The organism is Weizmannia sp. FSL W8-0676 (genome assembly GCF_038593015.1).
Taxonomy (GTDB): domain Bacteria; phylum Bacillota; class Bacilli; order Bacillales; family Bacillaceae_C; genus Weizmannia; species Weizmannia coagulans.
Window position 1 is genome coordinate 2531266 of sequence record NZ_CP151954.1, and the last position, 57671, is coordinate 2588936.

Below are 57671 nucleotides of genomic sequence, written 5' to 3' on the forward strand. Positions count from 1 at the left end.
CAGGTCAACTGCGACAACCCCGGAGTTGTCTTGCGCCGTTTTGGCAATGGTGACAATCGTTTCCCCCGTGATCGCGTCCTGGTACGGGGCTGTCACAACCGCTTTTCCGGGCTGTTCCATCGCTTCCTTATACCACGGCCTTTGCCTTGGATCATAACCTGCAGGCAAGTTGCCATTCGGTTCGATCATCATTTTCCCGGAAGCTGTCCCAACGTAAACATTCAAGACATTGTTATGCAGATTTGCATATTGGCTGAACATCGTCTTGATTTCGGACGGCTTTTTTTCCGTTTCGGCCGAAATTTTTTTAGAAAAATAATCCACATCGTCCATGCGCGGCTGGATCGCATCATGGATGATATTCTGCAACAGATTGACATTTTCCGTGGCGGCATTCAGCATTTGCGATTGGACTTCACTTCCTGCTGATTTGATTGAAAAATATCCGATCAGTACAGATGGAACGAGCAGGATTGCGAGGATAGAAACAATCAATTTCGCTTTCATATTCCATCGTACATGTTTTTCTACCATCTTTCGCATAACAAGGCAACTCCTTTAATCATTTTCATAGCGGATATCACTAATTCTTTTGCGGATATCACCAATTCTTTTATCGTACCTTTTAGTCACTTTTTCATAGGTCTTTATACCCGGAAACATGCGTGCAAATAATTGATAAGGCTTACAGGCTGAAGGGATGGCGGTTTTTGCAAATGTGAACAGTTTATGGCAGGAATTACCAGAATAAGCAGGAAATTTTTTATGGTATATCGAATATATGATTTAATGGAATAAAGTCCTACGGTGTGATGTCAAGGGTTAAAAACAAGTGAATTGGAAATTTTGTTGGCTCTATGTCATAAAAATGGCAATACTGAACTAAGCCTCCAGATAATTGGAATAATCTGGAAGTTTTCAAGTTCAGGCTATCGATGATGGTTACCTGGTTACCTCATCGCGTCACCTTCTTTTTCGGCGCATAAATTTGATCGTTGCGGAGCAGCGCATCGATCAGGCGCACCAGTTTTCTTGCCGTTAAGACGAGGGCGCGTTTGTGTGAGTGCTTATGCACCTCACGATATTTCTTTTGGTAAAAGGCGCGGTACTCAGGTTCGTGTCGCCGGACCAGATTGGCAGCCTCAACCAGGTAATACCGGAGATAACGATTGCCTGTACGCGCAAGCATTTTGTCATCAGCCTCAAAATCACCCGATTGGTGGCGGGGCCAGAACAATCCGGCAAATTTTGCGATCGCGGCTTGGTCGTCAAAGCGCTCAATGTCGCCGATTTCAGCGAGAATCCCAGCACAGCTCACCGGGCCTATTCCCGGAATGGTCTGGAGGGTATTCGGGATTCCATCAAGAACGCGGGCAATCGCCTTATCCAAATCCTTGATTTGGCGTTTAAGATGCCGGATGATCTCAATAGAACTGCCCAGGACCAAGTCAATCGAATCCTCCACACATTTAGAAAGCCGGTAAGAGGACCGGGCAGCTTTTTGGATGGATGCGGCCAAATCCTCGGGATCGCTAAAGCGGCCATGGCCTTTGGTCTGGAGATACATCGCTAAGTCCTCCAGAGGCATTTGGGCAATTTCATCGAGGCTATAGGCCTCAAGCAAAAATTCCGTTATGGCATGGCCGAAGACCGATGTATCCACTTCAAGGTTAAAGGCACTGAATTTGAAAAACAGATGATTCAAAAATACCTGTTGTTCCCGGGTTAAACTTTGAATCAGGTGATAGCGCATCCGTGTTAACCGTTGAAGGGCAAGGTATTGTTCTGACTGAATCACGGATTTCGGCAATCTCCCGAAACGCAAGCGGTCCGCAATTACCCAGGCATCTTTGGGATCGGTCTTGTCCATCTCGGCATAAGCCTTTTTGAAATTTCTCACCAGCTTCGGATTCAGGGTAAACACCTTTGTACGACGCTGTTTCAGCTCGGGATCTTCATGGAAAAACATTGCCGGGTGCCAACTATACACAGATGTGGCCTCCATGGCGATCTGGATGGTGTCATCCGCCTCCGCATGTTGGAGGATGGTGTCTCTTAACTCAGAGGCACCGGGAAGATTGTTTGTCACCGTTTGGGTGGCTAACGTTTCCCCCATTCCATCCATCAGGCAGGCATCGAGGTTTTTGGAGCTCACGTCAATACCGACAAATAAGGGCATATGATTTCCTCCTCTCTGTATTGGGATCGATGGAATCGGACGCTTCGGGATATCCCCAGATGGCTTGCCGATCTGTCAGCCTCGCGTATGAGAACTCATCCGGGCCGTGGGCTGCCTGGAACTGCTCATTTCCAGCACGGAGATCCGGAGGAACGGCCTACGGGTTAGACGTTCAAGCAAGAACCTGGGGATGCAGACTTTTCGAGTAGTCAGGCTACAAGGAGGGGAAGCATTGACCCAAACGATCCTAAGACCATTATCCGGGAACATCGCGAAGCGTCCAAGTCCGAACTTGTATTCCGGGCTCGCCCGGAATACAAAATCTTATATTCACTTGTCAATGAGCAGCAGAATGAACTGGAAATTGACATCCACTTTGGATTTAAACTTATTATACGAGGAGGGAGTTTGATGGCGGAAAGAACCATGATTATTGCAGAAAATCTTGCCCCCGGCCTGCTTGGTGAAATCAGGAAACTGGTTCCGGAATGGCGCATACTGGCCGGAAAAGATCCGGCGCATTGGCAGAGTGAAGTGAAGAAAGCTGAAGTAATTGCGAGCTTTCGAAAGAAAATGGAAAAAGATGCATTATCGGAAGATTCCGCTCTCCGCTGGGTTCAAAGCTGGAGTGCGGGGGTGGACAGTTTCCCGCTCGAACAATTTGAGAAAAAGGGGCTCTTTCTGACTTCCGCAAGCGGCATCCACGCCTATCCGATTTCTGAAACCATTTTTGCAATGATGCTGGCATTGACAAGGAAAATCCATACATATGTCAGAAATCAAACGAAAAAGAAATGGAACCATGCCGGGTTAAAACTGGAAATGCACGAAAAGGTGATCGGCATTATCGGTGTCGGGGAAATCGGGCTTGAAACGGCAAAAATTGCCAAAGCCTTCGGGATGAAAGTGCTGGGCGTGCGGCGTTCCGGTGCGCCTGCCGGGTTTGTAGACGAAATGTATACCAACGGGCAGCTCCATGATATGCTTCCGCTTTGTGATTATGTCGCCGTCTGCCTGCCGCTTACGAAAGAAACGTACCATTTATTCGGGAAAGAAGCATTTGCCCGCATGAAGCCGTCTGCATTTTTTATCAATATCGGCAGAGGGGAAATCGCAAATGAAAAAGAACTGGCCGATGCCCTTGCCTCCGGCGAAATTGCCGGCGCCGGGCTGGATGTGTTTGAAAAGGAACCGCTCCCTGAAGACAGCCCGCTTTGGGAGCTGGAAAATGTGATCATCACCCCGCACACCGCCGGCTCAACCGAACATTACGACGAACGAGTTGTCCGGGATATCTTCATCCCGAATTTAAAACGGTACCTCGCTGGCGGCAAGCCGGACATTCATCTTGTCGACTACAAAAAAGGTTATTAACCTTTTTGCGCGAATCAAAAAATACGATGATTTTTAAATTATTTCATTTTTCCCTTTACAGAACTAAAACCAGCTGTTAGAATATTTAGCACAGAGCAAAATGATATTCGAAAAGTAATGATGAAGAAGGCGTATTTGCAAAAAGCCGCAGAGAGTCGGTGGTTGCTGCGAACCGATGCTTTTGCTGATACAATGCCCAGCGCTTCTGAACTGGCCGGCCGAAAGTGATGTAGGCCGCACCCGGCATATGCCGTTATTTTCCCAGAGGCTGCCGTACGCAGCAAAAGAGGGTGGCACCACGGTACATGACGTCCCTCCTCCACAAGGATTTCTTTGTGGCGGAGGGACGTTTTATTTTAATTTTATATTGGAGGATTGACGTACTCATGCTTTTTTGTAAGGAATCGCTATTCACACCAGGCCCAACACCCGTACCGGACCGTGTAAAACAGGCCATGAACCAGCCTATGGTCGCCCACCGCAGTGAAGTCTTTTCAAATAGCCTGAAGCAAGTGGCGACAAAACTGATGCCGGTCTTTGGCACAAAAGAACCGGTGGTTGTCATTGCCGGCAGCGGGACATCCGCACTGGAAAGCGCCGTCTGCAACGTTGTCCATGAAGGCGACCATGTCGTTGTCGTTGTCACCGGTGTGTTCGGGGAGCGTTTTGCTTCCATTTGCGAATCATACGGCGCCCATGTCCACCGCCTCAATATAGAATGGGGAACCGCCTGCCGCCCGGAACAGCTGGAAACGTTCCTTAAGGGGCTAAAAGATCCGGTCAAAGCGGTTTTTGCCACCTATTGCGAAACATCCACATCGGTGTTGAACCCGGTGAAAGACCTTGGCGCCGTTGTAAAACGGCTGACCGATGCCTTGTATATCGTTGACGGCGTCAGCTGCATTGGCGGCGTGCCCGCGGATATGGAAGATTACCAGATTGATATCCTTGTTTCTGGTTCGCAAAAAGCGCTCATGCTGCCGCCGGGCCTTGCCTTTGTCGCCGTCAATAAACGGGCCAAAGAGGCAATCAAGAACGGACCGGAAAAACGGTTTTATCTCGACTTGAACCGGTATATCGATTCATATGATGAAGCCGTGACAACACCGTTCACCCCGCCCGTTTCCCTCGTGTTTGGCGCGGAAGAAGTGTGCCGGATGATTGAGGAAGAAGGCTGGGGCAATGTCATCAAGCGCCATGAAATTTTGCGCGATATGACCCGCGCCGGCGTGAAAGCTTTGGGCCTTCCGCTCCTTGTCGAAAACGACGCGGATGCTTCGCCGACCGTCACAGCGGTGAAACCGGATGGCGAACAGGCCGGGGCAATCAAAAAATATTTGCAGGATCATTTTTCAATGGTCGTCGCAAGCGGGCAAAAACAGCTGAAGGGAAAAATTTTCCGGATTGGCCATATGGGGTACAGCACCCCTTTTGACGTGATCAACGTTTTAACCGCGCTGGAAATGGCGGTACACGAACTGAACGGAAAGGATACATTCGGCATTGCAGTGAAAAAAGCGGAGGAGGCATGGAAAGCGCATGTTTAAAATTTTAGTAACGGATAAAGTAAGCGAAGAAGGCTTGAAAAAACTGTATGCGCACAAAGATTTTTTAGTTGAGCACCAGCCGGGCATTGCGCCGGAAGATTTAAAAGCCACAATCGGCCAATATGACGGGCTGATTGTGCGGAACCAAACAAAAGTGACAAAAGACATCATTGAGGCATCCGGCAATTTGCGTGTCATAGCAAGGGCCGGGGTCGGCGTTGACAATATTGATGTCGATGCTGCGACGAGAAAAGGGATTATTGTCGTCAATTCACCGGGAGGAAACACGATTTCCGCAACGGAGCATACACTCGCCATGATGCTTTCCCTTTCCCGCAATATCCCGCAGGCACACAAGTCCGCAGCCGCGGGAAAATGGGAGCGCGAAAAGTTCAAAGGCGTCGAGCTTTTCAAGAAAACGCTCGGCGTCATCGGGACGGGCAAAATCGGGACAGAAGTGGCGAAACGGGCAAAAGCATTCGGAATGGCCGTGCTCGGGTATGACCCGTATTTAACCGAAGAACGCGCGGCAAAGCTCGGCATCAAAAAAGCAACGCTTGACGAAATTGCCGCCCAAGCCGATTTCATTACGCTCCATACGCCGCTGATGAAAGAAACGAGGCATTTGATCAATGAAGCATTTTTGGCAAAAACGAAAAAAGGTGTCCGCATCATCAATTGCGCACGCGGCGGGCTCGTTGACGAACAGGCGCTGCTTCAGGCGCTTCAGGAAGGCCGCGTTGCAGGGGCTGCTCTGGACGTTTTTGAAAACGAGCCGGAAATCACGCCGGGGCTTTTGGAACTACCGAATGTTATTGTAACCCCGCATCTCGGCGCGTCGACCCGCGAAGCACAGGTCCGGGTGGCGGCGGATGTCAGCGACGAAATCATCCATATTTTTGAATCTGAGGAGATCCGCAATGCCATCAATATGCCGCAAACTTCCGGGGAAAACCGCGAACGGATGGAACCGTTCCTCCTTCTTGGCGAACAGGTGGCACAGCTCGGCATCCAGCTTTTGGATGAAGCGCCCGAAAAAATTGAAATTACGTACGCCGGCGAGCTTTTGGATGAAGATACAAAACTGCTGACGAGAACGATTATCAAAGGGATTCTGGCGCGTCATCTCGGCAGCACCGTTAATCTTGTCAATGCCCTCCATCTCTTAAAGGAACAGGGGTTGACATACAATCTGCAGCGCAATGCGTCGTTTAAGGGCTTTTCCAATTATTTGGAATTGGCACTGTATAAAAAAGGCAAACAAGTGAATATCGGCGCTTCGATCATTAACGGGTTCGGTGGCCGCATCGTGAAGCTGAACGATTACCGTGTCGATCTCCGCCCGGAACAGCACCTTCTTTATATCCGGCATCTGGACATCCCGGGCATGATCGGTCAGGTCGGATCGATTCTCGGCAGCAATGATACCAATATCGGCACGATGCAGGTGGGCCGGAAAGAAATCGGCGGGGAAGCGATCATGGTGCTCACGCTCGATAAAACCGCAAGCCGGCAAGTGCTGGACCAATTAAAAGAGGTAATCGGCATTAAAGCCGTTCAGACTTTGGAACTCGCAACCGGCTATACCTTTCAGGAAGAACCTTTTGTAGAAGTATAAATAAAAAGCATTCACGGCAAAACGCTGTGAATGCTTTTTTTCGGATACGAGCAAAAACCGGGCTTGTACGGCCCGGCTTTACTTTCCGGTATTATTGGACTTCCATTCTGAGGTCGCCGGCTTTTGCCCAGCCAAACAATTTAAGGAAATGATAGATGCCGAGCGTCGTAAAAATGGGTAAAATCACACCCGCCGCAACATAAGCAAGCAACGCGCCGGTTCCCTGGTTTGCGAGAATATTAAGCGGCGCAATTAAAGAATTCAGGCCGAGCCCGCCGAGTTCATACGGCACTTTCAAGTGAAACATCATCGTTGCAACCGGCGCACAAATGAGCGACGAAACAAACGGCGGAATAACAAGGCGCGGATTTTTCACCAAATTCGGGAACTGGACTTTTGGCGTAATCAAGGACTGTGCAATATTGCCGCCCCAGTCATTTTGTTTCAGCGACATTGCCGTAAAACCGACAAACTGGACCGTACAGCCGATCAGTGCAGCTGCGCTGGATACCGGATCAAGCTGCAGCGCAATGGCAAGCGCGGCCGAAGAAGCAGGTGACATGAGGAGGATGCTCCAGACGAGCGATACAACCATTGAACCGAAAAGCGGCGAACCTTGTACAGAGGCCGTAATTTCACCGCTCAGCCATTGCAAAAACGGCGTGGTGACAGCAGCAAGGCCAACGCCGGCAACACCGCCGGCAAGAATGGCGGCAAACGGAATTGCCATCATATCGAGCTTCGTTTTGCCGGACACGCGTTTCCCGACCCACGTTGCAACAACTGCAGCCAGCACAGCACTGACAGGCTGTCCGGTGACAATCGTAATCAAGCCGTCCTGGGTGGTGCCGATCGCATTTCCGCCGACCGCCGCACAAGCCATCGAACTGAAAATGACCAATGTATTGCCGCCAAGCTGATATGCAATCCCTGCGCCGATGGCCGGCGCCAACAGCGATTTCGTCGCCGCCCCGATGGCCAAAAAGCCGTCCCAGCCGAGGAATTTCCCAAACGTTTCAAACAAAAGTCCCAGACCCAAAGTCACGAGCACAGCGTTTGCTACCCCGGCCGATGCTTTATATGCCCTGTCAATTACATAATCTTTAGTTGCTTGTTTCATCTTTCCCACTCCTTGAAATACTCCGAATTAAAAGATCACCGTTTCTGTTTTATTTTCAGGACTTCAACGATTTCCGCAAAATGAAGGTTCTTACGGGTTTCCACCTTGATTTCTGCTCCTTCTTTTGTGATGTTGAAATATTACATTAATTTTAAAATAAAGTCAACATTTAATTTTATTTAAAAATATTTTTCCAAACTTTTCATCCCGTTTTTATAGAGGAACTGGAAAAATTACACTATATTAATAAAGTGATCATGTAAGGTTTCCCTGCAAAAAATTTTTTCGGAAATTGCCGTTTTTTACGGCGCGGAATATCCTGCGAAAAAGAGGCATGCCTCAGCATACCCCAGCAGTCTACAAAAATATGTTTTTGAGGCCTACTACATTCTCAAAAATATAATCTGCCCCGTGTTCTTCAAATTCGGCTTTTGCTTCTTTTCCGGACAAGCCGGTTAAGATGCCGGCAAATTGGGCACCTATTTTTTTTGCAGCAAGCAGGTCCGCGAGCGAGTCCCCGACAATCAGGATTTCCTGCCCGTTTTCAAGCGGGAGGCTGCATTCCGCACAGTCGCGGGTGGGCGTGTTTTTCCCTTTTAAAGCAAGCAGGTAGGTAAAAGGATTCGGCTTTGCAAGCGGCGTATGGCCTCCAAGCTCCTCTTCCGCCTTTAAAACGTCGTCCGCCGTCACGATATGCGCCTCATGAAACAGCGGCAGCCAGCCAAGCGCCCGAAACGGCCCGTACGTTTCAAGCTGCGGCCTTCCCGTGCCGACGCCGAGTTTCAGCCCTTTCCCCGCCAAAAAGGAAAACAAGGCACCGATTTTTTCCGGTTCGGCAAGCGGAATCTCTTCATCGAGAAAGCCTTTTTTCCCCGTTTGCACGCTCGGCTTCCCGGTAGAGGCCATAATATTTTGGTCGCCGACATACCATTCCTGGGAAATCTGCTCGCACACCGACCAGAGCGCGCCTTTTTTGCCAAGCTGCGTATCTGTAAGCCCGAAGATTTCATAAGCAAGCTGGTCCAGCACTTTCAACAAATCCTGTTTTGTTTCGGGCCTCTTTGCAAACCAGTTTAAAAATATGCCGTAGTCGGTTTCAACCGGATAGTGTGCAAGCACCCCGCGGATTTCATGAAGCGTTTCATAATCGATTTCACGCGCCAGCCAGCCGCGGATCCGGCCTGCTTCCTCTTCCTTTATTTGCGAAAGCAAGTGTAACAGCTGGCAGGTGAACGTCAAATAAATCATATCCCAGTTGGCGTTCATGCCGCGCGATTTTAAAAACCGCAACACTTCATCATGCTGAAAAACATCAGCCCGGATCCGCCTGATTTCCTCATCTGTTAAGGCTGTTTTAAATTGTTCCGGTGCGAGCCCTAAATAATGGCCGCTATGTATCAATTCCCAGACGGTCAAGCCGGATGCGTCAAAATAACGTTCCTCGCTCAGCAATACCCCGTCCACATCAAATAATACCGTTTGAATCATCTCTTCACCTCTTTCCTACATCAGTGTAACAAAGGATGCTGTTTTTTTGTATCGTTTTCTCACTTTTCGGCCTGCATTAAAGAAAAGGCGCCCCGGGGCAAGCCTGGTGAACACGCCTGGCATGCCCCGGCCTGCTGGTGCCCGGTTCTAAAGCGAAACAACCTTATGTTTTTTTTTGCCGGCCGCAGCCAGCCGTTTGAAGTGGGAGATTTTATCCAGATCAGCATTTCCGCCGCTTACAACAATGCCAATATGCTTTCCCGAAACGCCAACTTTGCCGCTTAATACAGCCGCGAAAGCCGCCGCTCCTGCCCCTTCGACAAACATTTTTTCACGTTCGAGCATATAAATGATGGCAATGGCAATGTCTTCATCGCTCACCGTCACGACATCATCCACATACTTGCTGATTAACGGAAAAGTCAGCTGGCCGGTCTCTTTTACAAGAATGCCGTCCGCGATGCCCGAAACATGTTCGAGCCGACTGTTTCCCATCCCTTTAAAGCGGTTATAAACAGCAGGCGCCCCCTCGGACTGCACGCCGATGACGCGGATTTTCGGATCATAATTTTTCAGGAGGCAGGCCATGCCAGCAATTAAACCGCCGCCCCCGACCGGAATCACAACCGTATCAAGATCCGCGCATTGCTGGATCATTTCGAGAGCAATCGTGCCCTGGCCGGCCATCACTTCATAATCGTCAAACGGGTGAATAAACGTTGCGCCTGTGATTTGCTGGTCCAAAACAGCTGCTTCATATGCTTCCTGGAAAGATTCGCCGGTCAGCACAACTTCCGCGCCATACGCCTTTGTTGCCAGCACTTTGGCAAGCGGCGTTTTTTCCGGCATATATATTTTAGCCTTCAACCCCTGTTTCGTTGCCGAAAAAGCGACACCCTGCGCATGGTTGCCCGCCGATGCCGCAATCACGCCGTTTTTTCTCGCATCCCCTGCCAGGTTCGTAATTTTATTCAGTGCGCCCCTGATTTTAAAAGACCCGGTGCGCTGCAGGTTTTCCATTTTAAAGTAAAGCCTTGTTCCTGCCATTTCATTGAATGTCGCCGATTCGTTCAACGGCGTCCGGTGCACGACCGGCAATAAATTTTCAAATGCTGCTACAATGTCTTTCGTTTGTAAGAAATCCCCATTGTTCCCGTCACACTCCTGCGTTTTCAGACGCTTCAAATTTTGAAATTTCATCTTCAAGCAATAATGTCAGCCCGATTTCATCCAGTCCCTTTAACAGCATATTCTTCGGATACGGATCAATGTCAAAGTGGATGGACTTTTCTCCCGTTAATACCACTTGTTTTTCAAGATCAACCGTTAAAACGAGCCGTTCTGCCTGTGCCTTGCCAATCAACTCGCGCACTTCTTCTTCCGGCAACTCTACGGTTAAAATCCCGTTTTTTAGACAGTTATTATGAAAAATATCAGCAAAACTTGTTGCGATGACCACTTTAAAGCCGTAATCCTGCAAGGCCCACGGCGCGTGCTCCCGTGAAGAGCCGCATCCGAAGTTGTCGCCTGCCACTAAAATCTGTGCTCCCTCGTATTTCGGATCATTTAAAGGAAAATCTTCCCTTTTATTTCCGTTTTCATCGAAGCGCCAGTTGTAAAACAGGCATTCCCCAAATCCCTTGCGCTCAATCCGTTTCAAAAACTGTTTTGGAATGATCTGGTCGGTATCGACATTTTTTCGGTCCAATGGGAATACGAGCCCTGAAAAAGTTTGAAATGGCTCCATTTGCTTTTGCCCCCTCTCTCCGTATAGATGAATGAATTTTCTTCTGCTGCCTGCTGCAAAAGAAGCAGCGCGCCATGCCACCATTTAGCGGGCCGGCACAGTCTGGCCGAGCTTCCGGACATCGACAAATTTGCCGTAAATGGCGGCGGCTGCGGCCATCTCCGGGCTGACAAGATGCGTTCTGGCGCCTGTTCCTTGCCTGCCTTCGAAGTTGCGGTTCGATGTTGAAGCGCATCGTTCTCCGGCCGGGACAATATCATCATTCATCGCAAGGCACATGCTGCAGCCCGACTCGCGCCATTCAAACCCGGCTTCCGTAAATATTTTGTCAAGTCCTTCTTCTTCCGCCTGTGCTTTCACGCTTTGCGACCCCGGAACAATGAGGGCCCGGACTCCTTCTCTTACATGCCGTCCCTTTACAATTTCCGCTGCAGCCCGCAAATCGGCAAGCCGCGAGTTCGTGCATGAACCGATAAATACATGCTGGACAGGGATGTCTGTAATCTTCATCCCTGGCTCAAGGCCCATGTATTGCAACGCTTTTTCAACCGCCTGCCGTTCGCCGGGATCGTTGATTTCAGCCGGATCAGGCAGTTTTTCACTGACCGGGAGGCACATGGAAGGGTTCGTGCCCCAAGTGACCTGCGGCTCAATTTCTGCTGCATCCATTTCAAGCGTTTTGTCATAGACGGCGCCTTCATCTGATGCCAGCGAGAGCCAGTATGCCGCTTTTTCTTCAAAATCTTCCTTCGGCGCATATTTCCTTCCGCGCAAAAAGGAAATGGTCGTTTCATCCGGGCTGATCAACCCTGCCCTGGCTCCTGCTTCAATCGACATATTGCAGACGGTCATCCGCTCTTCCATTGACAAATTGCGGATCGCTTCGCCGGTGTATTCGACAATATGGCCGGTGCCGACGCCAATCCCGAATTTGGCAATGATGGCAAGGATTAAATCTTTAGCCGTCACGCCCGGCCCGAGTTTGCCGTTGATTTTGATCTGCATCGTTTTCGGGCGCTTTTGCCATAATGTCTGGGTCGCCAACACGTGTTCCACTTCACTCGTGCCGATTCCGAAAGCAATGGCGCCAAATGCACCGTGCGTGGACGTGTGGGAATCGCCGCATACAATCGTTTTCCCGGGCTGGGTGAGCCCCAGTTCCGGCCCGATGACGTGGACGATCCCCTGGTCCGGATGGTTGATGCCGGCAAGCGGGATGCCGAATTCCCCACAGTTTTTTTCCAAAGTGGACATTTGTTTTTTCGAGACCGGGTCTTTTGAAATCCGGCCCCTTGTTGTCGCAACATTATGATCAACGGTGGCAAAGGTTAAATCCGGCCTCCGCACTTTGCGGCCGTTTATCCGCAGCCCCTCAAACGCCTGCGGGGACGTGACCTCATGGACAAGGTGCAAATCAATATAGAGCAGGTCCGGCTTCCCTTCTTCGCGGTGGACCAAATGGTTTTCCCATATTTTATCGATAATCGTTTTCGGTGCCATCGTATCACTCCCATCTGCCGCTTTTCGTTTTTTGGAGATCCATCTCCGTTTTGCCAATTCCTTTTTTCATGATTAAAAATCCGTGCTGTTTTTCCATCCAGAAAACGTGCACCGCTGTAAACTGCCACTTGCCAAATCCTTTTTTATTGAAAGATACGCCCTCTTATTGAAAAATGCGCGGACGGGCTGCGCTGTTATTTAATTTTTCGATCAGCCGGTCTGTGAGCTCAATTGTACTGACCACTTTTCCGTTTGCCACCTGCAAATCGCCTGTACAATAGCCGTCTTGAAGCACATCATCCACTGCTTTTTCAATGGCCGCCGCTTCTTTCTCAAGCCCGAACGAATAACGGAGCATCAAAGCCGCTGACAGCACTGTCCCGAGCGGGTTGGCTTTTCCCTGCCCGGCAATATCCGGCGCGGAGCCGTGGACCGGTTCATACATGCCGAACCGGTCGGAACGGAGGCTTGCGGATGGCAACATGCCGAGGCTGCCGGTAATCACGGACGCTTCATCGCTTAAAATATCGCCGAACATATTCTCTGTTACAATGACATCAAATTGGCCCGGATTTGCAATCAGCTGCATCGAAGTTGAGTCGACAAGCATATGGCTCAATTCCACGTCCGGATACTTTTTCGCGGTTTCTTCCGCAATTTCGCGCCACATTCTGCTTGATTCCAGCACATTCGCCTTATCGACGGATGCCAGTTTTTTTCTTCTGATTTGGGCAAGCTGGAATGCTTTCTCAATAATTCTTTCAATCTCTTCCCTTGTATAGGCAAGCGTGTCTACCACTTCATTCTCGCCCGGCCCGCGCCTTTCACTCGGGCGCCCAAAATAGAGGCCGCCCGTCAGTTCGCGGACAATAACAAGATCGACGTTTTCCACACGTTCCCGTTTTAAAGGCGATGCGTTTAAAAGTGTGGCATATGCTTTAACCGGGCGCAGGTTCGCAAACAGCCCCATTTCTTTCCGGAGCCCGAGCAGGCCTTTTTCCGGGCGGAGGGAAGCCGGGTTATGATCCCATTTCGGCCCCCCTACCGCGCCGAGCAAAATGGCATCGCTCCTGCGGCAAATGTCAAGCGTTTCTTCCGGTAGGGGCGTCCCCGCTTCATCAATGGCGGCGCCCCCAATCAGCGCATTTTCAAAAACGGCTTGATGCCCGTCATTGTCCAACACTGTTTTTAAAACGCGGATCGCTGCATCCATCACTTCCGGCCCGATCCCATCACCGGGCAGTACGGCCAGTTTCATTTTCATTGTCGTTCCTCCCCGAAAATCACACCTGTACTTGTTTTCTCGATTGCTGTTCCATTGCGTGCGCCCTGTTGATTGCATTTAAAAATGATTTTGCGGAAGCTTCCAGTACGTCTTGGGCAGAACCGCGCCCGCCGCATTCAAACTCCCCGCATTTCACTTTGACATATGCATCCGCAAGCGCATCCTGCCCGGAACCGACTGACTGCAGTTTATAGTCTTTCAGCTCAATCGGGCCGTCAAACAGCTTGCTGATCGTATGGTAAATCGCCTCAACGCTCCCCGATCCGGTGCTGGCTTCTTCAACAAGCGTTCCTTCCGGTGTTTTGATTCTTACTGTGGCGGTCGGAATATTCAATGTGCCGTACTGCACCTGCACACTTTCCAATTCATAATGCGCAGCATCTGCCGCATCGGTTTGCTTTTCGGCTAAAATGGCGAACAAATCGTCATCGGTCACTTCTTTTTTCTTATCCGTCAATGCTTTGAAAGCTTTAAACGCTTCGTTCAGTTTTTCCTGGCCAAGATCAAAGCCGAGCGCTGCTGCTCTTTCTTTAAAAGCGTGGCGGCCAGAATGTTTTCCGAGCACAAGCCGGTTGCTTGAGAATCCAACCAGTTCCGGCGTGATGATTTCATATGTCGAAGCCTCTTTTAACACGCCGTCCTGGTGGATGCCGGCTTCATGGGCAAAAGCATTGGCGCCGACAACCGCTTTATTGCCTGGTACAACCATCCCGGTCAGTTTGCTGACCAATTGGCTGGTGCGTTTGATTTCATCCAATTTCAAGCGGGTTTTCTTCTTGTAATAATCCTGCCTGATGTGGAGGGCGACCGCGACTTCTTCGAGGGCAACATTGCCGGCCCGTTCGCCGATGCCGTTGATCGTCCCTTCCACTTGCTGGACCCCGTGTTCAATGGCTGAAAGCGTATTGGCCGTCGCCATCCCGAGATCGTCATGGCAATGGGCGGATAAAATGACTTTATCAATATTCGGGACGTGCTCCTGAATATAGTCATACAGTGCACCGTATTCTTTCGGCGTCGTATAGCCGACAGTGTCCGGCAGGTTGATGACATTTGCGCCGGCATGGATCACTTCTGTAATGATCCGGACGAGAAAGTCTTTATCCGACCTTGTCGCATCTTCTGCCGACCATTGCACCAGCGGGAATTTTTGCTTCGCGTATTTCACGGCCTCAACAGCGATAGCTGCCACTTCATCTGGCGTTTTTCGCAGTTTGTATTGCATATGGATCGGCGATGTGGCCAGAAAAATATGGATCCTTGGCTCGGCGGAATGCTTCAGTGCATCCCAGGCTGCATCAATATCCTGCTTGTATGCCCTCGCCAGGCCGGTAACGGAACTGTTCCGGATGGTTTTTGCGATTTTTTCAACCGCTTCAAAATCCCCTTTTGAAGAGGCAGGAAACCCCGCCTCCATGATATCCACGCCAAATTTTTCCAACTGTTTGGCAATTTCGACTTTTTCCACGGTGTTGAGATTGACGCCTGCCGATTGTTCCCCATCCCTTAATGTCGTGTCAAAAACATTAACCTTTTGCATTCACAGCCACTTCCTTTTGTTTAATCGGATTTTTGACAAAAGGCATTAAATCGCGCAGTTCTTCGCCGACTTTTTCAAGCGGATGATTTTGCTCGCGTGTGTTGATGGCATTGAACATCGGGCGGTTTGTCTGGTTTTCAAGCAGCCATCCTTTGGCAAATGTGCCGTTTTGGATATCTTTTAAAACCTCTTTCATGCGCTTTTTCGTATCTTCGTTCACAACGCGCGGGCCGGAGACGAAATCGCCCCATTGCGCCGTATCGGAGATGGAATAGCGCATATTTTTCAAGCCTCCTTCATAGATCAAATCGACGATCAGCTTCATCTCATGACACACTTCAAAGTAAGCGAGTTCCGGCTGGTACCCTGCTTCCGTTAACGTTTCAAAACCGGCTTTGATTAAGGAGGTCAACCCGCCGCACAGGACAGCCTGCTCACCGAACAAATCCGTTTCGGTTTCTTCCTTAAAGGTTGTTTCCAAAACGCCGGCCCGGGCAGCCCCGATTCCTTTTGCATAAGCAAACGCCAGGTCTTTTGCTTCCCCCGTCACATCCTGGTGGACGGCAACAAGCGCAGGCACCCCGGCCCCTTCTTCAAATGTCCTTCTGACGAGATGCCCCGGGCCTTTTGGCGCAACCATAAAGACGTCAACATTTTCCGGCGGGACAATCTGGGTAAAATGGATGTTGAATCCGTGGGCAAATGCGATTGCATTGCCGGGTTCGAGCCCTGCTTCCACTTCTTCTTTGTATACTTTTGTTTGCTGCTCATCCGGCAGAAGCATCATGATGACATCCGCTTCTTTTGCGGCTTCCTTCACAGGCTTAACGGAAAATCCGTCCTGTTCCGCGCGGTTAAACGACCGGCCCGGCCTGACACCGACAACGACGTCAAAACCGTTATCACGAAGGTTTTGTGCATGGGCATGGCCCTGGGAGCCATAGCCGACAACGGCGATTTTTTTCCCTCTCAATGCTTCTTCTTTGATGTCTTTTTCAAGATAAACTTTTGTCATTTTTCATTCTCTCCTTAAGTTCAAGATTTTTATTTTAATAGGGAATACGAGCTTAAATCGGTTACTTGTTTTTGCGAGCCGCGCAGAAATGCGGTCATCCCGGTACGGACCATTTCTTTGATGCCGTACGGTTTAAGCAGGTCAACGAGCGCCTCCACCTTGTCGCTGTCGCCGGTTACCTGGATGGTGACAGATTCCCTGCTGACATCTATGATGGAAGCACGGAACGGTTCGACAAGCCCGCCGATTTCGCTTCTCGTCTGCGGTGTGCTCAATACTTTAATCAAAGCAAGTTCCCGTGAGACGATGGCCTGGCCTGTGATGTCCTGGACTTTGATCACATCGATCAGCTTGTTCAGCTGTTTTGTCAGCTGCTCCGCCTGCCTGTCGTCTTCGACATTGACGACAATGGTCATGCGCGAGATGCCCTCCGTTTCGGTGCGGCCGACCGTAATGCTGTCAATATTAAACTGCCGCTTTGCGAGGACGCCGGTAATTTTGTTCAGCACCCCGCTCTGGTTTAAAACAGTGGCTACAACAATCCGCTTCATGGCTTCACCCCCATCATTTCATGCAAGCCTGCACCCGGCGCGACCATCGGGAACACCGCTTCAAGCCTTTTCACGCGGCAGTCGACAACGGCAGGCCCGTCATCCTCGAAAACGGATTTCAGCACCTGTTCGAGTTCTTCGTTGTTCGTTGCGCGGCAGCCTTTGATGCCGTAGCTTTCCGCAAGTTTGACAAAATCGGGCTGCACCGGGATCGTCGAATAGGAATAGCGTTCTTCGTAGAAAGATTCCTGCCACTGCCGTACCATGCCGAGATACTGGTTATTCACAATGAATATCTTGAGCGGCAGATTTAATTCTTTTACAACGGCAAGTTCCTGTAATGTCATCTGGAAGCCGCCGTCGCCGCTGATCGAAACCACCAGTTGGTCCGGACATGCGATTTGCGCGCCGATTGCGGCCGGAAATCCGAATCCCATCGTGCCGAGCCCGCCGGATGTAATCCACTTGTGCGGCTTTTCAAACCCGTAATACTGCGCCGCCCACATCTGATGCTGGCCGACATCCGTCGAAATGATCGCATCCCCGTTTGTGTAATGATGGATTCTTCGAATAACATGCTGCGGGGACAATTCCTCGCCGTCATCTTCGTACCAAAGCGGGAAATTTTCGGCGTATGCTTTTACATGGCGGACCCACTCATCCGTGCCGGCGTTTTGCAAATCTTCCGAACAAATCTTCTGCAAGGCTTCCTTTGCATCTGCCACGATCGGGATATCGGTTTTGACATTTTTGCCGATTTCAGCCGGGTCGATATCAATATGGACAACCATTGCATTCGGGGCAAAGTGGGCTAAGTTGCCTGTCAGGCGGTCATCGAACCGGGCCCCGATATTAATGAGCAGATCGCATTCGCAAATGGCCATGTTTGCCGCATACGTTCCATGCATGCCGCCCATGCCGAGAAAAAGCGGGTGGCGGAACGGAAAACTGCCAAGGCCGAGCAGCGTGTTTACGACCGGGATGCGGCACTTTTCCGCGAACTTGAGCAAAAGATCAGACGCCTTTGCATGGAGGATGCCGGCTCCTGCCAATATGACCGGTTTTGCGGAATAAGAGACAGCTTCCACAAGCTTTTTAATCTGGAGCGGATTCGGGCTTGTATTCGGCTGGTAACCGGGGAGATATAATTCCCGGTTTTCTCCCATTTCCACCGTACCCTGCTGGATATCTTTCGGGATATCGACCACCACCGGTCCGGGCCGGCCGGATTTTGCAATATGAAAAGCTTCTTTGACGACCCGCGGCAAATCCCGCAAATCCCTTACCTGGTAATTGTGCTTGGTAATCGGGGCCGTCATGCCGATAACATCGGCTTCCTGGAACGCGTCCGAGCCGATGACGGAAGTGCCGACCTGGCCGGTAAAGACGACGAGCGGGAGCGAGTCCATCATCGCATCGGCAATCCCGGTGATCAGGTTGGTTGCCCCCGGGCCCGAAGTCGCAATGACGACACCTGGTTTTCCGCTAACGCGCGCGTAACCTTCTGCCGCGTGAATGGCCCCCTGCTCATGCCGGGCCAGGATATGCCTGACCGGCTGGTTGTAGAGGGCATCGTAAATCGGTAAAACCGCACCCCCCGGATAGCCGAACATGACTTCGACTCCTTCCCGCACCAATAACTGGACAAGCGCCTCAGCACCCGTACATTCTGCTGTTTTCACATTGCCATCCATTCTTGCTTTCGCACACACGATTTAACCTCCTATTCTGATTTGCGCAGGCTCCTTGATTTATCCCAATAAAAAACGCCTTTCTCTCCTTGAAAACGGCAAAAGGAATAATCGTTTTTGCCGGTTTTGCAGGGATGAAAAGGCATCTTTTCATGGTACCACCCAACTTCACAGCGTTCTCACAAACGCCGCCTCATGCAGCATCGTTTACAAAATGCTGCTTTTGGTAACGGGTCCTCCGCTTCATGCGGCCGACCCGGCAAGTCCTAGTAGGCAGAACCGTTCAGACTTGCACTCAGAGGCGATGTCGTGACCGGGGTATTTACCGGGCTCCCAGCATCCCCGGCTCTCTAAAAAATACCTGATCCGATCACTTTGTCCCCGTCAACGTTTTTTGCGGTAATCCGATTTTTAAAACCCCGCCTGTATTCGCGGAAGTCACGAGTGCGGAATATCTTGCCAGGTAGCCGCTTGTGATTTTCGGCTCCGGCTGCACCCAATTTTGTTTTCTTCTTTGCAATTCTTCATTCGGAACATGGAGCTCAATCCTTCTGTTGATTAAATCAATCGTAATGCGGTCGCCGTTTTCAACAAGTGCGATCGGCCCGCCTTCCGCCGCTTCCGGTGAAATATGGCCGACGCAGATGCCGCGGGTTGCGCCGGAAAATCTGCCGTCCGTAATCAAGGCAACGGTTTTGCCAAGCCCCCGGCCCATAATGGAGGATGTTGGCGCGAGCATTTCCGGCATGCCCGGCCCGCCTTTTGGCCCTTCATAACGGATCACGACGACATGCCCTTCACGGACAAGGCCGCTGTCAATCCCTTTTTGAGCCTCTTCCTGGGACTCGAATACAATGGCCTCCCCGGTAAAGGTGTGAATATCCGGATCGACCGCTCCCACTTTGATCACGGCACCGTCCGGGGCAATGTTGCCATACAGGATGGACAAACCGCCGACCGGGCTGTAAGGATTTTCTTTCGGCCTGATCACTTCAGGATTGCGGATTTCCGCATTTTTCACATTTTCATAGATGCTTTTGCCGGTGATCGTCAGCCGGCCGGGGTGAATCGCCCCCTTAATCTTGCAAAGTTCATGGACAATTGCGCTGATTCCGCCTGCAAGGTGGACGTCGTGCATCGAGTAATCCGACGCCGGCATAATTTTTGCAAGATACGGGACTCTTTCCGCCACCTTGTTAATCCGTTCCAAATCGTAGTCAATTCCCGCTTCCCGGGCAATTGCCAGCGTATGCAGCACGGTATTGGTTGAACCGCCCATCGCCATATCAAGCGCGAAAGCATCATCAATCGCTTCTTCTGTGACAATATCGCGCGGCCGGATATCATTTTTGATACAGTTCATTAAATGACCGACGGCTTCCCGGATAATGCGGTGCCGTTCCTCCGACGTGGCAACGATGGTGGCGTTGCCGGGCGGCGTCAGGCCAAGCATTTCCATTAATGAATTCATCGAGTTTGCCGTAAACATGCCTGAACACGATCCGCATGTCGGGCAAGCGCTCGTTTCCAGCATTTTCAGCTCTTCATAACTGATTTTTCCGGATTTATGGGCACCGACGCCTTCAAATACCGATGTAAGGGACAACTGTTTTCCATCCGGCGCCATACCGGCTTCCATCGGCCCCCCGGAAACAAAGACCGCCGGCACATTTGTCCTCACGGCTGCCATCAGCATGCCAGGGGTGATCTTGTCACAGTTTGGAATGTAAAAGACCCCGTCAAACCAGTGGGCGTTGATGACCGTTTCGGCACTGTCGGCAATCAATTCGCGGCTCGGAAGCGAATACCGCATGCCGATATGCCCCATCGCAATGCCGTCATCCACCCCGATCGTATTAAATTCAAACGGGACACCGCCCGCTTCCCTGATGGCTTCTTTTACCACTTCCGCAAACTTATTGAGGTGTTTGTGCCCCGGGATAATATCAATATAAGAATTGCACACCCCGATGAAAGGCTTATCGAAATCTTCCGTTTTCAGCCCTGCTGCATATAAAAGGCTTCGGTGCGGGGCACGGTCGATCCCTTTTTTGATCATGTCACTTCGCATTCCATCACTCCCATTCTATTGCCTGCGGGGTCTTTCTTATGCCCGGTGAAAATCCGGATTTTTAAATATCCGCCCGAGAGAATTTTTTATATTCTTTAATTGTTGTCAATCATACGACTTTTGGTCGCCGAGGTCAACCCTTTTCTGTCAACTTTTTTGACAATTTTGATTTGAGAATCTATTTGGAAACGCTTTCATTATTGATTTCATCGACTTTTTCCTTTTTCATTTTTTGAATTGCCCAAAATTGGCTCCCGATTTTTTAGTTGGTTCTGCCTGCTGCTTGCTGTTCTTTTTGGAGGCGGCACTTGTGTTGAGCCTGCTTCCGGCTCCTATTCTTTCTTATCCCATTTCAGCAGCTGGCTATTACGGCTTCTGTCCTTTTTGATGGCAGGGACGGGGCTAAAAAATTTTCTGGGAGAGATGTTGACAGATGAAATGTTCAGTGATAATCTTATTTTCAAATAATATAAAAAAACAAAAGTCGAGGACGGGAAGAGTAAGTTTGGATCTTGTTCCCCAGAGAGTTGGCATATTGCTGAAAGCCAATGTTCAAGGCCATTCCGAAGATCATCCCCGAGATGCAAAGCTGAAGTTTACAGTAGGCTTTGACGGCGATTCCCCCGTTAAGAAAGGAACACGTATGTTGGTACGTTGTATGAGGTGCCGCACGCTTTTGTGCGGAATAAGGGTGGTAACGCGAGCAAACTCGTCCCTGTTTCAGGGGCGGGTTTTTTGTTTTTCTCTATATTGCATCGAAAGGAAGCGGACATAGTTATGAAAAGAAACGAAGTATTGTTTATCGGCTTTATGTTGTTTTCCATGTTCTTCGGAGCCGGAAATTTAATTTTCCCTCCTTTTCTCGGCATCCAGTCGGGATCGTCTTACTGGCCGGCAATGGCAGGCTTTATCGTAACGGGGGTCGGGCTGCCGGTTCTCGTTATCGCGGCAGTCTCTTTTGTAGATGGCGGCATCCAGGCGATCGGAAACCGGGTCCATCCGGTTTTCAGTACAGTATTTACCGTGATTGTCTATTTATGTATCGGGCCGTTTTTGGCGATCCCAAGAAATGCAAACGTCGCTTATGAAATGGGGGTTAAACCGTTTCTTTCCGGGTCCGCCCACAGTTCGCCAGTCTCTTTGCTGTTGTTCAGCGCCGTCTTTTTCCTGCTCGTCTATTTGACCAGCCTGAATCCTGACAAAATGTCAAATACGCTCGGGCGCTGGATTACACCGGTATTATTGCTGGCAATGGCTGTCCTTTGCACAGCCGGCTTCTTTAAACTTTCTGGCCGCCCGTTTACGGCACCGGCAGCCGGATACCAGACCGGTTCTTTCTATAAAGGCTTTATTGACGGATACTCCACGATGGATGCGCTCGCTTCCCTGGCGTTTGGCATCGTCATTTTAACAGCGGTCAAACACCGCGGCGTCGCAAACCGGAAACAAATGACGGCCTATACATTAAAAGCCGGGTTGATTGCCGGCGCGATTTTGGCGCTCGTCTATGTCGCACTCGGATTGATCGGCGCAAAAATGGCTACAAGCGGCACGTTCCAAAACGGCACCGATGTCCTGACGGCAATGTCTTCCCTGCTATTCGGGCAGGCGGGAAAAATACTGCTCGGTTTTATTTTTATGCTGGCCTGCTTTACAACCGTCGCCGGTTTAACAACAGCGTGCGGGCAATATTTTTCCAATCTGGTGCCGAAATTCAGCTACCATGGTGTTATCATTGCCGTTGTCCTTACCGGCTTTACGCTCTCCAATCTCGGGCTTAATACCATTTTAAAATTTTCCGTCCCGTTTTTGGAAATGGCTTATCCGGTTACGATCGTGCTCGTTGTCCTGACATTTTTCCACGCGGCATTCCGCGGTTCGAAAAAAGTATACGGCTTTGCATTGTTGTTTACGGGCGTGTTTGCTTTAATCGAAGGGCTGAAAGGGTTCGGCGTCCCGCTTGGCTTTATCGGGGCATTCGCCCAAAAACTGCCGCTTGCCGCCGCCGGCCTTGAATGGGTAATGCCGGCTCTTTGCGGAACGGCCATCGGGCTTTTATTCAGCCGGCTGGAACACCGCACAAAAGAAACACGTGCCGTCCAGGCAAGGGAACAAAGTTTGTAGCGGCCCGGAAAAGCTTCGAGGCGGCCAGCCTGGTCTCGCTTTTCCCACGGATCGGACCGCAATTCCCCCGGGAGGAACGTATGGGGAATTGCGGGCAAATTTTTCTCCCCTCCCGGCGCAAAGCCTGTAATCGAATCATAAACGCTTTACGTTTTCAGCCGCAAAAAAAAGCCCCGCCTCCTGGAAAAGTGCGGGGCCTTTTTTATGATTTCTATAATATAACCGTTAATACAGCGTAATTTCCTTGTTTAAATCATCATATTGAATATATTTTTTCAATGCCTGCTGTAATGTCCCTTTTGTTTCTGCTTTATTTTCAAAGGAAAGGCCCCTTGTGACCATCTGCCTTACAATTTCCGGGCGCAGGCCGGTGATGACCACTTTGCATCCCATCATCGAAGTGCCGTCAATCATCTTAAAAATATGGTCGACTACCTCCATCTCTACTTCTGCAATGCCGGAGAAATCCATTATCAACGTTTGGACATGCAGCCGCCCTACCTCAAGCAAAACTTTTTCTTCCAAAATATTGGTGCGGAACATATCAATAGAGCCGATTAACGGCAAAATACAGACGCTCGATGTAATCGGAATGATCGGGACGGACAGGTTTTCCACCAATCTTTTTTGCTGGTCGATCAGTTCATCTTTATAGGTAGAATACCGGATAAAAAAGTGATTTAAAAATTGGTCAATACGGTCATTGATTTTTTTCTCCATGTTAAAAAAGTAGTCCTGGTCCACTTCAATCCCTTTTTCTTCCCCGTACTTTCTCAGAAATACCCATAATGTCCGGCGGATCGCCTGCACCCACTCCAGTTTCAGTCCGAGCGTCAAAGAATGCGTTGCCCAGGCAATCCCTTCTTGGCGGGCAAATGCGACCAGTTCCTCATCCTGCTGTTCGACGACATACGTTACAATTTTAAAGGCATTGTTCAACAAATCAATGTTCCCTATTCTTAAAATTTCATCAATTTTATCTTTTACATTTACAGCTTCATTTAATAGCTTCTGTTCGAAGCTGTCTCTATTTTTTTTAAGGTATGCGATAATTTCTTCCTGTTCATTTACAATCGATCTCATTTCTCCACACCTCATCTAGTATGATAAAAGGATGGCTGCTGTTGAAGCGGCGGCCGCCCGCGTTTTTTGCGGCCTGTCCGAAGATCAGCCAGGACAGGGAAAATTGGCCCCACCTCTAAAAGAATACCATTCTTATACCCCATACACCAAATAAATTAAACATGATGCCAGATAAAATGAACTACAATTCCCTGCATCAAGCCCGGACACGAATTTGGGATGGATAACTTTTGGCAGCAGGCAACAGAGCGGCAATATCATGCATAAAGGCCATTATTTTCACCCGGGTCTCCGGCCAGCGTATTTGTACTTATGGATTGACTTTAAACCCGCTCCCGTGCCGTGCAAAAAGCAGCCGTGGACAATTTGCACCAGCGTTGCGGGATGGGCGGCTATGCGCGAAAGGGGTCTCCCCTATGGCTTTCCCCATCCGACCAGGTTTTTCCTTTCCAACCGACAAAAAGCCGCTCCATCCAAAGCAGCTTAAATGGCTGTTTCCCTTTTTTCTCTTGAAACCAATTGCGCGGTCATTTTCCTCCAGGCTGCTTTTGTATCCTGAAAATCGCGGTAATGCTGTCTGACGTTGCGGTGGTACTGCTCGAATTCCTCCAGTACATTCATAAAGTCATCCCGTCCGAAGTAGCGGCAAACTTTCGGAAGCGTCTCTTTCAGCCGGGCACGCACTTCCGCCATTTTTTCTTCATAGTTTTCCCTGTCGGTGATATACACATAAAGCGGCTTGTACCGGATCCAGCCGACACATGCTTTGTAAAAACGCTCCACGACCTGTTTCGTATCCGCTTTAATATAGCTTAAATTGGTCGGCAGCACCCCGAGCAGCAAATGCTGGTAAGCGCCGAATCCGTCATGGAAAGTATAGGCTGGCACGCGCAACACGGTCCGGTCTGTCAGGCATGTGCCTAAGAAAGTATCCTCGCCCCGTGCATTCGGCGGATTGTAAAACGGCAGCACACGGTCCGGGTCTGTTAAATTCAGCGTCAAATTCGATCCTGAAATAAATTTTGCCCGGTTAATCTCTGGCACTTCTTCCGCCTCATCCTTTACAAGCACACCTGTATCGGCATATGTCACCCCGCCGTTTTTCATCACGGTTTTGATCGTATCCCAATTGACAATATCGTTGCTCAAGGCCTCAATGAGCGTGCGGAAATCTTTTTCTTGCAGGACGTCATTGAAAGAAATGAACGGAATCGGGGAAATGTAGCCGCAATGGTATCCGTTCGTAATATCGGCATTCCGGATATGTTCCAAATGCTTCCGGAGCACTTGCTGCCCCCCCCAGACAGCCGTTTGCCTGCTTTTTGTCACGGCAACCGGATACTCGTCATCATCAAGAAAAATGAGATAATCGATGCCTCTTTTCAACGCCTCATAAACGATGATATTGCGTTTGGACGCGTATCCTTCGCCGAACAAAAGGACTGCTTCTTTTCTGCTCATGCCCATTTGGGATACGAGTTCTTCGGTTGCTTTACGCGTCTCCTTCTCCCCGACGAAATAAGCCCGGTCAATATCTTCCATGCATTCCGTTTCAATATGTACAAAGTCTTCAGGCTCTGCATTTTCGTAGTGCAAATCATAGGCAACAAACAAATGCAGCTTGATCCTGTCGCTCTCCGTCAGTTCGGATTCCTTCAAGTTATACATATACGTTTTTAAAACGTTTTTAAAACTTTTTCTTCCTGTTGCAAATCCGATGCCCACATTGATTTCCTTTGCCATTTTCTTCCCTCTCCTTTTGCATTTCTATTTCCTTATACCCTGTTTGGATGTGAACCGAAACATGGCATAATTTCGCCGGCTTGCGGGTAAACTTCGATTATGTTGCGTGCAATGTTTGAATGAAGATGAAAAAGTGTAAGAAGATAAAAAAAAGGATGTGCCCTGTTTTTTCCGGAAGCAGCCAGGGAAAACGGGCACATGAAAAAAGGAGCAGAGCAATGGCTGGGCAAATTCCTAATGAAAAAACGATTGATGATACCATTGATTTGATGAAAGAAGGGCATCTCTACAGTGAACTACCCACCACTTATCAACCTTACGGTTTGATTGAAGTGGGGGCTTCTCGACTTATCGTTGCTTTTACTAGCCAACGAAAACTGACCGAGCTAACCCTCTTGTTCCAAGAGTTTTGTTACTTATGATAACGCTAATAAGCGTAATCCCTCATTTTTGATATTGATTGCTGAATTGTGATCGCGATCTAATACAAAGCCGCAAGAACATTTATATACACGTTCAGATAATGGCATTTCTTTTTCCTTGCCGCAACATGAACACTTCTTAGTGGAGGGAAACCACTTATCAATTTTCACAAGTTGTTTCCCTTGTTCTTTTAGCTTATACGCTAAGAAAGTAGTGAACATTCCCCAGCCGTTATCATGAACGCTTTTCCCAAAGTGAAGGGCTTGAGACATCCCTTTCATGTTCAAGTCCTCAATCACGACAGCATCAAAGTTAGAAGCTAATTCTTTTGACTTATGATGAAGAAAATTCATGCGTTGGTTCGCCACTTTCTCATGTAACTTAGCCACTACTAGTCGTTGCTTGTTCCAACGTGCAGAACCTTTCTTTCTTCGAGAAAGAATTCGTTGTGCTTTTGCTAATTTATCTAAGGCTTGCCGATAGTAACGTGGGTAATTGGCTTTCTTACCCTGTTCACTCTCGACATATAGACCATCCATAGCAAAATCCAAACCAACAACTTTCTGTATTTTAACTGGACGAATATCTTTCTCATATTCTGTCAAAATTGAAATGTAGTATTTGCCTGTCTTTGTTTTAGAAATAGTGCAAGATTTGATTTTATAATCAGCAGGTATCTCTCTATGCTGTTTCATTTTTATTGGCTTTTTGATTTTTGGCAGTTTGATATGACCATTTTCTAGCTTAATATTTCCGTTGACCATATTAGTTGTATAGGATTGTTTTGCTTTACGATTTTTGAACTTTGGAAAATCCGCATTTCCTTCAAAGAAATTCTTATAAGCAGTCTGTAAGTTCATTTGTGCATTTGCCAAAGCTAAAGAATCCACTTCTTTTAGGAATGGAAATTCACTTTTATATTTTGCAGGAGTCGGAAACTTTTGCTTTTTAAGCAATTCTTTATCATCCTTGAACTTTTCATACGTTTCTTTGCGTTCAGCTAACATCTTATTGTAGACAAAGCGAACACAACCAAATGTCTTAGCTAATAATGCGGATTGTTCTTTGTTTGGTAACAAACGAAACTTGAAAGCTTTGTTTTGCTTGGCCATATCAATTCACCTCACTTTGTGCGAAAAAATTTCGTATATATTGATTATATTGTAAAAAATCCGTACAATCAATATGAGGTGATAATCATGAGAGAAGAGAAAGAACGTGTAGAAATTCATATGCCTAAGACGATATTAGAAAAATTGGAGCAATATCAAAAAGAAAATGGGATTCCAACTAGAACAGCCGCAATCTTAGAATTGTTGAGAAAAGGATTGGAAAAATAACTTTGGCTAAAGCCAACCGAAATTCATCTCCCACCTACTCATTGGTGCGATTCGCACCTTCACATTCCTTGAGGATGGGAGACTTCTTTCGGAAAGCCGTTAAAAACCGGACGGACGATTATCATGCAATTTTGTTTGAAACCCGTCTGCTCGGGCAAAAAGCGGTGTGCATCAGCGGCGAGGAAGCAGTCAAAAAGTTTTATGACCCGGAAAAATTCAAACGAAACGGGGCTGTGCCAAAACGTATTCAAAAAACGTTGTTTGGCGAAAATGCGATCCAGACGCTCGATGGAAAAGAGCATCTCCACCGGAAAGCGCTGTTTTTATCGCTGATGGGGCCGGATGCGCAGCAGCATTTGGCATAAATGGTCCGGGCAGCATGGGAAGCGCGCATCCCCGAAAGGGAGCAAAAAGACCGTATTGTTTTGTTTGACATCCAACATGTGAAAAAGAAAACGCCTGCCGGTGAATGGCGGGCGTTTTCTTTTTTCTCAATCGTCTCTTCCCAAAATGCCGAGAATTTGCAAAATGTAAATAAACAGGTTGATAAAATCAAGGTACAGGCTTAAAGCCAAAAGCGGGACCATTTCCTCGGAAATGCCATGGTGCTTCATTTGGTTAAAGTCAAAAACAACATACAGGGAAAAAACAATCGCGCCAATGAAGGAGTACGCGAGCATCCCGGTTGAGGTTAACGGGCTGAAAATGCTGAATATTCCGATGAAGATCAGCGCCAACAATGCGACAAGCAATGCGGTGCTTAAAAAGCCAAGATCCCTCTTGGTAACGGCCCCAATAACACCCATCACGGCAAAAATGCCGAACGTGGAACCAAAAGCGAGCAGGACGACCTCAGCACCGGCCTGGGATGCATAATAAGCTACAATCGGATATGTCGTAATACCGGAAATAAAGGTGAAAGCATAAACGAACATATACCCGACGCTCTTTTTCCTTCTTAACCAGAAAGCGGCGATGACCATTGCAATTTCTGCAACCATCAGCGGCATCATAAGCGCAGGCGGAATGAATCTCCCCGTATATAAACCCGCCGTTGCAAACAGCAGTGAAACGGCAAAGACGCCAAGCACTTTCTGGAATACAGACCTTGATTGTATGGCCTCCATAAAATCCCTCCTTTGTTTTTCTTATTACTATTATATTTTCACATCGCCCCTGATTTCAATCTTTCCGTCCCATTTTAAAAAATTTTGCGAATGCCCTTGACAAAAATAGGTGGAACATTTAAAGTGTATTTAAACTAAATAATATTTAAAATTCTTATCCAGAGAGGTGGAGGGACTGGCCCCTTGAAGCCTCGGCAGCGGTCTTTTTTAAAGAACTGTGCCAATTCCAGAAAGCAATTGCTTGAAGATAAGAAGAGCGGACGGTTCTGTTTTGCAATCCATACCTCTTCTTATTGCCGAAGAGGTTTTTTTAATGGGCCCATGCAGCTAAAAGCAATTTCTTTCTGCGCACAGCAGCTGTTTTAAAAAATATGCAGAAAGAGGGAATCATGATGACAAAAACATTAACAAAAGCGCCGTACAGGGCAGACATTGTCGGAAGCTTTTTGCGCCCGGCCCGGTTGAAGAAAGCGCGGGAAAAATTTGCAGCGGGAACCATCCCGGCCGAAGACTTGCGTGCAATAGAAGATGAAGAAATCCGCCGCCTGGTCGACAAACAAATTGAAGCCGGCCTCGAAGCGGTAACGGACGGAGAATTCCGGCGGAGGTTCTGGCATACAGATTTCATGGAACATTTAAACGGGGTAAAAGGATACGTGCCGAACCATGGATACCGGTTTGTCGGCATCGAAACGGAAGCTTATGACGTCCGGGTAACCGGAAAAGTCTCCTTTAACCCGGACCATCCGCACATAAAAGATTTTATTGCGCTGAAAGAAATCGCCGGGGACAGGGCGGTTGCGAAAATGACTATTCCAAGCCCGAATCAGTTTTTCAATGCGGGAATCCGCAATGAAGACATTTACCCGGATCTTGAAGAATACGCAAATGATATTATCCAAACTTACCGGGATGCGATCAAAGCTTTTTATGATGCCGGCTGCCGCTACTTGCAGCTGGATGATGTTTATCTTGCCGGCCTGTGTGCACCGAAACTGCCGTTTGCAGACAGTGAGCTCGAAAGGGAAAGATTGATTGATCTCGCTTTACATGTAGCAAACAGCGTACTGGAAGACAAGCCGGATGATCTGACCATCACAACCCATCTGTGCCGCGGCAACTACCAGTCGAAATGGGCTTTTGAAGGTCCGTATGATAAAATTGCCCCGAAAATCTTTGCAAATGAAAAAGTAGACGGGTTTTTCCTTGAATACGACGATGAGCGTTCCGGCGGGTTTGAACCGTTGAAATACATTCCGGAAGGCGGGCCGAAAGTCGTGCTTGGCATTTTTACATCGAAAAAGGGAGAGCTTGAAGATAAAGTGCTGATCAAAAACCGGATTCGGGAAGCATCCAGGTATGTACCGCTCGAACAGCTTTGCATCAGCACCCAGTGCGGCTTCTCCTCCACCCACCACGGCAATCTTTTAACAGAAGAGCAGCAGTGGGACAAAGTAAAATATATTGTGGATACCGCAAAGGAAATTTGGGGATAAACCGGGAAAACCCGCTGGGGCAGCCAGCGGGTTTTTTATCATGATGGAGGCACGAATCCCTTTCCTGTCTGCTTGTTCATGATCGAAGCACACAGCCCTTGCTTTAATGCGAATGCTGGGCACGGTTGACATTCCCCCGAACCCCGTGTGCGTGGGCTGCTTCTTCAGCCGGCGATTTAATGAAAAGCGTAATCGCAAAAGAGACCAGGCAGAGAATCGTGATCGCATGGAATGTCGGCATAAAGCCCCCGAGAAGGGAAGCGATGACCGATCCGGATAATGCGCCGATGCCGAAGCCTTGGTAAATCACTGAATAATTGGCGCTTTGATTTTTCAGGCCGAAGAAGTCTGAAATAATAGCCGGAAATACGGTGACATTTCCGCCGAAACCGAAAGCAATCGCAGCAACACAGATAAAGAACAGGGCGAAATTTAAGTGGGCATAGCTCAAAATGGAAACCGCAACGGCCGTCGCGAGCAGCGTCCCTGATACCACTTTCATTCTTCCCACATGGTCTGATAAACCGCCGAGAACGAGCCGCCCGATGGTGTTAAAGACGGCAATCAGCGCCACTGCATTGCTGGCCGTCGCAACATCCAGCCCGACAAGCCTCGTGCCGATGTCTTTAACAAGGCCGATCAGATATAAACCGCTCATACACGCCGTGAAGAACACGATGAATAAGAGGTAAGCTTGTTTCGTTTTGAGCATTTCTTTGATGGTAAAATCTTTTCCGGCCGGCTGTTTGGACACAGTACCGGATGTGGTTGTATTTTCTGCTTCTTTCAAGAGGAAAGATCCGCCGGTGATCATGGCAATTGCAATCACTCCCCAGCAAAGAAAAGCCTGTGTGACACCAAACGAACTGAGGACGGCACCGTTTACAAACTTAAATACCAGGCTGCCGGTCCCGTATGCCCCGACGGAGATGCCTGAAACGAGGCCTTTTTTATCCGGAAACCATTTCATTAAATTGGATAAAGTCGTGATATAAGCTGTCCCGTCTGCATAACCGACAATAAGGCCTGCCAACAGATAGAGCATCCAAAGTGAAGGTGCAAATGAACTCAAGATTAATCCTGCGCCAAGCAAAATGCCGGAAAAAGCAACCAGGCGGCGCAGCCCCCATTTTGCCTGCAATTTTGTCGCAAACAATGTCGATACTGCAAGTGCCAGGCTTAAAATAGAAAATGTCGTCGATACTGCACTCAATTGCCACCCGAATTTATCAACAAGCGGCTGGTTAAATAAACTCCATGTATAAACAGTCCCAAGCCCCATTTGTACAATCATCGTCCCTAATACAATCAGGCTGCGGTTTGCTTTTCGTTCTAACATGTCCGATTCCCTCCGTTTCTTCTGTCCTTTTCTACAGTTCAAATTATAGTACGAAAATAAGGAGGGAACTCATTTTCGGAACGAGAATGCTTTAAAAAGGAATAAACGGTATACAGAAAGGAATGGATGGCACAGGAACAAACCGCTTCTTGAAACTTTCCCGCGCAATGTCCATAAAAGATGGCATATGGATAAAATTAGGTATTCCAATTTATGCACAATCTTCCTGAAAAACGGTATTGCCGGAAGCAGGCCATGCCCGTTTTTTCGGCGCAACACCTTGGAGGATGGCAAATTGGAAAGCAGGCAACTTTTCACACGCGAACGGCCGCAGTGCGCAAAGTAGGCCATGCTATTTTTCACGCCCGCCCCGGCAAAAAAGGAAAAAACCGGCATACACTTTTTGTTCATGCCAGCCGCTTTTCCTGCATGGCTGGGCGCTTTATGGCGCTTTATATTAAAAATGCATCAGCGCTTTAAACTGTTTCACATTTCTTCTGCTTACCGGTATTTCCGCGTCCATCCCTTTTAAACGGAGCAAATACGTCTGATTGAACCACGGCACAATTTCCCGGATCTTCGTTAAATTTACAAGATAAGACCGGTGGCAGCGAAAGAAAAGATCCTCAGGCAAAAGGGACTGGAACTCGGATATCGCCATGGGCATTTCAAACGTTTCCTGTTGTGTATAAACAAGCGTGATTTTTTCCTGAGCGGCGCAGTAAAAAATATCGTTTGCATCCGCCACAATAATTTTCTCGCCCTTGCGCAAATTCACCCGCTCTTTCCGGTGAAGCCCGCCATTTCGCGGCACAGCCCCTTCTTCTCCCGGCAATGGATGCTCTCTTTTATACGCAGCCTCAAGCCTTTTCAACATGGCGGCAATTCTTTTTTCTTCATATGGTTTTAAAATATAATCAAATGCTTCCAGTTCAAAAGCCTGTACGGCGTGTTCCTTATAAGCCGTTGTAAAAATAATATACGGTTTATGCGCAAATTTGCTGATGCTTCCTGCCAGCAGCATGCCGTCCAGGGAAGGAATATTAATATCAAGAAAAATCGCATCTGTTTCATGTTCCTGTAAAAATTTCAGCACATCCAGCCCGTCTTCAAAACAATCGGTAATCTCAATCCCGCTGTACGTTTCAATCAAATACGCCAGTTCTTCACGTGCCGGTATTTCGTCTTCCACTATAATGGCTTTCATATTCTCCCACCTTCGGAACCTCAAAATAAACTTCTGTTCCGGGATTCAGCCTTCTGATGGCCAGGCCGTTTCCGTAAATCAGTTTGACACGGCGATGGACATTATAAAGGCCAATCTGTGTGACCGGCATATTATCCTGGTAAACATGCTCAATCACTTCTTCCGGAATGCCTGCCCCTGTATCCGCCACACTGATGCGGACTTTATTTCCCACCTCCTTGACGGAGATTTTTACGATCCCCGGCCCTTTTACTTTTAAAATCCCATGGTTGATTGCATTTTCCACAAGCGGCTGGATAATCAGGCTCGGGATCAGCACGGATACGGCGTCAATCTCATATTCAACCTGCAGGCGGCTGCCGAATCTCGCTTTTTCAATCTCAATATAGTCGCGCACCTGCTGCAGTTCTTTATTGATATCAATAAAATCATCAGCCAATTCAAGATTATAGCGCATAAAACCGGATAAGTTCATGATTAATTTTCTTGCTTTATCGGGATTTCTGCGGGTCGTGGAGGCAATCGCATTTAACGCGTTAAACAAAAAATGCGGGTTGATTTTTGTCTGGAGCGCCTTCCACTCCGCTTTATTGGCTTCTTCTTTGATTTCTTCGATGCGCGAAATTTCCATGAGCGTCGAAATCATCTGGGCAAGGCCGATTGCCATTGTCTGCAAGGAGTAGGTGATTTTGTTCGCTTTTTTATAATAAATTTTCAATGTGCCGGTGACTTCATCCCGCTCCTTTAACGGAATAATCAGCAGGCACTGGATCTGCGGGGTCTGCTGGTCCTGGATATGGTTGCGGATCGTAATTTCCCCGCTTTTGATCGCAGTTTTTGTCAGATCACTAATAATTTCATGGCCGATCTGGTACCTTTCCTGTCCGAAGCCGACATAAGCCAGGATTTTTTTCTTATCGGTGATGGCAACTGCATCGGCGCGGATCTCATTTTTAATGATGGCGCAGATTTTTTCCAACGATTCTGCATTAATGGCGCGGAAATACGGCATGGTTTTATTGGCAATATCAAGCGCCAGTTTTGCCTGTTTTGCCGCCACAAATTCCTTCTCGCCCTCCACGCTCTTAATCAGCAGGACAATCAATCCAATATTGACGTCGCCCGCGATCATCGGGAAGGCAATTTTGGACACAATATCCACCCCGGTGCTGAACGGGTGGGCAAAAACAAGAATCAAAAGCATCGTTAATATTTCACAAAACATCCCGGCTGCGATCCCGACGAACCAGCGCCAGGAATTTTTCACTTTCCTGCTGATCAGGCCGGAAATGACGCCGGCTGTAATACTCGTAATCAAGCACGGCACGGAGGTAACCCCGCCAATATCTATTAAATAACGGTGCAACCCGGAGACGATGCCTGTGATAATGCCAACCCACGGGCCGAACAGGATGCCGCCGGATACGATGGCAATAATCCGCACATTGACAAGGGACCCGTCCACCTTAATGCCCGAGTAAGTCGCAAAGATGGCAAAACTGCAAAAGACTGCAGTGATAAAACTCAATTCAAAAACAGACGGCTGCTCCTGTTGAAAGATTTCTTTAAAACGCGGAATTCTCGTGATAAAAAATAAGCAGGTTAATAAAAGGGAAGCCCTCTCAAATATTCCCAGCAGCATTTCAAATGACGTTTCCACCGTGCTACCTCCCTCGCGGATGCCGGAAACCGCCCCTTTAAGGCCGGGCCTGGCGCCTGTTTTTTCATGTTTCCTAACTCCAGTTTACTCGATTCCCCGCGCAGTTGGTATGAAATTTAATGGAATTTATGGCGGCGGTTTTTTGTAAACGCAGAAACCCCGTTCTATATAGAAGACACCGGCTGAAAAAATGCCGGGAAAACGCTGCAAATGCGGGCTGTGCAGCAGGATGCTCAAACGCATCGAACGGCAAAAAAATTGCAGGCATCCCCTCCCGCAATCTTTCAGCCGTTTTCCGGCGCGCTTTACCGTTTAAGCCCCCCAATCCTGTGACAAATCATAAGCAAGCGGCGTTTCAATGATCTTTTTCACTTCAGCGGGATCATCCGTTTTGCCCAGCGCCCACATTAGTTTCGGCACGATCGCTTCCGTATTCATATCCCCGGAAACAATCACCGGATATTGCGCGACTTTTCTTCCGACTTCATACAAATACAAATCATGCCCTTCTTCCAAGCATTGCGTCGAAATCATAACAACAATCCCGGCATCGGTCAATTCCTTGATTTTTGGCAGCAAATTGCGCCCTTCAAACGGCACCCCGCCGTTCCCGAAACTTTCAATGATCACCCCGCGGTAATGTTCCTTTAAAAAATCAAAAATCTCCGGCTTTGTGCCCGGATGCAATTTTAAAAGAAAGACATCCGGTGACAGGCTTGTCTCAATATGAAACGGCTGCTCCGGCGGTTGTGGCCTCCAATGATAGTGCACCTCGTCCCCTGCTACATAAGCCACATACGGATGATTGATGCTTTCAAACGCATCGTAGCTTTTCGTCCGCATTTTCACCGCCCTTGTGCCCATGATCACGCGCCCGTCAAACACGACAAAAACGCCGCCAATCTCCTCGCAGGCAAAGCGGAGGGCGTTGAAAAGATTTTTCTTGGCATCGGTCTTTTTAAAACTGATCGGCACCTGCGAACCCGTCAGCACAACCGGCTTATTCAGGCCCTGCAGCATATACGACAAGGCTGCCGACGTATATCCCAATGTATCCGTTCCGTGTGTAATCAAAAAACCGTCATACTGTTCATAATGTTCCGCAACTGCTTTTGCAATCTGCACCCAATGTTCCGGCTGCATGTTTGTGCTGTCGCGGTTCATTAATATCTTTGCGGTGACATCGGCAGACAAAGCAGCATGCTGAAAATATTTCAGCAAGTCTTCTCCCGAAAGCCCAGGTTTCAGCCCTTCATCCCCCTCAACGGAAGCAATGGTCCCGCCTGTTGCCAAGAGCAAAATTTTTTTCATTTGTGCCACCTTCATTTCTAACTGTCTCGGAAACCAATATAGCTTATTATATGATTTTTGCGGTTCCCGTTCAATTTTTTGTCTCGCCTCTAAAAGCTTTTTCAAACATGCCTATGTTTTTGATACGGGCGGGCCAAAAACGTTATCTCTGCCTCCAGTACCATTCGCCCTTTCCAAAAGCCTTGATGGTTCATATTCTGTTAGAAATGTACGGCATCAATTAATGAGGGAGTGGGGAGTTTGAGCCCGAATTTAGAAAAGTTTGTTGACCGCCTGCCGCTCGCGGAAAAAATCCGGCCAGTGCGGGAAGAGGGCGGGATCGCATATTATGAAGTCACAATGGAAGAATTTTGGCAAAAGCTGCACCGGGATTTAAGGCCGACAAGGTTATGGGGGTACAACCGCCGCTTTCCCGGTCCGCTTTTTGACGTGCCGCACGGGAAAAAGATACGGGTGAAATGGACGAATCATTTGCCGCAAAGACATTTTCTCCCGATTGACCCCACCATCTTAGACGGGATGGGAACGGACTTTCCGGAAGTGCGGACCGTCGTGCATCTCCATGGCGGGGAAACCAAACCGGACAGCGACGGCTATCCGGAAGCCTGGTTTACGGGCGATTTTAACGAAACCGGGCCGGCATTCAAAAATGAAGTTTATGAGTATTCAAACAAACAGCGCCCCGCCACTTTGTGGTACCATGACCATGCGATCGGCATTACGCGCCTCAATGTGTATGCAGGCCTGGCCGGCATGTATATCATTCGCGATCAAAAAGAAAAGGCTTTCCATCTGCCATCCGGCAAATACGAAATTCCGCTGCTTCTCACGGACCGGACTTTTAACAATGACGGTTCCCTTTTTTATCCGCGCCAGCCGCAAAATCCGGGGCCCGGAACACCGGATCCATCCGTCGTGCCGTTTTTCCTCGGCGATACGATTCTTGTAAATGGAAAGGTATGGCCCTATTTGGAAGTGGAGCCGCGAAAATACCGGTTCCGGATTGTCAATGCGTCCAACACGCGGGCCTATCAGTTGTACCTTGATTCCGGCCAGGCTTTTTACCAGATCGGCACGGACGGCGGGCTGCTAAGGCGGCCGGTGCAAGTCGGAAATTTGGCACTGGAACCGGCAGAACGGGCGGATTTGATCCTTGATTTTTCCGAATATGCCGGGCAGACGATTTTACTAAAAAATGACCTCGGGCCTAATGCCGATCCGGCCGACCAAACCGGCGATGTCATGCAGTTTAGGGTCGTGCTGCCGGTTTCCGGAGAAGACACAAGTCGCATTCCGCCGTCCTTGTCTTCTATCCCGGTTCCTTCCAGCCAAAACGTGAGCGCCATCCGCCATTTAAAACTGACCGGTGCAACCGATTCATACGGGCGCCCGCTATTGCTTCTGGACAAAAAAAGATGGATGGATCCGGTGACGGAAATGCCAAGGCTCGGCACAACTGAAATCTGGTCGCTTGCCAATACAACGGCTTTTACCCATCCGATCCATATCCATCTTGTCCAGTTTCAAATTTTGGACCGACGCCCATTTGACTTGGACTTGTATAACGAAACGGGCCAAATTGTATATACCGGCCCTGCGACCCCGCCGGAACCGAATGAACGCGGCTTTAAAGATACCGTTGCCGCACCGGGCGGGCAAATCACCCGCGTCATGATGCGGTTTTCCCCGTATGCCGGCGACTACGTATGGCACTGCCATATTCTCGAACACGAAGACTACGATATGATGCGCCCGTTCCAAGTCATCGATCCGGATCTCCCAGAGTCAGACAGCCCCCTTTCGGATTAAAGGCTGCTAACAAACGAAGGAAGCCCAACCGGTTTGCAAGGCCTTGAACGGACGGGGATTTACGAATCGCTTTTTGAATAAATCAAGCCCGAAACCCCGGCTTCCCGGATAAATCGTAATAGAATGCCATTTATCCGGGAGCCAAAAAACCGGAAAAACCGGCAATTAAAAAAAATGTCACATGCAATTTTGGCCATCGTCTGTTATACTAAAAATGGAAAGCGGATTCATTCCGTTATTTTTTTGCTGTATATATACTACTTGACCAAATCATTCATTTGGTCAAAAAAGGGAGGGGGTTGCAATGGCAGACAGGAAAAAGCTGATTGTGGAAGCAGCTGCGAAATCTTTTTCTGAATTCGGCTACAAAGCGACTACAATGGACCATGTAGCAAGAAGAGCAGGCGTCGGCAAAGGTACAATTTATACTTTTTTTAAAAACAAAGAAGAACTGCTTCAATATATTATGGAAAGCCTGATTGCCGAAATGAAGCATTCAGCCGAAGAAGCGATCGATGAGCGTTATTCTTTTCCCGAAAACGTCCATCATGTGCTGTACCAGTTGCTGGAGTTCCGGTTTAAACATCAGCTCGCCATCAAATTGTACGAGGAAGTCAATCTTGGCACACCCGAAGTAGTGGATGCCCTTCATCATGTGGAAGAATCCATTCTGAACTATATCAGCCAGTACATCGAGGAGGCGGTGCAAAAGCGGGACATTTATCCATGCGATCCGAAACTAACTGCATTTATTATGTTTAAAATGTATATTGCCCTGATTTTTGACTGGGAGAAAAATCATCCTCCCCTGTCCAAAGAAGAGATTTCTAAACTGTTTGAACTTTATTTTTTTAAAGGTTTATCGGCAGGCAGCCATGTGTGCTCATGATTGTAAATGGCATCATCAACACGCCAAAACGTTTCTCAATGCTTGCTCCTGGCTTTTTTCGGCTGCGTTCGAAAGATGGGGACAAGCGTTAGCATGTTTCTTAAAGTTACGCTTGATTTTTTTACCCAAAAATGACTCGATGACCAATTTAGTCATCTGTTTACGGAGGCATTCAAAATGAATGGCTATACTTTATTTGGAAAAGAACTGAAACAAATCATTCGCCAACCGAAAATCCTGATTCCGCTCATTGCCGTCATTTTGGCGCCGGTCCTGTATGCCGGCATGTTTCTCTGGGCGTTTAAAGATCCGTATGCCAAAATGGACCAGCTGCCGGTTGCGGTCGTCAACAAGGACCAAGGCGCAAAAATGGATGGACAGCAGCTTACACTCGGAAAAGATCTGGTCTCAAACTTAAAGAAAAGCGACGCCTTTGATTTTCATTTTGTATCGGAACAGCATGCAATGGACGGGCTTCGTAACCGCCAATACTATATGGTGATCAAAATTCCGGAAAACTTCTCCAAAAGCGCCACCACTTTATTGGACAAAAATCCGGAAAAACTTCAGCTTCAGTACATGCCAAATGACAGCTACAACTTCCTGTCCAGCCAGATTGGCGAAACGGCTATGCGGAAAGTAAAAGAAAAAATGGCGAACGAAATTTCAAAAACGTATGCGGAATCGGTTTTTCAAACGGTCGAAAAAATGGCGGGCGGTTTTAAAACCGCAAGTACCGGGGCTGCAAAACTCAACGAGGGCGCTGTTAAACTTGATAACGGCGTCACGGTGTTAAAACAAGGGTCGGGGCGGTTGCTTTTTGGGGCTGCTTCATTGCAAAATGGCAGCACAAAAGTACACAACGGGGCGCTCGCAGTAAACTCTGGCGCAGCCGCTTTAAACAAAGGAATGCCCGTTCTTCAGGCAGGCATCGTAAAAGCCGGGGACGGGGCGCAAAAACTGAATGCTGGGGCAGGACGGCTTTATGCCGGCGCAGTTTCGTTAAACAACGGAACGGCACAAGCCAATACCGGCGCAAAAACTTTGAAAGCAAATCTTGAAAAGCTGGCATCCGGTTCCATTACTTTTACAAAAGGCCTTTCCGACGCAGCTTCAGGCGCTGAAAAACTGGCATCCGGCACCTCCACTTTGCGCACCGGCCTGAACCAGCTTTCGACAACAGGCAGCCGTTCTTTATTGGCGGGCGCTCTAGACCTGCAAAAAGGCGCGGGCGAGCTTGAATCCGGAAGCAGCCTGTTAACATCCAAGCTGAAAGAAGCGGAAACAACCATTCCGGCACAGCTTGTACAAGGCACATCACAGCTCAATGCAGGCATTACGCAAATGAAAACAGAATTGCCGGGCAAAGTCGCAAAAGGCGTTTACGCCGAACTCAATAACAGCGTCGGGCAAATCGGGATCGGGCTTACATCCGCGCAATCCCAAATCAGCAGCGCAATGGCCGCCCAAATTGCCGATTCGGTGATGGAAGAACAAATCAAACAAACAGACGAACTTGTGGAAACGATGGGAAAACAGGCAAACCTGCCCGATGCGCAAATCGCGCAAATGAAGAAGGCTGCTGAAAATCGTATCCAAACCGGGAAACAAGACGTGCAGGACAACTTGCAGAAACAAATCAACGCCGGGTTAAGCGATCTATCTAACCGGATCAAACAAAAAGCCCAAGCTGCGGTTCCTTCTGAAGATGCGATTGCGACAAGCATTTCAAAGCAAACGGATCCGGCTTTTGACCAGCTTTCAGCGGGCATTTCAAAGCTGAACGCCAATATTGAAAATGACAAAGATCCTCACACGGTCAAAAGCAGCTTGCACCAACTTTACGCAGGCGCCGCGAAGTTAAATAACGGGATTGCGGATTTAAATGCCGGTGCACAGACCTATATTACCGGTTTGCAGAACCAGTTCATCCCGAATTTGCAAAAAGCAAATGACGGGGCAGCCGGCCTCCAAACAGGCGCGGAAAAACTGGCAAACGGCTTGAAACAGATCAACAGCGGGGCAGGAACCCTTGCCGCAGGGGCAGGAAAGCTGGCAGACGGTTCAGCAGCGCTCGCAGAAGGCACAAACAAGCTGCAATCCGGCTCTTCACAGCTTGTAAACGGCTCTTTTGCTTTGAAAAACGGGACCGGTTCTCTTGTTTCCGGCACAAACGAGCTGCAGTCTGGTTCAGCGCGGCTCACAGCAGGCGCAGAAAAACTTGCAAACGGCACCGGCCAGCTCGCATCGGGAACCGGGCAGCTTGCATCCGGATCCGGACAGCTCGCATCCGGCATAAAAGAGCTGAACGGCGGTTCCGGGCGTTTGTCTGACGGGACAAAACAATTAAAGAACGGGACGGCGGAACTGAAAAACAAACTGGGCGATGCCGCCAAAACGGCAAGCAAGATCCAGGCAAATAACAAAACGTACAACATGATGGCCGACCCGGTCAGCCTTCATACCACCCATTACGACAGGGTGCCGAATTACGGTACCGGCTTTACGCCGTACTTCTTATCCCTTGGGCTCTTTATCGGGGCACTGATTTTGACAATCGTCTACCCGCTCGTGGAGTCGGCAGGCATCCCGAAAAACGGGATCAGCTGGTTTTTCAGTAAATTGGGTGTACTCCTGATTGTCAGCATCCTTCAATCTGTGATTGCAGATTTGATCATCCTTTCGGGTGTCGGTATTCATGTAAAAAATGTGCCATTGTTTCTGTTGTTCTCGGTAGTAACGAGCTTTACCTTTATGGCGCTGATTCAATTTTTGGTGACGTTTTTGCAAAATCCCGGCAGATTCCTTGCCATTGTTATTTTAATCCTGCAGCTGACGAGCAGCGCCGGGACTTTTCCATTGGAAGTCATTCCGAAATTCATCCAATGGTTTAACCCGCTGTTGCCGATGACCTACAGCGTGCGCGGATTTAAAGCGGTTGTTTCCAGCGGAGAGATGGATGTGATGTGGCAAAACGCCGGCATCCTGCTGATTTATATCGTAGGTGCCGAAGTCCTCACCCTGTTGTACTTTGTCATCCGTTACCGCCGCCAGTACGGACAGTTGCATGAACATACAGTACCGGAAGAAGTTTAAAGATTTGATGCCGGGCCCTGGGATTTTTCCGGCCGGCTCATAACAAATTTAACAGGCTGCCCGGCGAGATGGCCGGGCAGCCTTTTTTCCAGCCCGCTCCGATTCCGGAAGCAATCTGTTGATTCTTTTAGATACCGCTGATTTTCGGGGCGTGCTGCCAGTTTTTTGGATAAGCTTGCTGTTTTTCAGTATTCCTTCACGTAGAACGCTCGATGTGAAGAAAGGCTGGGGCTTTTGCCGGGTTTATTCACGTATGGACTCTCTGCGTGAAGGAATCAATGCCTTTTTTCCCGGATATTTTAACACAGGGGCGTTCTATGCGAAGCATCCGAATTTCCGGCCCATGTCATATCTCTTTTCCGCCCGCCCATCTTTTTTTCAAATCTTCTACAAGCAAATCGGCAAGGCCTTCCTGGTACCCCGCTTTTTTCTTCAACCGCATTTCATCTGCCACTAAAAGCAGTTCAGGGGATTGAACCGCATCCAGCTTGGAAAGCCGGGCGGATATATCCTCTTCCGACAGAACCCGCAAGTATGCATCCGGGTCCATCCGCCAAAATACCGTTTGCCCGGGAAAACGGTTGCTGAGGCGCTCCGCCATGGCAACGCCTTCCGGATCGAGATCGCCCGAATAATAAAAAGTACACCCGTTTTCCGCAAGACGCTGCAGCATGATCCAGGCAGCAGTGCGGAACTGGCCATGCGTGCAAATCACAGGCGCATCGGGCACTTCATCAAGCACGGCCGAAGCCACGCCGGAATTCTCAATGATCCAGACTTTTTTTCCCACCCGCGGCCAAATGTTCGTAAGCTGCAATAATTCTTTCACCGGGACATTCATGACCGTCCCTGCAGCAGCTGCTTCCCGCCAGACCGGGTGCAGGCCGTTTTCCGTTTCCGCCAAAAATGCGCGGCACGTCACAAAACTCCATAAGTCATCCCGCATCAGCCCGGCATTTGCGTACAGTTCGTTCAATTCTTCCGTCGTTTTCGGCATCTCTTCGATCAGCCCTTTCAACAATTGGCTGGTGAACAAACAATGGACAAAGAGCCTGCCTTCGAAACGGTTCTGGTCAAAAAAATGCGGGTTCCCTGTCACACGCTGGGAAAAAAACGGAATTCGTTCATATTTCCCTTCTTCCGGCAGCATTGTGGAAGCTTTCAAGACGGTTGTGAGCTGTTCGGACAACGTATCCGGATCCTGCTTGTACGCATGCCAGATAAAACGCGTGTCAGCCGTTTTACCGGCAATCCGGCGCCACCACCAGTTTCCGCCCGGCATCGTCTCCGCCAGCCGCGCCAAAAACTGTTCCTCTTTCTTTTTCTCTATTTCCCCTTCTTCCGCTTTGGAAAAAATTTTTTCCCTCAAAACCGCTTCAAGCAGCTCAACCAGGGTGTACTTGCCGAAAACAGTCGGCGCCAGCGCCTTTTCAAATGCCCGCAGCGAAATTTTGTTTTTCTCTCTGAGCAAATCAGGGGACGTGCCGGCAAGACCTGCAATCGCCTCCAGTTCAGTGCGCGTAAAACCGGCAAGACTGACGGTTCCCCCGATATGGCCGAGCGAACGGTATTTTTCTTTAAAAAGGCGGAACAGTTTCATCAACCCCGGTTCCTTCCTTAACAGATCGATCGCATCATTCATCCTTCCCAACTCCTTTTCACAAGCTCTCTCCCGACAGCTTGTTTCCCGCTTCCGGAACCTCTTTTACACCGGTCAAAAGAAGCCGGAATGGTTTTCCATCCCGGCCGCACACTGGCAAGTCTATGCTTTTTCAAAGCCGGTCCGGAGCTCCCGCCGATGCTTCTTCCGGTTTTTCCACTATCGACCGTTTATGCCCGTCCCACCGGTAACGGATCACGGTGACAAAATTGGCGTTTTTCGGTCGGACAAGCTCGCAAATGGCAAGGCTGGAAATGGTGTCATAGTCGCCCCAGAGCGCCTGCGAATTCATAATATAATTGAATCCGAGCTGCTCGACGACTTCGAACATGTCGCGGATATTGTTTTCATCCACCCCGGCAAACGCTTCGTCCAGCGAAATGATATATGGCGCCATACTTCCTGCCTCCAAATAACGCGAATATGCTGCGGTAAAAAGCGGAATATACATGGCCATTGCCTTTTCCCCGCCGCTGAATTTAAAAAATGCAGTATTGCTCAGCTCGCGTTTCGGCTCGCCGGCACGTCTGTATGACAGCACGAATTGGAACCATTTCCGGTAATCGAGCACTTCTTTTAAAACTTGATGGAGCGTCGACCCTTCATTGCGGATTTCAATCAGTTCTTTGGCAGCCGCAATCCGTGAGCGGAAGTGTTTTGTAATCCGGTTTAAATCGTCCTCGTTTAAAAACTTGCTGTTGCGCTGCAGCAACGCGACAAGATCTTTCGTGTCGAGCTCGTCTTCGGACTCCGCCGTCTTTTCCTTCCAGGCAATCGAAAAAGTAAGTCCGGACGAATTATCCCGGTTTCTCATAATTGCGTCCATTTCTTTCACCCACTTGGCTGCCCGCTGGATCCGGTTCCGCAAGATGACACCAACCGTATTGACGATAATATCCTCGTACAGCCTTCTGTCCTGCTCATCCAAATAACTTTGCAAGTTTAAAAGTTCTTTTTCAAGAGACTCGAGTACCGTATACGGGCTCACCCTGCGGCCGCGGTATTCCATCTGGATGAGGCGGCGGCCCCGCAAACCTTCCCATTCCTTTTTGAACGTTTCGTAATAGTCATCGAGTTTTTCAGCGAACCATTCTGGCGGATCCGCTTCTTTTGTAAACTCGGACATGCGGTACTCTGTTAAATTCGATTGTTCGTTGAAAAAAATTTTTGTCAGGTTTTCATTTAATTTTGCGCGGTCATATTTTTCCAGCACGCCGGAAAACGCCGCCAAAATGCTTTCCGGTTCCGTATCTCCGCTTTCCACGAAGCCGAGTGAAAGCTCTTCTTTTACGAGTTTCTCCCATTCCGCGGCCATATTTGCCCAAAATGTGGCGCGCGTTTTCGCAAGAGACAAATCGGCTATGCACTTTTCAAGTTCTGCTTCTTTTTTCGGCTTCGTTTCGTAAATATCCCTAATTTTTTCGTCTGTACTTGCATATTCATGCTGGACTTCCTGAATCCGGGCGCGGACCTCATCAATGCCTTGCAATTTCAGCTGCTGCTCAATCGCTTCGATATCTGCCGCTGTTTTCTCCCATTCTGACCGGCGGACGTTCTCTTCACCGCGAATTTCATCAAGTTCCTGCTCTTTTTCAAAGATATCCGCAGTAAGGCGCGCGAGCATTTTGCGCCCAGAAAACAAATGTTGAAAAGTGAGCTCCAGGTTGTGAAGATGTTCTTCATAACTTTTCGCAGCAGCCAGCGCTTCATCGAGCGGGCCGCTTTGAAGTACAAGATTCAGGCCGGCCCCTTGCTCATGCAATTGCAGCCGGATGTTTTGCAAATCCTGGTATACTTGTTTCCATTCGCGGTCAATGTCGCTCAGAAATTCCTGTTCCTGCTTCAGGCTGCGCGCCGTTTTTTCCATCTGTTCTTCAATGTCGCGCAAATCTTTGTCATCCGGAATGCCCGCTTTCCAATCTTCTGCTTCCTGTACTTTGCCGGCCCAGTCTAAAAGGCGGTTTTCCATTTGCAAAAGAGCAAGGCGGATTTCAGCAATCTTTTGCTCTGTTTCTTTGATTTTTTCCTGCTGGTACCGTTTCCGGGACGTTCTGCCGATAAATTTGGAAGGCCCTTCATCCGGGGCATGGCCAACGAGGCAGCCGATTGAAAAAGAGCCATCCGCGTCAATGTGAAAACCGCTGTCCGACGGTTCAAGCGGAATGCTGCGCAGCACTTCGTCAATGCGCGCAGCTGATACCGGGCTATCGTCACCCGGATCCGGCTTTAAGTAATCGGCAAGCGTGTACCCTAAAATGTGCGGGTTCGGTCGGATGACCCGGTCGTGGACAGGCGTAACCGGCTCTTCCGTAATCAGGCTGTCCAAAATCCCCGTCTGCCGGAGTGCCGCTTCAATTCTGGCTTTTTGGGCATCGGTCACATGATCGCGGAATTCCACCGCGGCATAAAACGGGAGATAGCGTTTCCCTGATTCATGGAGACGCGCACGGAAAGCCTCCGTATCTGCGGGGCGTTCCGGGTTGGCAAGTTTCAAGTTTTGCCAATACACAAGCGTTTCTTCGGCCTCGGCCAATTCCTGTTCTTTCGCCTTTTGTTCCTGCTCCGCGCGTGAAATTTCTGTCCGCACTTGCAAAATATAATCATTTGCCGCGTCCACAATTTCTTCCCTGACCGCTTCATAACGGTTTTCTTCGTACAGCCCGTCCAGCGCTCCGGCAATACGCCGGAGCCGCTCGTCTGTAAAAGAGAGGGCCGGATGCTGTTCAATCCACAAAAACACGGCATCTTCCAGCTCCTGCTTTTGTTCGGAAAACCAGTTTTCCAAATGGTCGAGTTGTTTGCGGAGTTCGTCAATTTCCTGCTTTTTGGCAGATGACTGGCGCTGCAGTTTCAGATGCGCTTCGTGAAGCCGCTCCGCTTCCCCGGCCAGTTGCCGCAGCTTTTGCAAAAGTCCGCTGTGCTGTTTCGTTTCCCGCTTCCAAACCGAAAAATCAAAAGCTTCCCCCTCATGCCGCGAAAAATCCCCGGCGTTTATCCCGTGCCCGGTAAAAGCTGCATCCCCGGCATCCAGTGCCAGTTCATCCAGTATCTCCTGCATACTGGATTCATCCTTGCTGTTTTCTGTTTCCAACCGGTCCTGCTCCAGGCGGATGTCCAAAAGCTGGCTTTTCTTTGCTTCCCACTTTTTCTCCAGATCCGCTACTTCACTTTTTAACTTTTCAGCCCTGGCCTGTTTCTCCCCTTTTTCTTTCTCAAGGCGCCAAACTTCATGGTGCTGCAGCCGTTCCTGTTCTGCTTTTAAAACGTCGCGTTTTTGTTCGTAATGCTTTTTCTCTTCTTCCAGGTTTTCAATCACGCCGCGCAGTGATTCAGAGCGGGTTTCTAACGTGCTGGCGTCCTGCTTGGCGTCCTGCAGCCTGCTTTCGGCCTCCCGCCATTTTTGGGCGCGTTCCGCTAAAATATATTGATTGTAAAGATCGTATTGGCGCACCAGTTTCTTTGCCGATTCGTGCTCCCGTTCAAGCTGCTCAAGCTGCTGCTCCGTTTCGTCCATGCTTTCAATCGTGTCGGACAAATGGCGGAGCTCGTCATCCGTCAAAGGCGGCAGCGCGGACTCGAGGATTTCATAAATGACCGTCGGCTTGAAATCTTTTGACAGTTTCGGGCTTCTCAGCTGAATCAAAAGCTTGATTAAATCTTCAAAGGCTTCCATCGACTGAAAACCGAAAATATATTTGTTCACCAGTTCCATATATTCTTTCTGCGAGTGGACGAGATACCCCCCGGACCCGATCCGGTTTTCAAGCTCTTTTGCAGACAACGGGATCCGCTCTGACTGGCGGGTGTGCGCCAGTTCAAAATCGTAGCCGATCCTGCGGTTGTCGGTCAGGACGAAATACCATGATTTTAACGTTTTATGCCGCTTTGCCTGCATGCCGATGCCCGTTGTGATATACTGTTTTGTCCCCTGCTTTTGGTATTCCAGAAACAAGTAGCCGGTCCGCTCGTCATGGCCGGACACTTCCTTTTCCCCAAGCAGGTAATCTTCCATCTTCCTTGCTTTTGACCCGAACGGATCAAGCCGGTCAGGCGTCTTTTTTCCGTCCAGCAAAACCGGTAAAATGCTTTGCATCGTCACCGATTTCCCCGAACCGTTTGTGCCGCGCAACAACAGCTTTCCGTCCGCAAATTCAAAAATTTCATCGTCATAATACCAAAAATTTAACAGGCCGGCGCGGTTCATCACCCATTTTCCTTCTGTCACGGTTGCTCAACCCCTTTCTCAAAATCAGCTGGATACTCGCCTGCAAGCACGCCCAACAGCGGTTTTATCCGGATCAGCCCCGCCGCTTCATCCGTTTCCGCCATCATCCATTCTTTCATCGTTTCGACCAATTCCGCACATACCGCCTTTGTGCCGGCGTCCCGGAAATGTTTCGGCCATCCGCGTTCGAGGCGGGAGCGCATCTCGTCAATGACCGCTTCAAATTCGCCTTCCGTAAGCAAAATTTCCCCCGCTTCATTCGGAACGTATTTTTCCGGGTGGTCATGCAGCGTCTTTGACAACTGCAGCATCAGATCCGTAGAACCTTTTGCATTCGGGTAAACATGGTGGTAACTCCGCGGTTCTGCGGCAGATAAAAAGGCTGTGTTTTTAAAAACATGGAGCTTATAACGGCTGTGTTCTTCAATGTCCTCAAAAAGCCGGTTGCGGAAATTGCGGATATAAAGAAAATCGGGGTCCTGCGTATCTTTCCGGTGCAGGCCAGGGGAGAAAAACAATTTCCGGTACACCCGCTTGCGCCGTTCATCTTCCTGATTCTGTTTCCAGTCTTCTTCAAGGAGCCCGGTCCAGTCCGCATAACTTGTAAAATCATCCGGAAAGCTTCTTAGAAAATAGCGGCTGTAAACGGTCGCTTCATATAGGACTTCCTGGTCTTCGTAAGTGTCAAACCTGGAAATATCGCCGTCTATTGTCCGGATCAGATGGAATTCCATCAGTGCCTGGACCGCCCGGATGAGCGACTTCCGGTGAAGATAAAGCGTCCAGTCCAGCCCATCTTCCACAGGATAATCGTTTTGGATCTCCTGGCACATCTCCGACAAGAGGAACTGTTCATCCACCGCTTTTCCTTCCAGAAAAGAAAGCGCGCAGCAAAAAATCGCATAATCCATCGGCTCCTGAAAATGCAGGATGCCCATCCAGCTTTCCGGTTCCACCGGGATTTTTTCAAGTTTGATAAAATGCTGGTGGATGATCAGCCTGAGCCCGAATTTCTCGCTGATGTAACGGCGCAGCACTTTTTCGCGCTCGCGGATGAGCTGGTACCAGTCCGGGTGCTCAGACCGCAAAATCCAGTAATGATGGAATAACAGGTCCATCCCCTGCACCGCTTTTTCATCAAAAACTTGTAACGGATCCATCAGCGTTCTCCTCCTGACAGTTCAAATATGGCATCCGGTGCCATCCCCGTGCCCATCAGTTCGCCGCGGATAAACCGGGCTATCCCCTGTACTCCTTTTTCAGCCAAAATATGTACCGGGTTCATCAGCGCTCTCCTCCCGATAATTCAAATACAGCATCCGGCATGATCAGTTTCCCGTCTTCTGCATCCAGTGTGATGATCCGATCCGGGTCAATCGCAACTTTTACGGACATCCCGTAATCCGTTTTTACTTCATGGTTTTTCGCTGCCATCGATTTTCCGATCCAGCCGAGCAGCACTTTCCGGACAAACGGCTCCACTATCCCGATTTCAGCAAGGCGAATCTCCCCGTTTTTCATATATTTTTCAATCAGCTGCTTTTCCTGTTCGCGCTCTTTTAAATAGGCGAGCCGCTGCTTTTCTTTCTGCTCATGGTTAGAACGGAAAGCGCCCGGCTTTGTTTTCTCGCGGTACCGGTTCGTTCGCGGCTTGATTTCCCGCATCTCCGGCTGTTCTTCCCATGTCTCGGCATGAAGATTGTCCGTTGTCGCCTCCTCCAGGTGCAAATGCCGTACCGTCATCGTCCCGAACACGACGGATGACAATTGATGGGCCTCTTCCAAACTATGGCACCCGGCAAACCATTTGGAAAGGTGCAAATAATCTTTTTTCCGGCTCCGGAAATGTTGCTGGCGTTCACTGATCCGCTGAACATAACGGGCCATCCTCCGGATCATTTCATTTGTCTGCATCTGCAGCATTTCCAGTTCACTTTGGGAGGAGCTGGCCCCAAGAAACCACCGCCGCAAAGACTCCCAGTATTCCCGGAATTCTTCCAGCCATTCTTGTCCGGAAGCAGCCGTATCTTCCAAGCGGGGAATTTGGCGCCTGTGTTCCACGAGTTTTTCAAAAAGCGGCGCCAATATATGCGTATCCAGTTCCCGCAACCTTTCCCGGATTTGCAGCGATGTTTTTTGCAACGAGACGATAAAATCACGCAAATAAGCCGTGAATTGGTTTTTATATACGAGAAAGGCTTCCGTCTGCATCCGTTGTGATGTCTTTTCGCTATTGATATAGGCTATGTAATCCGCTGTATTTGTCCGGATGGTCCCGAAAAAGTGAAAAATGTCATCCCAAATGTGCATGTAGTGGGCTGCAGGTTTGTCCAACGGCTGTTTCAGTTCTTCTTCCAGTTTTTCCAAAGAGGCGAGCAGACGGTCAAATTGCGAACGTTCGAGCGATCCCTGGAACTGGTCCCCCAGTTTTTCAAGCTGGATCAGCATCCGCTCGATTTCCACTGTGTAAGGCGTACACTGGTAGCGGAATCTTTTTTTCTTATATTCTTCGATGGTTTTGGCATTTGTCATATCCTGGCGGGCAACCAGGTTATTCCATTTTACCAGCTGGGCCAACTGCTGGTGCAGCTGTTCTTCTTCATAATCGTGAAAAGCCGGGAGCGAGCGCAAATATTCGAGCACTTCCTCCGGCGAAATAAAGTCGCGCATCCTTTCATGCTGCCTGTAAAAGAAGCGCAAAATCACGCGGTACTGGGCAGCAGAATCCGCCGTCAGATAACTCGCTTCGACAACTTTCTTCATGATCTGGTCCATTCGTTTCACCACGTTTTGGTCGTATTACTTCTATTATATAAGATTTGCAGGAATTTTGACATGAAAAATATGTTTTTGCAGGTTTGGAGCGGGCTGAGCCTTTCGTGCACATGTACTTTTTATGCGGGAACAGCAAAGGCTGCCGGTAAAATTTCGGCAGCCTTTTAGGTTACAGACACCTTTCCCCTGTTGATTTTCCTCACCACCGCAATGATGAGCCTGCAAATGAAAAATTTGCCCATCATACTGAAAAAAGAATGATACCATGTCCACCCTTTCTTCTGGATTTTATGGCTGGTGAAATTCACATGTTTATACACCATTCTTTCCACATCTCTGGATAACTTTCCCTCAAGTTCTTGCGGCGTGCAGGCTTTTGATGTATTTTTTTTGATTTTGCTTCAGAAGATGTTGCCCCTTTGCCGCAGAAAGGTTGCCGGCTTTTGCCCTTTTAAAGCCGTTCGATCGGCGCGGTCCGGATAATTACAATTTAAAATGCTGGATGCCATCTTGCAGGTCCTGGGCCAAATGGGCAAGCGCGTTAGAGAGGGACGAGATTTCTTCCATCGTTGCCAGCTGCTCCTCGGTTGCTGCACTGCTTTCCTGGTTGGCTTCAGCGGTCTTATTGGAAATAACCGCCAGTTCTTCCAGCGTTTTTGTGATTTGGGCGCCCTGGTCATCCAATGACTCAACCGAAGCTGCCACTTCCTGCACTTTTCCCAACACATTGCTCATCGATTCAGAGATTTTGATAAATGCAGCGCCTGCATCCGAAGATTCTTTCAGCCCTGTATTGACCTGATGATGGCCTTCTTCCATCGCTTTGACTGCATGTGCCATTTCCGTTTGGATATTGGAAACCATTGTCCGTATTTCATCCGCAGAGTTTTTAGACTCTTCCGCCAACTTTCTGACTTCATTTGCCACCACCGCAAATCCCTGGCCATGTTCCCCGGCTCTTGCCGCTTCAATCGTTGCGTTTAAAGCCAGCAAATTCGTCTGCTCTGCAATGGACGTAATAATTCCCATGATCCGGCTGATTTCCTCGGATCTTTTCTCCAGGCTGCGGATAATGTCAGAGGCATTGGCAACTGTCTTTTCGATATGATTCATTTGGTTTTGAACATTTGAAACGGCCCTGTCCCCTTCTTTTGTCAGCGTATTTGCAATTTCAACCGCTTTTTTCATGTCTTCGCTGTTTCCGGCGATTTTGTGCAATTCCAGCGACATTTGTCCTACGGTTGCTGTTACTTGCTGGATTTGGACCATTTCGTGATCCGTCTTTTCAGCTGCCTCCTGGGTGACCTCGGCAATATGTTCAGAAGCCTGGTTGCTTTGTTCGACACTCGCCGCCAGCTCCTGGCTGCTGGCTGAAACCTGTTCGGAAGCTTCGCTGACCTGGCTGATGATCTTTCTTAAATCTGCAATCATTTCATTTAATAAGCCGGCCATTTGCCCCAGCTCGTCCTTATTTTTCACATGCACTTTTTCTATATTCAAACGGCCTTCCGCAATGTTTTTGATGGCTTCGGAGACAACCCGTACCGGCCTTGAGATTGCCCGGCTCAGCAGCAGGAGCAGCACGATTCCGACCAAAATGGAAACAGCCGAGATGCTGCTGATCAGCAAAATAAGGAAGTGAACGGTTTTTTCAGTTTTTTGCTTTTCAACATCCAGCACGTGGTTGATCCCTTTCACAAGCACATCAGTTTGGTCGCCCAGTTCCTTGCCTATTTGCCGCCCGGAAGTAGATACAAGCTGCAATGCCTTTTTCTCCTGCCCATTTTGTTTATAGGCAATTTCCTCATCTAAGATCGCAGTGTACTGATTAAATAATGCTTGCTGCTCTTTAACATTGCTGATGATTGATGGGTCGGTCAAGCGGCGCAGCAATGCTTTGCTTTGGGCTTTATAGTTGTTGGTCGCCTCTTTATAGTCATCTAAATAAGCCGGTTCGCCTGTCAGCAAATACCCCCGTACTGCGGCTGACTGTTCCCTCACACTGATCTTTATATTTTTGGCGGAATCCAGGTTTTTCGTTTGGATACCGACCAGCTTGGCATACGTGCTGTCCAGCTTGTTTAAGCCGATATAAGCGCCGGCTGAGACAATAATCAAGAGTGACAAGATGGATCCAAATACTAAAAATAATTTGCGGGACACGGTTAAATGCAAGTTCTCTACCTCTTTTCTGCCTTTATTTTACTTTCTATATTTATATCGGCAGAAGCGATGGTTTTTAGAGATGGATGGAAACCACAAATTTAACAATTTTGGTAAAGGCTAAAAAATGTCATGCTTGCATTTATATGTTTTAAGCACAGCCGGCAATCCAGGAAAAAAACGTCCCTGAAATCCGATGAGCAGCCAGTCATACCGTGGCAAAAATGGGAGCGGCACGATTTTTGTCAGCGCCAAAGACGCAAAAATCACAACAGGAAACAGGCAGGACAGGGCCTGCTCCCGGGCAAATGAGAGGAGTTGGATGAGCACCCGCTTCATTCGCAGCCTTGCCGTTTTTTTCTGAATATGCTTTTGAACGGTTGCCTCCATGGTCACTCCTCCTCTGTTCCCCGGTATTCCAAAATATCGCCGGGCTGGCATTCCAACGCCTTGCATATCGCGTCCAAAGTGGATAATCGGATCGCCTTTGCTTTCCCGTTTTTCAATATCGACAGATTGGCCATGGTAATGCCGACCCGCTCCGAAAGTTCCGTCACACTCATTTTCCTTTTTGCCAGCATGACATCAATATTGATGATGATCGCCATATTTTCCACCTCAGACCGTTAAATCATTTTCATTTTTCATTTCGATTGCTTCCTGCAAAAGCCTCTCAAGCACAGCGGCAAAGACGGTGATGACCGCTGATGCAAAAATAATGAAGAAACAAATGGCGAGAATCCCCGGGGCATCATCTCTATCCGCCATAAGATAAAAAAGCGGGCTGCCTGCCACGTACAAGATGCCGATCGCTGCGGCACAGGATTTAATTTTTTTCAGAGCTGTTACGGAATTTGCCGAAAAAGCAGTGTTTTTGTCTATCAAACCCAAGAGTATGAAAGCCTGGTACAATGCAAAGTAAAAAGGGAGTGCCGCCCCGTACATCACAAGCAGCACGAGAAATTCCATAAAAGCAAAATCCGGAACCAGGCGGGCTGCCAGTTTTCCAATCTCCGGCACCACAAAGATGCACAAAGCAAGAATCGGGATGCCAATCAAAATGACCGCCAGCCTTAAAAAGAGCGTAGATCCCCGTTTCATAAAAAAACACCTCACTGATGAATTGTCGTTTTGATTTTAGCACATGATTTATCGTTTTACAATAAATCGTTATTATATTTCAATGTATTTTTATCCTAATTCAATGTCTCATCCCTTTACCGGTATTCCCGCAGTACCCCCGGTAAACGGCCCGCCGCTTCATCGTGTTTGAAAAAAAGAAAGCCGGAAACCATTGGATCCGGCTTAAAAATTCCCGGTTTTAATCGGGGCGTTTCTTTTCATTACTCATCACAACGATCGCATTCATCCGGAATACCCGGATCTACTGTCATGTTCTGTTCATATCTTTGATAAACATGGCGCGGAACGTTTACAACATGTTTCCTGTTTACCTGGATGATGGGGTGCACATAAGTGACGTTTCTTTCAACATAAGTGTCCTTATAAACATACCGCGGTTCGCAAAATACCGTGTTGCTGGTACGATTGGATTGATTGCCGGTGCTGCTTACATTGCCGGTATGATCGTAACGGTCTTCAGGCTGTACAGCGCTGTTTCCTGCATTGGTATTGTCCGCTCTCCCATCGTCATGATGATCGTGCATCCAAGGGACGACTGGTGTCTTTTTCCGCCGTTTTTCCAAACTCTTCACCTCCCATTCTTTTTTCAATATATTAAATGAAAGAAAAGAACAGATTGAAACGGACAAGTAACCAATGGTGCATAAAATTCCGCCGCCAAAATTCTCACTTGACATATCGGAATAAGATGATTAAGATGAAAAATGTTAACAAAAGGAGGGGAAAAGTTGGACATTTTATACATTATCATCAATCTGGCCGTCTTCATGATCCTTTTGGCCGGTTTGTATGCCATGCAAAGAAAACATGTTTCGTTTTCAAAACGCGTTTTCTCGGCATTGGGCATTGGCATCGTTTTCGGCATTATCCTGCATTTCTTGTACGGCACGGCGTCGTATGTGACCAACCATACGATCGACTGGCTTAATATTGTCGGCAGCGGTTATGTTTCGCTGTTGCAGATGGTCGTCATGCCGCTTGTCTCCATTTCCATTTTAGCGGCGTTTACGAGGCTGAAATTAACCAAAAACATAGGAAAAATCAGCTTTCTTGTACTCGCGTTTTTACTTGGCACGACTGCGATTGCCGCTGCGCTCGGAATCGGATCCGCGCTTCTTTACGGGCTGGATGGCATCCACTTAACGCAGGGTGCCGCTGAAGCCGCACGGAATGCGGAACTGAAAACAAGCGTCGCCAGCGTAAAAGACATGACCATTCCGCAACAAATCGTTTCCTTTCTGCCGAATAACCCGTTTGCAGATTTAACCGGCGCACGCCCGACTTCCACAATCGCGGTGGTGATTTTCTCCGCCATATTGGGGATGGCCTATCTCGGGGTAAAACGCAAACAACCTGAGCAGGCGGAACATTTTGCAAAAATTATTGATACTTTGTATACGATCGTGATGAGGGTGGTTACCCTTATTTTAAGATTAACGCCATATGGAGTGCTCGCATTGATCACCAAGGTCACAGCCTCAAGCGACTATGGCGCGATTGTAAAACTGGCAAAGTTTGTGCTGGCTTCTTATACAGCGATTATCGTCATGTTCCTGGTTCATTTGCTGCTTATCAGCCTGGCAAAATTGAGCCCGGTACGATATGTGCAAAAGGCGCTGCCGGCACTCACCTTTGCCTTTACTTCCCGTTCCAGTGCTGGCACGCTGCCGCTCAACATTGAAACACAAACAAAACGTTTCGGCATTTCAGAAGGGATCGCCAATTTTTCGGCTTCCTTTGGCCTGTCCATCGGGCAAAACGGTTGCGCCGGCATTTATCCGGCAATGCTGGCCATTATGGTTGCCCCTTCTGCCGGCATCAACCCGGCAAGCCCGTCTTTCATTATTACGCTGATCCTTGTTGTCGTTGTCAGCTCATTCGGCGTTGCGGGTGTCGGCGGGGGTGCCACTTTCGCATCGCTGATTGTATTGTCAGTGCTCAACCTGCCGATCGCGATTGTCGGCCTTCTGATCTCTGTTGAACCATTGATTGACATGGGCCGGACGGCATTAAATGTCAGCGGCGCCATGACTTCCGGTATTTTAACCGGCAAAATTACCGGCGAAATGGATAAAAAAATATATCAACAGGAAGATGCCGATCTTCTTGAAGCATAATAGAAAAAAGCTCCGTTAACGGGGCTTTTTTCTATTATGCAACCGGCTGCCGTAAAAGAAACCGAAAATCCGTTAAAAAGAAACGGCTAAACCAAACCAAACGATCATGACGATCTGTATGAATGCTTTGGCGATACTGCTGTTAAGAAACCCAATGATCGTGGCAACGCCCACTTTTACAGCCTGGACGGGATTTTTCGTCATCAGGATCTCCGTTATACATACACAAACAAACGGAACAAGGATAATTCCAAAAGGCGGAATGACAAAAGAGCCAACAATCGTTGCAACCGCAGCAACCCTTTCAGATATTTTGGACCCGCCGTATTTTTTTACAAAATATCCGTTTGCAATGATATCCGCCGCAATAAGGACAATGCTTAAGATGACCATGCTGATCCAAAACCAGACAGACAATGCATGCGGATTAATGAAAAACTGATAGACTGCAAATCCGGCCCACAGCATCACAATAGATGGAATGACAGGATAGATGATGCCTGCAAAACTTAAGATGAATAAAATCACAATGGCCGTCCAAAGGATAAACGTCAATCAGATCCCTCCTCTACTCCCGGCATGTGCCGGGACTGCATGAAAACCGTGATCATATGAAGGCCAAAACAGTCATTCCACTTTAACTTCCTTTCCCCGCCCCATATACCATTTGTAAAACATCCAGGCAAATTCGGTGGGGACATCCTTTACCCCGTTAAATTGAATCGGTTTTGCACGATTCATCGTTTCAATGGAGGCAAGGCCCAGCCATTTTTGAAAAAAGTTCCGGGAAACGCGCACTTCAATCACTTTTTCCCGCTTGGAAAGGAACAAAGAAGTCGTAAAAATGCCCGATTGTAACTGAATAAAACGGTCATTCAATACATATTTCGTATGTAAATAACCGATCCATCTTGCGACCAGTATCGATACGAACAGAAAAGCGGACAAAAGCCACCACGGAACACGCAAGCCGAAAATTTCTGGCTTCCAAAAATATAACACGACTGTGGCGATGATCCAAATCCAGCTCGGGGCAAGCAGCCGGACCCATAAAGATTTCTTGGGAAGCTGCCTCATCTCCTGTGCCACTTCATAGTCCGGCAATATCTCGTTTATGATTTCGTACGCCCTTTTAACCGGCAAAAAAGGATACAGCGAGTTTAATTCAAGTTTCTCCCCTTCAAAGTCAAGCCTTCCTGCACTCGTCAGCTTTACTTCCGCCAGCCCGAGCAGCCGTTTCAACAAAGACTGTTCCACTTCAACAGCCTGCACTTTATGCTTTTCGATAAAAAAAGACGTTTCTTCAATTACCCCTTTGGTAATATAAATCCGCTCATCATCAGAGGAGATTTCATATTTCCCATACTTCAAAAAGGTCCGTGCCATGCCGAAAATCACCGCAATAAGGGCCACAAAAAGAACAATACCCGATACAATCCACCAGGAACTGATTATATAAGAGAGCATCCCTCTCGCCTTTTTATCAATATCAACAATATCGTCCACATTCGAATAAAAAGAAAAAAATATAGGAATGACGGCAAGCGGGCTTAAAGATGTAAAACTTGCTTTTAACGTATCTTTTCTCGTCGGTTTAAAATGGACCACCCGTTCCTTTTCCTTTTCTTCCGCATCCGGTTCAAACGTTTTACGCTTATCATTCTGTACGATGTCAATGATTCTTTCCGCTTCTTTCCGGGTAATCACTTCAAATAACACGGCCGCTTCATCCCCGGAGATACCGGTTTCAAAGCTGACAGAGGTGACATGAAAAATCCGGTGAAAAAAGGATGTATGGCGGTTAATGTTTTGGATTTTCGAAAAAGGAATCGTTCGTTCTGTTTTGTTGAATATGCCTCTATACAGATGAAAGGCGCTTTCATCCAGTGCATATTTATGTGTGTACCATTTCAAAAAATGATATACCATCACGATTGCAAAAAAGAGCAAAAACAAATATCTGCCATATGTAAGCACGGGAGAATGGGAACCGGCATTTACGATAAATAAGATAATGAAAAGGATGAAATAGCTTTTTACAAAATCACCGATACGAAACAAGATCAAAAGGGGATGGTACCGTTTTTTCTTCACGCCTCCACCTCCTTGATTTTTGCATAACGCGCAATTCGGTTTCTTAACGCAATGGCCTCCTCTTTAGGCAGAGCCGGAATGGTATGGGACGTCCCCATGGTGTCCACAGTCACGGAACAGA

The 57671-nt window shown here is 48.4% G+C and carries 46 protein-coding genes, 1 pseudogene, 1 riboswitch and 1 other annotated feature (2 of these 49 only partly in view); of the genes and pseudogenes, 13 read left to right on the forward strand and 34 right to left on the reverse strand.

Annotated elements, in window-relative coordinates:
* A protein-coding gene (locus NST20_RS12520) for a methyl-accepting chemotaxis protein (protein WP_342399548.1) crosses the window boundary here: on the reverse strand, positions 1-543 show its 5' portion. The gene continues 1434 nt to the left of window position 1, outside the view; only the first 543 of its 1977 coding nucleotides appear in the window; its start codon is at positions 541-543; the stop codon falls past the left edge of the window.
* A 412-nt stretch (positions 544-955) separates the two neighbouring features.
* Entirely contained in the window at positions 956-2179 is a 1224-nt protein-coding gene (locus NST20_RS12525) for an IS110 family transposase (protein ID WP_237349286.1), read from the reverse strand.
* Between the two features lie 232 nt (positions 2180-2411).
* Here NST20_RS12525 and NST20_RS12530 point away from each other — a divergent pair, with 232 nt between their 5' ends.
* The 4 genes from NST20_RS12530 to serA all read left to right on the forward strand — a co-directional run bounded on the left by NST20_RS12530 (position 2412) and on the right by serA (position 6718).
* Positions 2412-2591 (forward strand): hypothetical protein, encoded by a 180-nt coding sequence (locus NST20_RS12530; RefSeq protein ID WP_342399549.1) that lies wholly within the window; start codon positions 2412-2414, stop codon positions 2589-2591.
* Positions 2591-3553: a D-2-hydroxyacid dehydrogenase gene (locus tag NST20_RS12535; RefSeq protein ID WP_342399550.1), complete on the forward strand. Its 963-nt coding sequence runs from the start codon at positions 2591-2593 to the stop codon at positions 3551-3553. The genes NST20_RS12530 and NST20_RS12535 overlap by 1 nt, the downstream gene beginning before the upstream one ends.
* A gap of 386 nt (positions 3554-3939) precedes the next feature.
* Positions 3940-5100 (forward strand): alanine--glyoxylate aminotransferase family protein, encoded by a 1161-nt coding sequence (locus tag NST20_RS12540; protein WP_041819715.1) that lies wholly within the window; start codon positions 3940-3942, stop codon positions 5098-5100.
* Entirely contained in the window at positions 5093-6718 is a 1626-nt protein-coding gene (gene serA, locus NST20_RS12545; protein ID WP_342399551.1) for a phosphoglycerate dehydrogenase, read from the forward strand. Before NST20_RS12540 ends, serA begins: the two co-directional genes overlap by 8 nt.
* A gap of 91 nt (positions 6719-6809) precedes the next feature.
* Here serA and NST20_RS12550 read toward each other — a convergent pair whose 3' ends face one another.
* From NST20_RS12550 to ilvD, 11 genes are all read right to left on the reverse strand, one after another.
* Positions 6810-7838 carry a PTS sugar transporter subunit IIC gene (locus NST20_RS12550; RefSeq protein ID WP_061566689.1) on the reverse strand — a complete coding sequence of 343 codons (1029 nt, stop codon included), beginning with the start codon at positions 7836-7838 and terminating at the stop codon, positions 6810-6812.
* A 357-nt stretch (positions 7839-8195) separates the two neighbouring features.
* Positions 8196-9326 carry an HAD family hydrolase gene (locus NST20_RS12555; protein WP_342399552.1) on the reverse strand — a complete coding sequence of 377 codons (1131 nt, stop codon included), beginning with the start codon at positions 9324-9326 and terminating at the stop codon, positions 8196-8198.
* A gap of 147 nt (positions 9327-9473) precedes the next feature.
* The gene (gene ilvA / locus NST20_RS12560; RefSeq protein ID WP_019721517.1) at positions 9474-10526 is read right to left on the reverse strand and encodes a threonine ammonia-lyase; all 1053 of its coding nucleotides are present in this window, start codon (positions 10524-10526) and stop codon (positions 9474-9476) included.
* The gene (gene leuD, locus NST20_RS12565; protein WP_013860307.1) at positions 10483-11073 is read right to left on the reverse strand and encodes a 3-isopropylmalate dehydratase small subunit; all 591 of its coding nucleotides are present in this window, start codon (positions 11071-11073) and stop codon (positions 10483-10485) included. Before leuD ends, ilvA begins: the two co-directional genes overlap by 44 nt.
* Positions 11074-11157: 84 nt before the next feature.
* Positions 11158-12573 (reverse strand): 3-isopropylmalate dehydratase large subunit, encoded by a 1416-nt coding sequence (gene leuC / locus NST20_RS12570; RefSeq protein WP_061577558.1) that lies wholly within the window; start codon positions 12571-12573, stop codon positions 11158-11160.
* 163 nt (positions 12574-12736) lie between these two features.
* A complete protein-coding gene (leuB, locus tag NST20_RS12575) occupies positions 12737-13837 on the reverse strand; it encodes a 3-isopropylmalate dehydrogenase (RefSeq protein WP_342399553.1) in 1101 nt (366 codons plus the stop codon).
* Positions 13838-13856: 19 nt separating this feature from the next.
* Positions 13857-15398, reverse strand: a complete 1542-nt coding sequence (locus NST20_RS12580) for a 2-isopropylmalate synthase (RefSeq protein ID WP_342399554.1) — start codon at positions 15396-15398, stop codon at positions 13857-13859.
* Positions 15385-16413 (reverse strand): ketol-acid reductoisomerase, encoded by a 1029-nt coding sequence (gene ilvC / locus NST20_RS12585; protein ID WP_342399555.1) that lies wholly within the window; start codon positions 16411-16413, stop codon positions 15385-15387. The genes NST20_RS12580 and ilvC overlap by 14 nt, the downstream gene beginning before the upstream one ends.
* 29 nt (positions 16414-16442) lie before the next feature.
* Positions 16443-16964: an acetolactate synthase small subunit gene (gene ilvN, locus NST20_RS12590; RefSeq protein WP_013860312.1), complete on the reverse strand. Its 522-nt coding sequence runs from the start codon at positions 16962-16964 to the stop codon at positions 16443-16445.
* On the reverse strand, positions 16961-18676 hold the full coding sequence (gene ilvB / locus NST20_RS12595; protein ID WP_342399556.1) for an acetolactate synthase large subunit: 1716 nt from the start codon (positions 18674-18676) through the stop codon (positions 16961-16963). The genes ilvN and ilvB overlap by 4 nt, the downstream gene beginning before the upstream one ends.
* A 349-nt stretch (positions 18677-19025) precedes the next feature.
* The gene (ilvD, locus tag NST20_RS12600) at positions 19026-20726 is read right to left on the reverse strand and encodes a dihydroxy-acid dehydratase (protein ID WP_013860314.1); all 1701 of its coding nucleotides are present in this window, start codon (positions 20724-20726) and stop codon (positions 19026-19028) included.
* A gap of 478 nt (positions 20727-21204) precedes the next feature.
* Positions 21205-21446 (forward strand) — a binding site (T-box leader).
* Positions 21447-21503: 57 nt separating this feature from the next.
* Here ilvD and brnQ point away from each other — a divergent pair.
* Entirely contained in the window at positions 21504-22850 is a 1347-nt protein-coding gene (brnQ, locus tag NST20_RS12605; RefSeq protein ID WP_342399557.1) for a branched-chain amino acid transport system II carrier protein, read from the forward strand.
* A gap of 225 nt (positions 22851-23075) precedes the next feature.
* Here the strand turns inward: brnQ and NST20_RS12610 are convergent, their stop codons facing one another.
* Positions 23076-23933, reverse strand: coding sequence for an STAS domain-containing protein (locus tag NST20_RS12610; protein ID WP_013860316.1), 858 nt, complete (start codon positions 23931-23933; stop codon positions 23076-23078).
* A gap of 483 nt (positions 23934-24416) precedes the next feature.
* Positions 24417-25676 (reverse strand): hypothetical protein, encoded by a 1260-nt coding sequence (locus NST20_RS12615; RefSeq protein WP_342399558.1) that lies wholly within the window; start codon positions 25674-25676, stop codon positions 24417-24419.
* A gap of 218 nt (positions 25677-25894) precedes the next feature.
* On the opposite strand from NST20_RS12615, the gene NST20_RS12620 reads away from it, so the two are divergent.
* Complete coding sequence (locus NST20_RS12620) at positions 25895-26098, forward strand: hypothetical protein (protein ID WP_133537675.1); 204 nt, start codon at positions 25895-25897, stop codon at positions 26096-26098.
* Here NST20_RS12620 and NST20_RS12625 read toward each other — a convergent pair.
* The gene (locus tag NST20_RS12625; RefSeq protein ID WP_014095882.1) at positions 26093-27211 is read right to left on the reverse strand and encodes an RNA-guided endonuclease TnpB family protein; all 1119 of its coding nucleotides are present in this window, start codon (positions 27209-27211) and stop codon (positions 26093-26095) included. The two genes, NST20_RS12620 and NST20_RS12625, sit on opposite strands and share 6 nt — an antisense overlap.
* A gap of 87 nt (positions 27212-27298) precedes the next feature.
* Here NST20_RS12625 and NST20_RS12630 point away from each other — a divergent pair, with 87 nt between their 5' ends.
* Together NST20_RS12630 and NST20_RS12635 are read left to right on the forward strand one after the other, a co-directional pair.
* A complete protein-coding gene (locus tag NST20_RS12630) occupies positions 27299-27439 on the forward strand; it encodes a ribbon-helix-helix protein, CopG family (protein ID WP_013860635.1) in 141 nt (46 codons plus the stop codon).
* Positions 27440-27513: 74 nt separating this feature from the next.
* Positions 27514-27804: a hypothetical protein gene (locus NST20_RS12635; protein ID WP_342399559.1), complete on the forward strand. Its 291-nt coding sequence runs from the start codon at positions 27514-27516 to the stop codon at positions 27802-27804.
* 126 nt (positions 27805-27930) lie between these two features.
* Here NST20_RS12635 and NST20_RS12640 read toward each other — a convergent pair whose 3' ends face one another.
* A complete protein-coding gene (locus tag NST20_RS12640; protein ID WP_061086829.1) occupies positions 27931-28566 on the reverse strand; it encodes a Bax inhibitor-1/YccA family protein in 636 nt (211 codons plus the stop codon).
* A gap of 151 nt (positions 28567-28717) precedes the next feature.
* Positions 28718-28820: riboswitch (SAM riboswitch) on the forward strand.
* Positions 28821-28958: 138 nt separating this feature from the next.
* On the opposite strand from NST20_RS12640, the gene NST20_RS12645 reads away from it, so the two are divergent.
* Positions 28959-30062: a 5-methyltetrahydropteroyltriglutamate--homocysteine S-methyltransferase gene (locus tag NST20_RS12645; protein WP_133537503.1), complete on the forward strand. Its 1104-nt coding sequence runs from the start codon at positions 28959-28961 to the stop codon at positions 30060-30062.
* Positions 30063-30165: 103 nt separating this feature from the next.
* On the opposite strand, the gene NST20_RS12650 is transcribed toward NST20_RS12645, so the two are convergent.
* The 4 genes from NST20_RS12650 to NST20_RS12665 form a co-directional block, all read right to left on the reverse strand.
* Positions 30166-31401: an OFA family MFS transporter gene (locus NST20_RS12650; RefSeq protein WP_019721505.1), complete on the reverse strand. Its 1236-nt coding sequence runs from the start codon at positions 31399-31401 to the stop codon at positions 30166-30168.
* Positions 31402-31858: 457 nt separating this feature from the next.
* Complete coding sequence (locus NST20_RS12655) at positions 31859-32608, reverse strand: LytTR family DNA-binding domain-containing protein (RefSeq protein ID WP_017550128.1); 750 nt, start codon at positions 32606-32608, stop codon at positions 31859-31861.
* Positions 32568-34268, reverse strand: coding sequence for a sensor histidine kinase (locus NST20_RS12660; protein ID WP_019721503.1), 1701 nt, complete (start codon positions 34266-34268; stop codon positions 32568-32570). The genes NST20_RS12655 and NST20_RS12660 overlap by 41 nt, the downstream gene beginning before the upstream one ends.
* Positions 34269-34580: 312 nt before the next feature.
* Positions 34581-35579, reverse strand: a complete 999-nt coding sequence (locus NST20_RS12665) for an asparaginase (protein ID WP_285958700.1) — start codon at positions 35577-35579, stop codon at positions 34581-34583.
* A 240-nt stretch (positions 35580-35819) separates the two neighbouring features.
* Here NST20_RS12665 and NST20_RS12670 point away from each other — a divergent pair, with 240 nt between their 5' ends.
* From NST20_RS12670 to NST20_RS12680, 3 genes are all read left to right on the forward strand, one after another.
* Positions 35820-37388 (forward strand): multicopper oxidase, encoded by a 1569-nt coding sequence (locus tag NST20_RS12670; RefSeq protein ID WP_342399560.1) that lies wholly within the window; start codon positions 35820-35822, stop codon positions 37386-37388.
* Between the two features lie 304 nt (positions 37389-37692).
* Positions 37693-38277, forward strand: coding sequence for a TetR/AcrR family transcriptional regulator (locus tag NST20_RS12675; protein WP_342399561.1), 585 nt, complete (start codon positions 37693-37695; stop codon positions 38275-38277).
* Between the two features lie 177 nt (positions 38278-38454).
* Positions 38455-41373, forward strand: coding sequence for a YhgE/Pip domain-containing protein (locus NST20_RS12680; protein WP_342399562.1), 2919 nt, complete (start codon positions 38455-38457; stop codon positions 41371-41373).
* Positions 41374-41719: 346 nt separating this feature from the next.
* Here NST20_RS12680 and NST20_RS12685 read toward each other — a convergent pair whose 3' ends face one another.
* The 10 genes and pseudogenes from NST20_RS12685 to NST20_RS12730 all read right to left on the reverse strand — a co-directional run bounded on the left by NST20_RS12685 (position 41720) and on the right by NST20_RS12730 (position 53902).
* Positions 41720-43015 (reverse strand): TIGR02679 family protein, encoded by a 1296-nt coding sequence (locus NST20_RS12685; RefSeq protein ID WP_342399563.1) that lies wholly within the window; start codon positions 43013-43015, stop codon positions 41720-41722.
* A gap of 130 nt (positions 43016-43145) precedes the next feature.
* The gene (locus NST20_RS12690; protein WP_342399564.1) at positions 43146-47258 is read right to left on the reverse strand and encodes a TIGR02680 family protein; all 4113 of its coding nucleotides are present in this window, start codon (positions 47256-47258) and stop codon (positions 43146-43148) included.
* Complete coding sequence (locus NST20_RS12695; protein WP_258921137.1) at positions 47255-48418, reverse strand: TIGR02678 family protein; 1164 nt, start codon at positions 48416-48418, stop codon at positions 47255-47257. The genes NST20_RS12690 and NST20_RS12695 overlap by 4 nt, the downstream gene beginning before the upstream one ends.
* Positions 48418-48543 (reverse strand): hypothetical protein, encoded by a 126-nt coding sequence (locus NST20_RS12700; protein ID WP_257677550.1) that lies wholly within the window; start codon positions 48541-48543, stop codon positions 48418-48420. Before NST20_RS12700 ends, NST20_RS12695 begins: the two co-directional genes overlap by 1 nt.
* Complete coding sequence (locus tag NST20_RS12705; RefSeq protein WP_342399565.1) at positions 48543-50033, reverse strand: TIGR02677 family protein; 1491 nt, start codon at positions 50031-50033, stop codon at positions 48543-48545. The genes NST20_RS12700 and NST20_RS12705 overlap by 1 nt, the downstream gene beginning before the upstream one ends.
* Positions 50034-50516: 483 nt before the next feature.
* The gene (locus tag NST20_RS12710; protein WP_342399566.1) at positions 50517-52208 is read right to left on the reverse strand and encodes a methyl-accepting chemotaxis protein; all 1692 of its coding nucleotides are present in this window, start codon (positions 52206-52208) and stop codon (positions 50517-50519) included.
* 183 nt (positions 52209-52391) lie between these two features.
* Positions 52392-52586 (reverse strand): annotated as a pseudogene (locus NST20_RS12715) (DUF817 family protein); the annotation flags it as partial.
* Between the two features lie 2 nt (positions 52587-52588).
* Entirely contained in the window at positions 52589-52804 is a 216-nt protein-coding gene (locus NST20_RS12720; protein ID WP_017554817.1) for a helix-turn-helix transcriptional regulator, read from the reverse strand.
* 10 nt (positions 52805-52814) lie between these two features.
* Positions 52815-53297 (reverse strand): DUF2975 domain-containing protein, encoded by a 483-nt coding sequence (locus tag NST20_RS12725; protein WP_342399567.1) that lies wholly within the window; start codon positions 53295-53297, stop codon positions 52815-52817.
* 242 nt (positions 53298-53539) lie between these two features.
* Positions 53540-53902, reverse strand: a complete 363-nt coding sequence (locus NST20_RS12730; RefSeq protein ID WP_207368607.1) for a hypothetical protein — start codon at positions 53900-53902, stop codon at positions 53540-53542.
* Between the two features lie 141 nt (positions 53903-54043).
* Here NST20_RS12730 and NST20_RS12735 point away from each other — a divergent pair, with 141 nt between their 5' ends.
* Complete coding sequence (locus tag NST20_RS12735) at positions 54044-55456, forward strand: L-cystine transporter (RefSeq protein WP_181980971.1); 1413 nt, start codon at positions 54044-54046, stop codon at positions 55454-55456.
* A 72-nt stretch (positions 55457-55528) separates the two neighbouring features.
* Here the strand turns inward: NST20_RS12735 and NST20_RS12740 are convergent, their stop codons facing one another.
* The 3 genes from NST20_RS12740 to NST20_RS12750 form a co-directional block, all read right to left on the reverse strand.
* Positions 55529-56011 carry a DUF456 family protein gene (locus NST20_RS12740; protein ID WP_017554820.1) on the reverse strand — a complete coding sequence of 161 codons (483 nt, stop codon included), beginning with the start codon at positions 56009-56011 and terminating at the stop codon, positions 55529-55531.
* A gap of 72 nt (positions 56012-56083) precedes the next feature.
* Positions 56084-57550, reverse strand: a complete 1467-nt coding sequence (locus NST20_RS12745; protein WP_328013366.1) for a PH domain-containing protein — start codon at positions 57548-57550, stop codon at positions 56084-56086.
* Positions 57547-57671: the 3' portion of a PH domain-containing protein gene (locus NST20_RS12750; RefSeq protein ID WP_342400427.1), read on the reverse strand. 370 nt of this gene lie beyond the right edge of the window; only the last 125 of its 495 coding nucleotides appear in the window; the start codon falls outside the window, past its right edge; the stop codon is at positions 57547-57549. Before NST20_RS12750 ends, NST20_RS12745 begins: the two co-directional genes overlap by 4 nt.

Excerpts from the sequence above, each read along its gene's own strand:
- NST20_RS12655 (WP_017550128.1), bottom strand. The coding sequence starts at position 32,608 with ATGAAAGCCATTATAGTGGAAGACGAAATACCGGCACGTGAAGAACTG.
- NST20_RS12700 (WP_257677550.1), bottom strand. The coding sequence starts at position 48,543 with ATGAACCCGGTACATATTTTGGCTGAAAAAGGAGTACAGGGGATAGCC.
- NST20_RS12580 (WP_342399554.1), bottom strand. The coding sequence starts at position 15,398 with ATGCAAAAGGTTAATGTTTTTGACACGACATTAAGGGATGGGGAACAA.
- NST20_RS12615 (WP_342399558.1), bottom strand. The coding sequence starts at position 25,676 with ATGGCAAAGGAAATCAATGTGGGCATCGGATTTGCAACAGGAAGAAAA.
- NST20_RS12685 (WP_342399563.1), bottom strand. The coding sequence starts at position 43,015 with ATGAATGATGCGATCGATCTGTTAAGGAAGGAACCGGGGTTGATGAAA.
- NST20_RS12555 (WP_342399552.1), bottom strand. The coding sequence starts at position 9,326 with ATGATTCAAACGGTATTATTTGATGTGGACGGGGTATTGCTGAGCGAG.
- NST20_RS12675 (WP_342399561.1), top strand. The coding sequence starts at position 37,693 with ATGGCAGACAGGAAAAAGCTGATTGTGGAAGCAGCTGCGAAATCTTTT.
- NST20_RS12645 (WP_133537503.1), top strand. The coding sequence starts at position 28,959 with ATGACAAAAACATTAACAAAAGCGCCGTACAGGGCAGACATTGTCGGA.
- leuB (WP_342399553.1), bottom strand. The coding sequence starts at position 13,837 with ATGAAAATGAAACTGGCCGTACTGCCCGGTGATGGGATCGGGCCGGAA.
- serA (WP_342399551.1), top strand. The coding sequence starts at position 5,093 with ATGTTTAAAATTTTAGTAACGGATAAAGTAAGCGAAGAAGGCTTGAAA.
- NST20_RS12680 (WP_342399562.1), top strand. The coding sequence starts at position 38,455 with ATGAATGGCTATACTTTATTTGGAAAAGAACTGAAACAAATCATTCGC.
- ilvC (WP_342399555.1), bottom strand. The coding sequence starts at position 16,413 with ATGACAAAAGTTTATCTTGAAAAAGACATCAAAGAAGAAGCATTGAGA.
- NST20_RS12540 (WP_041819715.1), top strand. The coding sequence starts at position 3,940 with ATGCTTTTTTGTAAGGAATCGCTATTCACACCAGGCCCAACACCCGTA.
- leuC (WP_061577558.1), bottom strand. The coding sequence starts at position 12,573 with ATGGCACCGAAAACGATTATCGATAAAATATGGGAAAACCATTTGGTC.
- NST20_RS12650 (WP_019721505.1), bottom strand. The coding sequence starts at position 31,401 with ATGTTAGAACGAAAAGCAAACCGCAGCCTGATTGTATTAGGGACGATG.
- leuD (WP_013860307.1), bottom strand. The coding sequence starts at position 11,073 with ATGGAGCCATTTCAAACTTTTTCAGGGCTCGTATTCCCATTGGACCGA.
- NST20_RS12705 (WP_342399565.1), bottom strand. The coding sequence starts at position 50,033 with ATGGACCAGATCATGAAGAAAGTTGTCGAAGCGAGTTATCTGACGGCG.
- ilvA (WP_019721517.1), bottom strand. The coding sequence starts at position 10,526 with ATGAAATTTCAAAATTTGAAGCGTCTGAAAACGCAGGAGTGTGACGGG.
- NST20_RS12640 (WP_061086829.1), bottom strand. The coding sequence starts at position 28,566 with ATGGAGGCCATACAATCAAGGTCTGTATTCCAGAAAGTGCTTGGCGTC.
- NST20_RS12625 (WP_014095882.1), bottom strand. The coding sequence starts at position 27,211 with ATGGCCAAGCAAAACAAAGCTTTCAAGTTTCGTTTGTTACCAAACAAA.
- NST20_RS12725 (WP_342399567.1), bottom strand. The coding sequence starts at position 53,297 with ATGAAACGGGGATCTACGCTCTTTTTAAGGCTGGCGGTCATTTTGATT.
- NST20_RS12550 (WP_061566689.1), bottom strand. The coding sequence starts at position 7,838 with ATGAAACAAGCAACTAAAGATTATGTAATTGACAGGGCATATAAAGCA.
- NST20_RS12525 (WP_237349286.1), bottom strand. The coding sequence starts at position 2,179 with ATGCCCTTATTTGTCGGTATTGACGTGAGCTCCAAAAACCTCGATGCC.
- brnQ (WP_342399557.1), top strand. The coding sequence starts at position 21,504 with ATGAAAAGAAACGAAGTATTGTTTATCGGCTTTATGTTGTTTTCCATG.
- NST20_RS12535 (WP_342399550.1), top strand. The coding sequence starts at position 2,591 with ATGGCGGAAAGAACCATGATTATTGCAGAAAATCTTGCCCCCGGCCTG.
- NST20_RS12720 (WP_017554817.1), bottom strand. The coding sequence starts at position 52,804 with ATGGCGATCATCATCAATATTGATGTCATGCTGGCAAAAAGGAAAATG.
- ilvD (WP_013860314.1), bottom strand. The coding sequence starts at position 20,726 with ATGCGAAGTGACATGATCAAAAAAGGGATCGACCGTGCCCCGCACCGA.
- NST20_RS12695 (WP_258921137.1), bottom strand. The coding sequence starts at position 48,418 with ATGGATCCGTTACAAGTTTTTGATGAAAAAGCGGTGCAGGGGATGGAC.
- ilvN (WP_013860312.1), bottom strand. The coding sequence starts at position 16,964 with ATGAAGCGGATTGTTGTAGCCACTGTTTTAAACCAGAGCGGGGTGCTG.
- NST20_RS12610 (WP_013860316.1), bottom strand. The coding sequence starts at position 23,933 with ATGAGATCGATTGTAAATGAACAGGAAGAAATTATCGCATACCTTAAA.
- NST20_RS12665 (WP_285958700.1), bottom strand. The coding sequence starts at position 35,579 with ATGAAAAAAATTTTGCTCTTGGCAACAGGCGGGACCATTGCTTCCGTT.
- NST20_RS12635 (WP_342399559.1), top strand. The coding sequence starts at position 27,514 with ATGGGAGACTTCTTTCGGAAAGCCGTTAAAAACCGGACGGACGATTAT.
- NST20_RS12620 (WP_133537675.1), top strand. The coding sequence starts at position 25,895 with ATGGCTGGGCAAATTCCTAATGAAAAAACGATTGATGATACCATTGAT.
- NST20_RS12735 (WP_181980971.1), top strand. The coding sequence starts at position 54,044 with ATGTTAACAAAAGGAGGGGAAAAGTTGGACATTTTATACATTATCATC.
- NST20_RS12630 (WP_013860635.1), top strand. The coding sequence starts at position 27,299 with ATGAGAGAAGAGAAAGAACGTGTAGAAATTCATATGCCTAAGACGATA.